Genomic DNA, 56755 nt, shown 5'->3' with positions numbered 1-56755 from the left:
AGCGCCGGGCCGGTGGCGGTCAGCCGCGTCGCCGGCGGGCTGGAGCGGCCCTGGGGCATCGATTTCCTCCCCGACGGCCGGGCTCTGGTGACGGAAAAGCCGGGGCGGCTGCGCATCATGGCGCGCGACGGCTCGCTCTCCTCCCCGCTGGCCGGAACGCCGAAAGTTTTCAACCAGGGCCAGGGCGGGTTGATGGACGTGGCCGTCGATCCCGACTTCGCCCGCAACCGCGTCATCTACCTCGCCTATGCCGAGCCGGGAGACGGCGGCACCGCAGGCACGGCGCTCGCGCGCGGCACGCTGGGCGAGCGCGGCATCGAAGACTTGCACGTCATCTTCCGCCAGTCGCCCAAGGTGGACGGCGGCAACCATTTCGGCACCCGCATCGCCTTCGCGCCCGACGGCCACATCTTCCTGACGCTGGGCGAGCGCTACAAGTTCGATCCGGCGCAGACCCGCGACAACACGCTGGGCAAGGTGGTCCGGCTGAACCGCGACGGCTCGGCTCCGAAGGACAATCCGTTCGCCGGAGAGGGGGCGACGGCCGGCGCCGTCTGGTCCTACGGCCATCGCAACATCGAGGCGGCGGCCATCGACCCGCGCAGCGGAGCGCTGTGGATCGCCGAGATGGGTCCGATGGGCGGCGACGAGCTGAACCGGCCGGAAGCCGGGAAAAATTACGGCTGGCCGCTGGTCAGCTGGGGCAAGCATTACGACGGCCGCGACATCCCCGACCCACCGACCCGCAAGGAGTTCACCGACGCGGTGATCCACTGGACGCCGGTGATCTCGCCGTCGGGCATGGCCTTCTACACCGGCGGACTGTTCCGCGACTGGCAGGGCAGCGCCCTGATCGGCGGCCTCAGCGCCAAGGGGCTGGTGCGCGTCGCCATCGATGGCACAGGGGCGAGGGAGGTCGAGCGCATTCCGCTCGACGCGCGCATCCGCGATGTGGCACAGGGTCCGGACGACGCCCTCTACGTCATCACCGATGCCGCGGACGGCGCGGTCCTGCGGCTGGCGCCGGCGAAATGACCGCCTGGGAGTGGGCCGAAAGATGGGACAGATGAGGATCAGGGATTACCGGCCGTCGGACGCCCCCGTCCTGGCGCAGCTTTACGCCCGCTCCGTCCGTGGCATCGGCCCGCGCTTCTACAGCGCCGAGCAGGTGGAGGCCTGGGCCGCCCGGGCGCCGACGGTGGAGCGGGTGCGGGAAGCCTATGGCGACGGCCGCGTCGCCCTGGTCGCGGTGGACGGGGACGACCGGCCGGTGGCCTTCAGCGACGTCGAGACCGACGGCCACATCAACTTCCTCTATTGCGCGCCGGAGGCGGCCGGCCGCGGCGTCATGTCGGCGCTGGTCGACGTGCTGGAGGCGCGCGCCCGGGCGCTCGGGCACCCCCGCCTGCATGTGGAGGCGAGCGAGGCCGCCCGTCCCTTCCTGCTGCGCCGCGGCTTCACCCTGCTGGCCCGCCGGGACCTCAGGATCGGCGATGTGCCGATCCACAATTACGCCATGGAGAAGTGGCTGGTCCCGGCGGCGCGACTCAATCGGGCGTGAGGACCAGGGCGCCGCTGGTGCCCCGCCCCTCCAGCGCGCGATGGGCCTCCGCCGCGGCAGCGAGCGGCAGGCAGGTCACCGGACCGGCGCTTAGTCCGGCGGCGACACGGGCCAGCACCTCCCCGGCGGCGGCGCGGTAGGTGGCTGGATCGGCCATGTAGGCGAACACGCTGGGCCGGGCGAGGCAGAGCGAGCGGCGCGGTCCCAGCTCGGACAGTTCGAGCGGGACGACCGGCCCGCCGGCCTGACCGACGCTGGCCACGGTGCCGAACAGCCGCACCGCGTCGAAGGTCCGGCGCAGCGTGTCGCCGCCGATGCCGTCCACCGCGACATCGGCGCCGCGCCCGCCGGTCAGATCGCGGACGGCGGCGACGAAATCCTCGTCCCGATACAGGATCGCGTGGTCGAGCCCATGGGCACGGGCGGTTTCCGCCTTGGCGGCGCTGCCGACCGTGCCGATGACGGTGGCGCCCAGGCTCTTCGCCCATTGGGTCAGCAGAAGGCCAAGACCGCCGGCGGCGGCATGCACCAGGATCGTGCTCCCCGGCCCGACCGGGCAGACCCGGTTGAGCAGCATGTGAACGGTGATGCCGCGCAGCAGCAGGGACGCGGCGGCCACCGGCTCGACGCCATCGGGCAGGCGCACCGCACGGTCGGCGGCCAGCAGGCGCGCCTCGGCATAACCGCCGGCCGGCAGCCCGGCCCAGGCGACGCGGTCGCCGACGGCAAGCCCCTCCACCCCCGGTCCGACCGCCTCCACCATGCCGGCGCCCTCGACCCCGAGCGTCGCGGGATAGGCCGGCAGCGGATAGAGGCCGGTGCGGTGGTAGATGTCGACGAAATTGACCCCGGCGGCGGCATGGCGCAGGCGGATCTCGCCCTCGCGCGGGGCCGGCAGGTCGATGAGGGCAGGCCGCATCACCTCGGCGCCGCCCGGCCCGGCCGTCTGGATTGAGCGGATCATATCGGCTGTCTCCGTTGATCGTTGCGATGGAGCGGAGGCTAATCTGTGGCGCAGCGCACTGAAATTCGGCAAAGTCGCCCAAGTCCTGGGTGTTTTTGCGCAGAGGCGGAGGGTCCGATGGGATGGGCCGGTGAACTGGGCCAATGAACTGGGATGATCTGCGCGTCTTCCTCGCGCTGGCGGACAGCGGCAGCCTGTCGGCAACGGCGCGGAAGCTGGGGGTGGACCACTCCACCGTCGCCCGCCGGGTGGCGGCGCTGGAAGCCGACCTTGGCGTGCGCCTGTTCGACCGGCTGCCGCGCGGCTATGCCCCGACCGCGGAAGCGGAGGAGTTCGCAGTCCTGGCCCGCCGGGTGGAGGATGGGGTACTGGCGGTGGAGCGCCATGCCCGCGGCCAGCCGGGCGAGCCGGCCGGTGTGGTGCGCCTGTCGGCCCCGCCGGCCTTCTCCAGCAGTTTCCTGGCGCCGCGGCTGGCCGGCCTGCGGCGGACGCTGCCCAAGCTGGTGGTGGAGCTGGTCGGCGATGTCCGTGCGGTCAGCCTGACCCGGCGGGAGGCCGACCTCGCGCTGCGCCTGCAAAGGCCGGAGGACGATGGGCTGGTCGCCCGAAGGATTGGCGCCATGGGCTACGGGCTCTATGCGACGCGGGATTATCTCGCCGGCCGCGACGAGGCCGATTGGGAATTCATCGGCTATGACGACAGCATGGACCATGTGCCGCAGCAGCGCTGGCTACGGCAGGTGGCCGGCCGCCGCCCCTTCGTCTTCCGCGCCAACGACCTGATGAGCCTGCGTGCTGCGGCCGCGGCCGGCATCGGCATCGCCGCGATTCCGCATTTCCTCGGTCGGATGGATGCAGTCCTGGTCCAGGCGGTTCCGGCCGCGGGCCTTCCGCCGCCGCAGCCGCGCGAGCTGTGGCTGCTGGTGCACGGCGATCTCCGTCGGTCGGCACGGGTGCGCGCGGTGATGGACGCCCTGGTGTCGATCATCGCCGCAGAGCGGTCGCTGCTGGAGGATTGAGGGCTTTACCGTCGTTGTTGCGATGCAATCACGGGCGGCGCCATCGGCGGTACCGACAAAATTTTTACCCTAACCGTGGCCTCAGCGGGAGAAACGAGGGAACAGATCGGCAAGTTACTCCGTTCATTCAGCAGCATCGAAGAGCAGTGCTCTTGCAGCCTGACCATCTGAATATGGAGGAGACGCATGCCTATCCTGCTTTGGCTTCTGGGCGTTCCCGGAATTATCGTGATCCTGCTCTGGATGACGGGCATCATCGGCTTCTGACCTCCCGATTGACCGGGTTCGTTCCACCAAGGCCTCCGCCGGCATCGCTGCGGAGGCCTTTGGTTTTTCCGGCACCCTGCATCGGGCGGCGGGCAGCAGCAGATCATTTCGACATTCATAGAAATATCGTTGACAGCCTGCGCTCCACCTGTCATTTCGATAGTTGTCGAATGATCGAACCTATGGGTGTCGGCATGGAAAAGAAGGATGTCCTGGCCGGGCTGGCGGCGCTGGCACAGGAAACGCGGTTGGACATCTTCCGCCTGCTGGTGGAGGCTGGACCGGAAGGCCGCGCCGCCGGATCGATTGCGGAGGCGCTGGCGGTCGCACCGGCCACCCTGTCCTTCCACCTGTCGGCGCTGACCAATGCCGGGCTGATCCTGCAGCGGCGGGAGAGCCGCTCGCTGATCTATTCGGCCGATTTCGAGCGGATGACCGGGATCGTCGGCTTCCTGTCGGAAAACTGCTGCGGCCGGTCCGCCAGTGCCGGTGCCTGCCTTCCGGTCTGCGCGCCGACGCCGGAAGCGGCCAACAGCGAAAAGACCGCAAGCCCGCGCTGCGGCTGCTGACATCCGGAAAACGGAGCGAAGAATGGCCGAGAACCGCGTCTACACTGTGCTGTTCCTTTGCACGCATAACAGCGCCCGCAGCGTCATGGCGGAATGCCTGCTGAACCGGGAGGGCAAGGGCCGCTTCCGCGGCTTCAGCGCCGGCAGCCAGCCGTCCGGGCGCATCAACCCGTATGTCCGCGACCTGCTGGAGCGGCTGGGCTTTCCGATGGCTGACCTTCGGTCGAAGAACTGGGACGAGTTCGCCACGCCGGGCGCTCCCCACATGGATTTCATCGTCACCGTCTGCGACAACGCCGCGGGGGAGGTCTGCCCGGTATGGCCGGGACAGCCGATCAGCGCCCATTGGGGCTTTCCCGATCCGTCCGGCGCCGAAGGAACCGACGCCGAGAAGGCCGCCTTCACCGCAACGGTGTTCGACCAGATCGAACGCCGCATCCGGGCTTTCGCCAGCCTGCCCATCGCGTCGCTCGACCGCATGGCGCTGAAGCGCCGGATGGACGAGATGGCACAGACAGAATCGTGACGCGGGGGGAAAATCCATGACCGCGGACATCCAAACCGCCCCGGCGGCGCGTCCCGCCATGGGGAATTTCGAGCGCTATCTCAGCCTCTGGGTGGCGCTGTGCATCGTCGCCGGCATCGCGCTCGGCCATCTGGTGCCCGGCCTGTTCCAGGCGATCGCCGCCGCCGAGGTCGCCCAGGTCAACCTGCCGGTCGCCCTGCTGATCTGGCTGATGATCGTGCCGATGCTGCTGAAGATCGACCTCGGCGCGCTGGGGCAGGTCAAGGAACATTGGCGCGGCATCGGCGTGACGCTGTTCATCAACTGGGCGGTCAAGCCCTTCTCGATGGCGCTGCTCGGCACGCTGTTCATCGGCCATCTGTTCGCCCCGCTGCTGCCGCAGGAGCAGATCTCCTCCTACATCGCCGGGCTGATCCTGCTGGCCGCCGCCCCCTGCACCGCCATGGTGTTCGTCTGGTCCAACCTGTGCGAGGGCGAGCCGCACTACACGCTGAGCCAGGTGGCGCTGAACGACCTGATCATGGTGTTCGCCTTCGCACCGCTGGTCGGGCTGCTGCTGGGCGTGGCGTCGATCACCGTGCCGTGGGGCACGCTGCTGCTGTCGGTGCTGCTCTACATCGTCATCCCGGTGGTGGCCGCACAACTCTGGCGGCGCAGTCTGCTAGCGACCGGCGGCGAGCCGGCGCTGGCACGCGTGCTCGGCCGCATCCAGCCGGTGTCGCTGCTGGCGCTGCTGACCACGCTGGTCCTGCTGTTCGGCTTCCAGGGCGAGCAGATCCTGGCGCAGCCGCTGGTGATCCTGCTGCTGGCGGTGCCGATCCTGATCCAGGTCTATGTCAATGCCGGCCTCGCCTATTGGCTGTCGCGCCGCTTGCGCGTGGCGTGGTGCGTCGCGGCGCCGGCCGCGCTGATCGGCGCCTCCAACTTCTTCGAACTGGCGGTGGCGGCGGCCATCAGCCTGTTCGGGCTCAACTCCGGAGCGGCGCTCGCCACCGTGGTCGGGGTGCTGGTCGAGGTCCCGGTGATGCTGTCGGTGGTGCGCATCGTCAAGGCAACCAAGCCCTGGTACGAAGGACAGGCGGGGGCGTGACCTCCGCCTTTTCATGGGTTTTTGCTGCGCATGATTGAGACTGGTCTGGCGCACGCCCATAATGTAGTGAAACTACATTTCGGTTGAGGCGACTTAATGCCTGCACATATGGGGAGAATGGCATATCGCCTGCCAGGACGCTCCTGCAGCCGCTTGGCATGACATGATCCAGATCAAATCTCACGGCAAGTGGTATGACCACTCTTGCGTCGCCATCAAGCGGGATGTAGGTTTCCTACATACTGCATGGAACCGAGAGATTCGGGGGTTCCAGGCCGGGAAACCGGCCCTTTGGCGACACCCGACGGGAGACGCCCGATCATGGTCACGACCGTTAAAACCCTTTCCGACCTGAACGCCCTGATCGCGCGGGTTAAGGCGGCGCAGGCGCGCTTCGCCGACTATCCGCAGGAGAAGGTCGACCTGATCTTCCGCAGCGCGGCTCTGGCCGCCGCCAACGCCCGCATCCCGCTCGCCAGGATGGCGGTGGCGGAGACCGGCATGGGCGTCATGGAAGACAAGGTCATCAAGAACCACTTCGCCGCCGAATACATCTACAACAAGTACAAGGATGACAAGACCTGCGGCGTCCTGTCGGAAGACAACGACGCCGGCATCCTCACCATCGCCGAGCCGGTCGGCCTGATCTGCGGCATCGTCCCCACCACCAACCCGACCTCCACCGCCATCTTCAAGGCGCTGATCGCGCTGAAGACCCGCAACGGCCTGGTGCTCTCCCCCCATCCCCGCGCCCGCAGATCGACCTGCGAGGCCGCCCGCCTCGTGCTCGCCGCCGCGGTCGAGGCCGGCGCCCCCGATGACATCATCGGCTGGATCGACGAGCCCTCGCTGGAGCTCTCCAACGCCGTCATGCACCACCCGGACATCAACCTGATCCTTGCCACCGGCGGGCCGGGGATGGTCAAGGCCGCCTACTCGTCGGGCAAGCCTGCCATCGGCGTCGGCGCCGGCAACACCCCCGCCGTCATCGACGAGTTCGCCGACATCAAGCGCGCCGTCGCCTCCATCCTGATGTCCAAGACCTTCGACAACGGCGTGGTCTGCGCGTCCGAACAGTCGGCGGTGGTGGTCGATGCCGTCTATGACGCGGTGCGCGACCGCTTCGCCCATCATGGCGGCTACATCCTGTCGCCCCGCGAGGCCGACGCCGTGCGCAAGGTGCTGCTGACCGACGGCCATCTCAATGCCGACATCGTCGGCCAGCCCGCCCACGCCATCGCCGCCATGGCCGGCCTGAACGTGCCGCTCGCCACCAAGGTGCTGATCGCCGAAGTCACCGACATCGACGACAGCGAACCCTTCGCCCACGAGAAGCTGTCGCCGACCCTGGCGCTCTACCGCGCCAAGGACTTCATGGAGGCCTGCGACAAGGCCGCCGCCCTGGTGGCGCTCGGCGGCATCGGCCACACCTCCGCACTCTACACCGACCAGGACCGGCAGGCCGGGCGCATCCGCCATTTCGGCGACAGGATGAAGACCGCCCGCATCCTGATCAACACGCCGTCGTCCCATGGCGGCATCGGCGACCTCTACAACTTCCGCCTCGCCCCCTCGCTGACGCTGGGCTGCGGCTCGTGGGGCGGCAACTCGATCTCGGAGAATGTCGGGCCGCAGCACCTGATCAACAGGAAGACGGTGGCCAAGCGGGCCGAGAACATGCTGTGGCACAAGCTGCCCAAGTCGATCTATTTCCGCCGCGGCTGCCTGCCCTTCGCGCTGGAGGAGCTGCGCGGGAAGAAGCGCTGCCTGATCGTCACCGACCGCTTCCTGTTCGAGAACGGCCATGTCACCGACAGCGTCCGCGTGCTGAAGTCGCTGGGGCTGGAGGTCGAGACCTTCTTCGAGGTCAGCGCCGACCCGACGCTGGCAGTGGTGCGCAAGGGGGTGGCGCTCGCCAACGCCTTCCAGCCCGACGTGATCCTGGCGCTGGGCGGCGGCTCGCCGATGGACGCGGCCAAGATCATCTGGGTGATGTACGAGGCGCCCGAGGTGGCGTTCGAGGATCTTGCGCTGCGCTTCATGGACATCCGCAAGCGCATCTACACCTTCCCCAAGCTCGGCGTGAAGGCGCAGCTGGTGGCGGTGCCGACCACGTCCGGCACGGGATCGGAGGTGACGCCCTTCGCGGTGGTGACCGACGAGCGCACCGGAACCAAGTATCCGATCGCCGATTACGAGCTGACGCCGAGCATGGCGATCGTCGACGCCAACCTCGTGATGGACATGCCCAAGGGCCTGACGGCGGCGGGCGGCATCGACGCGGTGACCCATGCGCTGGAGGCTTACGTCTCGGTGGTGGCGAACGAATATTCCGGCGGTCAGGCCTTGCAGGCGCTGAAGCTCCTGAAGGAGAACCTGCCCTCGGCCTACCGCAACGGGTGCCAGGATCCGAAGGCGCGGGAGCTGGTGCACAACGCGGCGACGCTGGCCGGCATCGCGTTTGCCAACGCCTTCCTCGGCGTGTGCCATTCGATGGCGCACAAGCTGGGGGCGGAGTTCCACATCCCGCACGGCATCGCCAACGCGCTGCTGATCGCCAACGTGATCCGCTACAACGCGGCGGACATCCCGACCAAGCAGACGGCGTTCAGCCAGTACGACCGTCCCAAGGGCGTGGCGCGCTATGCACAGATCGCCCGGCATCTGGAGCTGGGCGGCAGCCGCGACCATGAGCGGGTCGAGAAGCTGATTGCCTGGGTGGAGGAGTTGAAGCGGGCGCTGGAGATCCCGGCCTCGATCCAGGCGGCGGGGGTGCCGGAGGCGGCCTTCCTGGCGCGGGTCGATGCGATAGCCGAAGCGGCCTTCGACGACCAGTGCACCGGCGCCAACCCGCGCTATCCGCTGGTCGCCGAGATCAGGCAGCTGCTGGTCGACAGCTACTATGGCCGCGCCTATGTCGAGCCGTCGGCCCAGGACGCCGCACCGGTCGAGGTCAAACCTGCCGGCAAGTCCGCCGCCCGCAAGGACGCGGCGCTCGCCAAGTAACGAAACCCTTACGTCAGGATACGAGACCATGAGCAAAGCGATCATGTGGGCCGAAAGCGATGCCCGCGGCTTCGAGACCGAATGCCTGTTCAACGAGGACAACCGCAGCTACGAGGTGCTGGTCACCGCGAAGGGCCTGGGAATCGACAAGGCGGAGAGCTTCCCGGTGGTCGAGGATCCCGGCCTGGGGATGTGCCCCGCCGACCTTGCCCGCTCGATCAAGCTGGCCGACCGGCTGGTGTGGGAGATCGACCGGTCGCTCGGCGACCTCTGAGGCGAAACACACCGCCGCCGGCCGGCAAGGTCCGCAAGGTCCGATGGCAGGTTGCCTCCCATGGAAAGGCCCCCGTCCGAGGTACCGGACGGGGGCCTTTCCTTTGCTGGGACCTTGACCGCGGCCCCCGGTCAGACCGGAGCCAGCAGCCAGCGGTGTTCCGGGGCGGTGTTGAAATGCCAGGCGCGGCGGGGGCCGGCCATCACGTTCAGGTAATAGCCGGTGTAGCCGTGGGCGGCGCCGACCGGGTGGTAGCCGCGCGGGACCATGACGAGGTCGCCGTTTTCCACCGCCATCGCCTCGTCCAGCGAGCGGTCGTCGGTATAGACGCGCTGGAAGGCGAAGCCCTGCGGCGGGTCGATGCGGTGGTAATAGGTCTCCTCCAGCTGGGTTTCCGCCGTGCCGTCGTCGCTGTCGTGCTTGTGCGGCGGATAGCTGGACCAGTTGCCGGCCGGCGTGATGACCTCCACCACCAGAAGACTGTCGGCCGGCTGCGATTCGGGCAGGATATCAAAGACATGGCGGGTATTGCTGCCCTGCCCGCGGACCGAGGCGCCGACATCCTCCGGACGGATCAGCCGCACCGGCAGCCCGCCGTTCAGGCCGGGCGCGGTGCAGACCGCCAGTTCCAACGCGGTGGTGGCCCGCACCCGCCACGGCGTGCCCTGCGGCAGGTAGATCGCGTAGGGCCGCTTGTCCTCGAAGGGCGACATGCGGTCGCCAAGCTCCGCCCATTCCCGGTCGCCGGCCATCGCCGCGCCGCGCCCGGCGACGAAGACCAGACAGGTCTCGCGGTCCGCATCCTCGCCGGAAACGGTCATCCCCTCCTCCAGGCGGTAGAGGTCGAACCCGATGCACGACCAGCCCGCCGATTCGGGCGTGACATGGTGCACCCGGCCGGCCGGGTCCGGTGCGTGGTTGCGCAGCAGCAGCTTGCTCATGGTCGCCCTCTGTGGTGCCGGATGGTCTTGCGATGCGTCTCCGCCCCCTGGCGAAGCCGTGTTGGAATCAGGCGCGGACAATGAAGGATCATACGTTCCCGCTCACTTCATCGTCGGCATCACGAAGTCGGCGCCGGACCGGATGCCGGTCGGCCAGCGGCTGGTGATGGTCTTCAGCCGGGTGTAGAAGCGCACGCCCTCCGGCCCATGCATGTGATGGTCGCCGAACAGGGAACGCTTCCAGCCGCCGAAGCTGTGGAAGGCCATCGGCACCGGGATCGGCACATTGACGCCGACCATGCCGACCTCGATCTCCGCACCGAAGGCGCGCGCGGTGTCGCCATCGCGGGTGAAGATGGCGGTGCCGTTGCCGAACTCGTGCGCGTTGATCAGATCGACCGCCGTGCGGTAGTCGGGAACGCGGACCACCGCCAGCACCGGGCCGAAAATCTCCTCCCTGTAGATCCGCATCTCCGGCGTGACGTGGTCGAACAGCGTGCCGCCGAGGAAATAGCCGTCGCCGCACTCCGGATCGGCGATCTCGACCCGACGGCCGTCGACCACCAGCTTGGCACCCTCCTCGATGCCGAGGTCGATGTAACCGCGCACCTTGTCGCGGTGCTGGCGGGTGACCAGCGGCCCCATCTCCGCCGAGGGGTCGGTGCCGGGACCGATCTTCAGGGCGCGAACCCGCTCGGCCAGCCGTTCGACCAGCGCGTCGGCCACCGCCTCCGTCACCGGCACGGCGACCGAGATCGCCATGCAGCGCTCGCCGGCCGAGCCGTAGGCCGCCCCCATCAGCGCGTCCACCGCCTGATCGAGGTCGGCGTCGGGCATGATGACCATGTGGTTCTTGGCCCCGCCCAGCGCCTGCACCCGCTTGCCGTTGGCCGCACCGGTGGCATAGATGTACTGGGCGATGGGGGTCGAGCCGACAAAGCTGACCGCCTTTACGTCGGGATGGCTCAGCAGCGCATCGACCGCCACCTTGTCGCCATGGACGACGTTGAAGACGCCGTCGGGCAGGCCGGCCTGGGTCAGCAGGTCCGCCATGAACAGGGCCGCACTCGGCACCCGTTCCGACGGCTTCAGGATGAAGCAGTTGCCGCAGGCGAGGGCCACCGGGAACATCCACAACGGCACCATGGCCGGGAAGTTGAACGGCGTGATGCCGGCGACGACGCCCAGCGGCTGGCGCAGCGAATGGCTGTCGACGCGGGTGCCGACATTCTCCGCCACCTCGCCCTTCAGCAGATGCGGCCCGCCGCAGGCGAACTCCACCACCTCCAGCCCGCGCGTCACCTCGCCCAGCGCGTCGGAATGGACCTTGCCATGTTCGGCGGTGATCAGGCTGGCGAGCCGGTCGGCGTTCTGCTCCAGCAGCTGCTTGAAGGCGAACATCACCCGGGCGCGGCGCAGCGGGGTGGCGGCCGACCATGCCGGGAAGGCGGCCCGGGCGGCGGCAACGGCACGGTCGACCTCCGCCGCGGTCGCCAGCGGCACCTTGGCGCTGTTGCGGCCGGTCGCCGGGTTGTAGACGTCGCCGAGGCGGCCGCTGGTGCCGTCGACCGGGGCGCCGTTGATGAAATGCGAAACGATATTGGTCATTTGGATGCTCACAGGCCGTATTCTGCGACGAGCGCGCTCAGATGCTGGCGGCCCTTGGTGACGTAGGTCAGGGGATGGGCCTTGGCGGGGTCCTGCTCCGCCTCGATCACTAGCCACCGGCCGCGATAGTCCGCGTCCTTCAGCGCCTTCACCACGGCGGGGAAATCGACGCAGCCGTCGCCCGGCACGGTGAACACCCCGTCGATGACGGCGTCGAGGAAGCTGCTGTCGGTCGCCCTGGCCCGCTTCAGCACGTCGGCGCGCACGTCCTTGCAATGGACGTGGTTGATGCGGCGGCCCCATTTGGCGATCAGGTCCAGCGGGTTGCCGCCGGCGAAGGTCAGGTGGCCGGTGTCGAGCAGGATGCCGACGCTGTCGCCGGTGACTTCGGCGAAGCGGTCGATCTCGTCGGGCGTCTCCACCACCGTGCCCATGTGGTAGTGGTAGGCGAGCGGCGTGCCCTGGTCGCGCAAATAGTCGCCGAACTCCACCATGCGGCGGCCGAACTCCGCCCACTGGCCGGACTCCAGCGTCGGGCGCTGGGAGAGCGGCGTGCCGCGGGAACCATGGACGCAGCCGGTCGTCTCGGCCACCACCATCACCGGGCAGCCCATCGCCTTCAGCAGCTGCAGGTGCGGCTGCACCGCCTCGATCTCCTCGGCGACGCTGCGCTCCAGCAGGCCGGCGCTGTACCAGCCGGACACCAGAGACAGGCCGTAACCGTCGAGGATCGGGCGCAGCACGGCGGCATCGCGCGGGAATTTGTTGCCAAGCTCGAAGCCCTGGAAACCGGCCTCGCGCCCTTCGGCAAGGCACTGCTCCAGCGGCGTCGCCCCGCCCAGCTCAAGCATATCGTCGTTGCTCCAGGCGATCGGGTTGACGCCGAGACGAACGGTCATGATCGGATGCTCCCAAGACGGAAGAAGATGGTGGAATTGGGGAGGAGGGGCGCGGTCAGCGGCGCTGGCGGGCCTTGTGGGCGACGTAGCGTTCACGGGCCGCCGCGACCTCCGGACGGGTCGAGAGTTCCGGCACCGGCACGTCCCACCACGCCCCGCCCTCTTTGGTCGAGGGCAGCGGGTCGGTGTCGATGACGATGGCATAGGTGACGGGGGACGCCTTGGCGCGTTCCAGCGCCTGTTCCAACTGGGCAATGCCCGTCACCGTCTCGGTCACCGCACCCAGCGCGCGCAGATGGCCGGCGAAGTCGATGTCGGGCAGGGTCTCCGTCTCGTAATGGGTGTCGCGCAGCAAATTGTTGAAGGGCGCGCCGCCGCAGGCGTTCTGCAGCCGGTTGATGCAGCCGTAGCCGCGATTGTCGAGCAGGACGACGATCAGCTTGCGCTTCATCGCCACCGACACGGCCAGCTCGGAATTCAGCATCATGTAGCTGCCGTCGCCGACCATGACGAAGGTCTCGCGGTCCGGGCAGGCCATCTTGACGCCCAGCCCGCCGGCGATCTCGTAGCCCATGCAGGAGAAGCCGTATTCCAGATGGTAGCCGCCGGGCCGGCCGCTGCGCCACAGCTTGTGCAGCTCGCCCGGCAGGCCGCCGGCGGCGCAGACGATGGTGCCGTCACTGCCGGCGGCGCGGTTGACCGCCCCCAGCACCTGGGCGTCGGTCGGCAGGTCGAGCCCGGCATCGGCGGTCACCCGGTCGACGATGCGGGTCCAGACGGCGGTGCGCTCCTGCGCCAAAGACTGCCAGGGCAGCGGCGCCGACCAGTCGCCGAGCCCGGCATCGAGGGCCGCCAGCCCGCGCGCCGCGTCGGCAACCAGCGGCAGGGCGTCGCCCTTCACCGCATCGAAGGCGGCGACGTTCAGCCCGGCGAGACGGGCGCCGCGGTTGGCGAAGACCGTCCAGGAGGCGGTGGTGAAGTCGGCGAGCCGGGTGCCGACCGCCAGCACCAGATCGGCCTCCGCCGCCAGTTCGTTGGCGGCGCTGGAGCCGGTGACGCCGATGGCGCCGACGTTGCAGGGATGGTCCCAGACCAGGGCGCCCTTGCCGGCCTGGGTTTCCGCCACCGGGATGCCGCGGCGCTTGGCGAAATCGGCCAGCGCATCGCAGGCGCCGCTGTAGAACACGCCGCCGCCGGCAACGATCAACGGCTTCTTCGCGTTTCGCAGGGCCGCCGTCACCGCGGCCAGCTCGTCGCGGTCGGGCTCCGGCCGGCGGGTGCGGCGGACGGTCCGCTCGAAGAAAGTGACCGGGAAGTCATGGGCTTCCGCCTGCACGTCCTGCGGCAGGCAGAGCGTCACCGGCCCGCACTCCACCGGGTCGGTCAGCACCTGGATGGCGCGGCGCAGGCTGGGCATCAGCTGTTCGGCTCGGGTGATGCGGTCCCAGAAGCGCGACACCGGGCGGAAGCAGTCGTTGGCGCTGACAGTGGCGTCCTCGAAGCGCTCCACCTGCTGCAACACCGGGTCGGGAGCGCGGGTGGCGAAGACGTCGCCCGGCAGCAGCAGCACCGGCAGGCGGTTGACATAGGCCAGCGCCGCCGCCGTCACCATGTTGACCGCACCCGGCCCGATGGAGGTGGTGCAGGCCATCATGCGTCGCCGCGCTTGCGCCTTGGCATAGGCGATGGCGGCGTGCGCCATCCCCTGCTCGTTGTGGGCACGGTAGGTCGGCAGCCGGTCACGGGCGGCATGCAGCGCCTCGCCCATGCCCGCCACATTGCCGTGGCCGAAGATCGCCCAGACACCGGCGAACAGCGGCAGTTCCTGGCCGTCGATCTCGACATACTGGGCGCTGAGATAACGGACGACGGCCTGGGCGACGGTGAGGCGCACGCTGTCCATGATGGCTTCTCCCTACTGGGCCAGTCCGGCCCCTCTTGTTCTTGATGATGGCTTGAAGATCAGGCGGGGCTGCGGCCGTGGCGGCTGCGCTGTTCCTGCCAGAAGGCGATCAGCCGGCCATAGGCGGCCTCCATCGCCGCGACCGCCGCCGCATCGTCGATGCTGCCGGCGAGCCACGCCTCGGCGGCGGTGCCGAACAGGGTGCGGCCGACGGCGAAGCCCTTGCAGACCGGCTGGCGGGCGGCCAGCGCCAGCCCGGCCTTCAGCTCCTCCTCCGGCGCGTCGAGGCCGAGGATCAGCACGCCGCGGCACAGCGGGTCATGCCGGTCGATGGTGCCGGCAATGTTGTTCCAGGCCCCCTGGCTGGCCGGCGAGGGCAGCTTCCACCAGTCGGGATGGATGCCGAGCCCATAGAAGCGCTCCAGCGCGCGGGAAATCGTGTCGTCGCCGGTCGGCATGCCGCGCGGCGGGATGATCTCCAGCAGAAGCTCGTGGCCGGTGGCGCGGCAGGCGGCGAACAGGGTCTGGATCCGCTGCTCCTGCTCGGTGCGCAGCGCTTCCTCGTCGTCCGGGTGGTAGAAGGCGAGGCACTTCACCACATGCTCGGCCGGCCATTCGCGGATGGTCACGGCGACATCGGGTCCGCCCTCGAAACGCAGCGGACGCGACCCCGGCAGTTCCACCGGGCGGCCGATCCAGGCGCCGGTGCCGGTCAGCGCGTCCAGCGCGTCCTGGCCATGAATGCCGTCCAGCAGCATGCCGAAGCCGTCGCGGCCGTCGCAGGCCCGCCGTGCTGCCTGCAGGGCCAGCAGCTTGAAATCGGAGATCCGCGCCCGGTCGGCGCCCAGCCGTGTCGCCATCGCCTCCAGCTGGGCACGGTGGTCGATGGCGAAGGCCATCACTTCCGGCCAGTCGCGGCGGCGGGTGGTCGCCCAGTGGATGTGCGAAAGGCGGGCATCCTCGCGCAGCCGCGGCGTCGGGCTGCCGTTTTCGAGGAAACAGGACAGCTCCGTCCAGGTCGGGATGGCGGGCGCGCAGCCGTGGCGCGACACCGCGAAGGCGCCACAGGCGTTGGCGAAGGCGCAACACTCCTCCAGCGGATGGTCGCGCAGCCAGCCTCGCAGGAAGCCCGACATGAAGGCGTCGCCCGCCCCCAGCACATTGTAGACCTCGACCGGGAAGCCGGGACCGCGGATGCCCTGTTCCAGGCTGTCGGGAATGGCACCGGGGAACACGACGCAGCCCATCGGGCCGCGCTTGCAGACCAGCGTCGCGCCGGTCAGCGCGCGGACCCGGCGCAGCGCCGCCAGCGTGTCGGTGCTGCCGCCGGCGATGTGGAACTCCTCTTCCGTGCCGACGATCAGGTCGCAGCCGGGCAGGATGGTCTGCAACAGGGCGGTGACGCCGCCGTCGGCGACGAAGCGCTCCTCCCCCAGCCCGTGACCGGTCAGCTTCCACAGCACTGGGCGGTAATCGATGTCGAACACCACTTTGGTGCCGCTCGCCCGAGCCAGCCGCATCGCCTTGCGCATGGCGGCTTCGGTGGTGGGGGTGGAGAAATGGGTGCCGCTGACCACCACGGCCCTGGCCGAGGCGATGAAGTCTTCCCGGACATCCTCCTCGCAGATCGCCATGTCGGCGCAGTTCTCGCGGTAGAAAATCAGCGGGAAGGTCTTCCTGTCGCGGATGCCCAGGATGACCAGGGCCGTCAGCCGTTCCGGATCGGTGATGACGCAGCCGGTGTCGACGCCTTCGCGGACCAGCTGTTCCCGGATGAAACGCCCCATATGCTCGTCGCCGACGCGGGTCAGCAAGGCGGAGCGCAGGCCGAGGCGCGATGTCCCGACCGCGATGTTGGTTGGGCAGCCGCCGACATATTTGGCGAAGCTCTGCATGTCCTCCAGCCGGCCACCGACCTGTTCGCCATAGAGGTCGACGGAGGAGCGGCCGATGGAAATGACGTCGAGTTCGCGCTCAGTTTGACCGCGTTGAGTTGGCATGGGTCTGCTCCGCTGTAATCCGGTCGTCGGATTGGCGATGGCAATGGATACGGACCGGCGGAACCGTGTCGCCGGTCAGGTGGCCGTCAGCTGTAGAGCGCCGGACGGCTGGGCAACGTGATGGCGACGGCCTCGCCCTCGCGTTCCTGCGCGGTGACGCAGGCGTCCGAGGTGATGGCGGCGACATAGCCGTCCCAGCAGGTCGGGCCGGTGGCTGTGCCCTGGGCGGCGGCCTTCAGGAAGTCCTGAAGCTCCACGTCGTAGGAGGCGATGAAACGATCCTTCCAATCGGTCAGGATCGGGTTCTGCAGGCTGGCGTTCAGGCGCATCTGCACCGCCATCGGCTCCGGCAGGCGGGCGATGCCGTCCTCGCCCACCACCTCGCACTGGATGTCGTAGCCATAGTGGCAGTTCACGAAGATCTCGACGTCGATGACGACGCCCTTCGCCGTCTCCAGCAGCACGACCTGCGGGTCGCGCAGCTTGCCGTGGCTGCGGGCGGCGCGGCGCGGGAAGATCACGCGGGCGGAAACGTAATCGTCGTCCAGCAGCCAGCGGAACACGTCGATCTCGTGGATCAGCGTGTCGTGGATCGCCATCGGCGTGAGGTAATGCTGGGGCACCGTCGGGTTGCGGTGGGCGGCGTGGACCATGATCGGCGCGCCGGTGCGGCTGGTCACCGCCTCCTTCAGCGCGATGTAGCCGGCATCGTAGCGGCGCATGAAGCCGACCTGGACCAGACGCCTGCCGTGCGCCACCTCGGCATCGACGATGCGCCTGGCGCCGTCGGCGGTGGTTGCGAGCGGCTTTTCGCAGAAGCAGGGCTTCCCGGCGGCGATGGCGGCCAGCACATACTGCTCGTGGCTGGCGCCCCAGGAGGTGACAAGAACCGCATCGACCAGCGGCGAGGCGATCAATTCCTCGCCGGTCTGGAAGATCTCGGCATCGGGAGCGATGTCGGCCCGCACCGCCTCGGCGGACTCGCGGTTGACATCGGTCAGGGCGACGATCTTGCCGCCGGCCAGCACCTGCTCGATGCGCCGGGCATGGTCGCGGCCGATGGCGCCGGTGCCGATGATGCCAATTCTGACGGTCATTGTTTTAAAGCCTCATGTCGTTCGGTGGGCGAGCGGGGCCACGCGCGCAGCCATGCGCGCCGCGCCCGGGCGGTTCACCGGGGTCGATTGCCGTTTTCGGTTTTTGGGGGCCGCCCGGTGTCGGGCCGCCGGAACGGCTCAGGGTTCCGAATCCGTCATCGCGCTTCCTCCCGGCCGTTTCTGCTCTTGGTTGGCAGGGGAAGCATTCACCATCGCGCACCGTCCGGTCAACGCGTCAGCCGGCTGGATCGCCGTCAAACATGAGAGAATTTGCAGCACGCCATGATGGTTTTCCATCATGGCGCCGGAAGGCCCCCTACGGGCTTGGCCCTACAGGCTTTCCGGCGTCCACAGCTGGGCGGGAAGGAAGCGCTGGCCGGGATTCTCCGCCATGCCGTGTTCGATGCTGTGGACCATCATCTCGATCAGGTCGGTGCAGAGCGCCGGCAGCGGCGTCGCCATCACCACCGAGACATGGCGGTCTAGCAGCCCCTGCCTCGACTCCGGCGTCAGTTCGTGGACGATGCAGGTCACCTCGTCCGGCCGGCGGACCTCGCGCAATGCTGCGATGGCGCCCTCCATGCCGCCGCCCGCGACGTAGATGCCGACCACGTCGTCGTGCCGGTCCAGCAGGCCGAGCGTCGCCTCGTAGGTCAACTGGCGCGTCTCGACGTTGACGATGCTGTCCGTCAGGGTGAACTCGGGCGCGAACTCGCGGAAATAGCTGCGGAATCCGGTCTCGCGCAGGGCGTGGCCGTGATAGCGGAAGGCGCCGATGAAGACGGCGATGCGCCCCGGCCCTCGCGCGATCTTCGACATCAGCCATGCCGCGGTGCGGCCGGCCTTCAGGTTGTTGGTGCCGATGTAGCCTTCCCGCACGCCCTGGGCGAAGTCGGACAGCAGCGAGAAGGTGGGAATGCCGGCGGCCTTCAGTTCGGCGACCGCGGCGGTGGCGTCGTGATGGTCGATGCCGGTCACCGCAACCGCCCTCACCTTCCCCTTCATGCCGCGGATCAGCTCGGCCAGTTCGGTCGGGGATGTCGACTGGACGAAGCGGATGGTGGCGCGCAGCCGGCGGTCGGGATGGCTGCGCACCACCTCCTCGATCCGCGCCGCGAACTCCTGATAGAAGGCGTGGCGCTCCTTCTGCAAAATGAAGCCGAGGTGATAATCCGGCTGCTGCGCCAGGGTGCGCTGGCGGATGGCGTTGGCGCCGTGGAAGCCGATTTCGGTCGCCGCCTCGAAGATGCGGCGGGCGGTCTCCTCCCGCACGGGGTGCCGGCCGTTCAGCAGCCGGTCGATGGTGGCGACGCTGACGCCCGCCGCCTTGGCGAGGTCGGAAATCGTCGGGCGCTTCGTCGGGGGATTCATGGGCGATTCATGGGCGGACAGCTCATCCGGTCACGGGCGGGAACCGGCGCTGTCTATCACGAAGCATGAGGGAATGAGAGACCCTTGCACGGGCGCCTGACGGTCAGCGCTTCACGTTGCGCAGGATCAGGGCCAGCGGCACCGCCGAGACGGAGATCAGCATCAGCGCGAAGAACACGTCGATGTAGGACCAGTAGGCGGTCTGCATCTGTACCTGCTGGCCGATATAGGCCATGGCCCGCTCCCGCGCCCCCGCCCCGCCGCCGGCCATGGAGAAATAATTCGTCGCCTGCTCCACGGTCCGCTGATAGGCCGGGTTGGACGGCACGATATGCTCGGCCAGCCGGCTGTGGTGGAACTGCTCGCGGAAGGCCAGCACATTCTGGGCGATCGACACGCCGATGGAGCCGCCGACATTGCGCGCGACGTTGATGAGGGCCGACGCCTGATCGGTCTTGTCGCGCGGGATGCCGTCGTATGAGGCCGTGGTGATCGGGATGAAGATCAGCGGCAGGCCGATGCCGATATAGATGCGCGACCAGGCGAAGAACCAGAAGGTGGAGTCCGGGTTCAGCCGCGTCAGGTCCCACATCGCCAGCGCCACGATGGTGGCGCCGGTGGCGATCAGGTATTTCGGCTGGATGCGCCCGGCCAGCCTTCCGACGACCAGCATCATCACCATGGTCACCATGCCGCCCGGCGACAGGGCAAGGCCGGCCCAGGTGGCGGTGAAGCCGTAATATTGCTGGAGAAGCTCGGGCAGGAACTGCGTCGTCGCGATCAGGATGGCGCCGGTCGCCATCATCACCAGGAAGCAGGAGCCGAACTGCCGCGTCGCCACCATCCGCAGATCGAGGATCGGGTTCTCCCGCGTCATCTCCCACGGGATCATCAGGCAGAAGGACGCCACGCAGATGACGGCGAAGGCGATGATGAAACCCGACGCGAACCAGTCGTCGGTCTGGCCGCGGTCAAGCACCACCTCCAGCGAGCCCAGGAAAGTCGCCACCAGCAGGAAGCCGATCACATCCATGCGGATGCCCTGGCGTTTCAGCCGCTGGCGTTCCTCGATGGCGGATCTCGGTTCCTGCACCAGGAAGCTGACCAGCGCGAAGGCCATCACCCCGACCGGCCCGTTGATCAGGAAGCACCAGTGCCAGGACAGATTGTCGGACAGCCAACCGCCCAGCGTCGGCCCGACCACCGGCGCCACCACCACGGCGATGCCGAAGATGGCGAAGGCCTGCCCGCGCTTGGCCGGCGGAAAGCTGTCGGCCAGGATCGATTGCGAAATCGGCACCATGCCGCCGCCGGCGAAGCCCTGAAGCACCCGGAACAGCAGAAGCGATTCGAGATTCCAGGCGAAGCCGCAGGCCAGCGAGCTGACGGTGAACAGCCCCAGGCAGGCCAGATAGAAGCGCTTGCGGCCATAGCGCTTGGCGATGAAGCTGCTGGCCGTCAGCACGATGGCGTTCGCCACGAGGTAGGAGGTGACGACCCACGACGCCTCGTCGGCGCTGACCGCCAGCGTGCCGGAGATGTAGCGCAAGGCGACGTTGGCGATGGTGGTGTCCAGCACCTCCATGAAGGTGGCGATGGAGACCACCACGGCGATCAGCCACGGGTTGCGGCCGCCGGCGGCACTCTGCGAGGCATCGAAGCCTCCTGCGCCCGCGCCTTCCGCGGCGGCGCTCATCGCACCGTCACCCGCGGCACCACCGACATGCCGGGGCCGATGGAGACGCCGTCCGGCCATTGGTCGACGACGATCTTCACGGGAATGCGCTGCACCACCTTCACATAGTTGCCGGTGGCGTTCTCCGCCGGCAGCAGGGAAAAGGCGGTGCCGGAGCCCGGTTGCACGCTGTCGACATGGCCACTGACCTTGCGGCCGGGATAGGCGTCGATCCTGATATCCACCGGCTGGCCCGGCCGCATGTCGGTGATCTGGGTTTCCTTGAAGTTGGCGGTGACCCAGATGTCGTCGGGCACGAAGATGGCAAGGCTCTGGCCGGCCTGCGCGAACTGGCCGACCGCCCCGCTCAGCTGCACCACCCGGCCGGGCTGTGCCGCGGTGACGGCGGTGTAGGACAGGTTCAGCTGGGCCTGGGCCAGCTGCGCCTTCGCCCGCGCCAGATCGGCCACGGCGCTGGTCCGCTGGGCCTGGAGCGCCCCGACCTGCCGTTCGGCGGCGATCACCGCGGCGTTGGCGCTGGTCAGCTTGCCCTGCTGTTCCTGCAGGTTGGCGGTGGACTGCTGCGCCTGCTGCACCGTGCCGGCACCGCGGGATTGCAGGTCGCGGTAGCGCGCCGCATCCTCCTTGGCGAAGCCGACGGCGGCCTCGGCCTGCGAGACCTCCGCCTTGGCCTGCTCGATCTGGGCGCGCTGGGCATCGATCTGGGCGTCGTAGCCGGTGATTGCCGCCTGGGCGGACTCGATCTGCGCCTGCGCCTGATCCAGCGCCGTCTGGTAGTCGCGAGTGTCGATGCGGAACAGCAGGTCGCCGGCATTGACATGCCGGTTGTCGCTGACAGCCACCTCCGTCACATAGCCGCCCACCTTCGCCGCCACGGGAAACTGGCGGGTGTCGATGAAGGCATCGTCGGTCGATTCGTAGGGGTGGATGTTGCGCTGCCAGTAGATGTAGCCGGCCACCGCCAGCAGGGCGACCGCCACCAGCCCGGCGATGATCGCAATCGGGTGACGGCGGATGAAGCCCGGCTTCTTGCGATCCTCGCCCGCGGCCGGCTGTCCGCGCTCGCTGCGCCCGGCCTGGCTGTCCGCCTCCTGTCGGTTGAGATCGACGACGTCCCTGCGATGCTGGTCGTCCGGCATGGTATGACGCTCCTGACCGAAATGCCGGGCGATCAGCATGGGCCCGGTCGTTGTCGCACGGGGAGCGTCCCCGCTCCCCAGCGCGAAACACCGCAAACCCCTGTTGCGTTGCACCAGCCCGGCAGAAAGCCGGCGGACGCAGCCGCAGAACAGCCATGCCGCAGGTGGATGGTCGGGCCGGACGGCGCGGACTGCGGTAAAGATGGGCGGCCGGCGGTCCAACAGGCAATCATAATGTCAGCTATGACTATGCCTTCGGAAATAATATGGGAGCCAGCAGATCCAATTTCCGTCCCATGCGTAAAAGGAAGGAGTCCACGCTCAAGTCACGGCAACGATCATATTTACTGACCCGACGAATTATTTGTCTCTTGACAGAATTGCGCCATCGCCGGGCTGCCAGCCCTTCCAACACGACCGCGGAGCCGAGCCCATGACGCTTCTGAAGGAGACCATCGCCAGCGGGGCCGCCCCGCAGACCATAGGCCGCGGCGCCGTCCCGGTCGATGACGAGGCGGCGAGGCTGGAGGCGCTGCGCCGCACCGGGCTGCTGGACAGCGAGCCGGAGCCCGCCTTCGACGATCTGGTGTCATGGGCCTGCGACCATTTCCGCGTGCCCATCGCGCTGGTGTCGCTGCTGGACGCCAACCGGCAATGGTTCAAGGCGCGCCGCGGCTTGGCCGTCCAGGAAACGCCGCGCGACGTCGCCTTCTGCGACTTCACCATCCGCCAGAGCATGCCGATGGTGGTGGAGGACGCCGCCTGTGACCCGCGTTTCCGGGACAACCCGCTGGTGATCGGCGAACCGCACATCCGCTTCTATGCCGGCGCACCGATCATCAACCGGCAGGGATTGGCGCTCGGCTCCGTCTGCCTGATCGACACGGCGCCGCGCAGTTTCGGCCCGGTCGACCGCATGGTGCTGGCACAACTGACCGTAACGGCGCTGGTGGCGATTGAACGGCGATAGGACGGACGGCAGATGGCCTGGAGACCTACGATTGTTTCCATGCCGCATTGCACCATTGTCATTGGCTCTTTTATGGACTTGGCGGCAGGATCGGTGCCGGAATTGCCTGAAGACGAGAGTGCCGGGAGCAGGATGAAGACCGAGATGACGCCCGCGACGGCGAAGCCCCTGGCGCCGATCCCGGCCCGCGAAGAGGACCGGCTGGCGACGCTCCAGCGGTACGAGCTGCTCGACACACCGGCGGAGGCCGCCTTCGACCAGATCACGCGTCTGGCCGCCAAGCTGCTGAAGGTGCCGGTGGCGCTTATCTCGCTGGTCGACCGCGACCGCCAGTGGTTCAAGTCGCGGGTCGGGCTGCCGGTGCAGGAGACGCCGCGCGAACATGCCTTCTGCGCCCATGCGCTCGACTCCGACGCCCTGCTCGTGGTCGGCGACGCCCGGCAGGACGAGCGCTTCGCCGACAATCCGCTGGTGACCGGCGATCCCAACATCCGTTTCTATGCCGGCGCCCCGCTGCGCACGGCGGACGGGCTGGCGCTCGGCACCATCTGCGTGATCGACGACCAACCGCGCCCGGCATTGACGCCGGAGGAGGAGGAGGCGCTGCGCGACCTGTCGGCGATGACGATGGCGCATATCGAGGCGCGGCGCGCCGTCGGCTATCTGCATCCGGTCACCTCGCTGTCGAACCGCTTCCGCTTCCTGGCCGACGCCGATGCCCTGGCGGACGACCCCGCCACGGTGCCGGAAACGGCGGTGGTGATCGATGCGGCGGCGTCGCAGCAATATGCCGAGCTGACCCGGGTGCTGGGACAGGTCTGCGCCGACGCGTTCGAGATCGATTGCGCCCGCCGCATCGCCGCCTGCCTGCCGGACCACACCCGGCTTTACCACCTGTCGCCGGCCCGCTTCGCCTTCATCCTGCTGTCCGGTGGCGACGGCGATCTGGCTGACACGCTGGACCGCGTCAGTTCGGCGATCCGCAGCCCCTTCCAGTATCAGGGCGTGCCGATCGCCACCTCCGCCGGCATCGGTTTCGTGCACCGCTCGGACATTGCGGAGGAAAGTGTGGAACTGCTGCGGGCCGCCACCAGCGCCGCCCACCAGTCGCTGGAGACGCAGAAGCCGTGGTGCGCCTATGACGAGGAGCAGGACCGCGCCGCCCACCGCGCCTTCCTGCTGCTGCGCAGCCTGACCGAGGCGATGGACGGGCAGGACCAGCTGCACATGGCCTATCAGCCCAAGGTCGATCTGCGCACCGACCGCTGCATCGGGGCGGAGGCGCTGCTGCGCTGGACCCATCCGGAACTGGGGCCGATCTCGCCCGCCGAATTCGTGCCGCTGGCCGAACGCACGGCGCTGGTGCGCCCGCTGACCGAATGGGTGATCGGGGCGGTCCTGACCCAGGTGGCGCACTGGCACCGGCGCGGCATCGCCCTGCCGGTGTCGATCAACATCTCGATGCTGGATCTCGGCAGCGGCGACTTTGCCGACCGGGTCGAGGCCCTGCTGGACCGCCACGACGTACAGGCGGACTGGATCGATTTCGAGGTGACGGAAAGCGCCCTGATGACCGACCGGGCGGAGGTCGACCGCCAGCTTCGAAGCCTGCGCCGCCTGGGCATCGCGGTCGAGATCGACGATTTCGGCACCGGCCAGAGCGCCCTGTCCTATCTGAAGGACATCCCGGCGACGGCGGTGAAGATCGACCAGCGCTTCATCCGCTCCATCGCCGACGAGCGCAGCGACCAGATCATGGTCCGCTCGACCATCGACCTTGCCCATGACCTGGGATATCTGGTCATCGCCGAGGGGGTGGAGACGGATGAGGCCTATGACTGGCTGCGCCTGCATGGCTGTGACTTCGGCCAGGGCTACCTGATTTCCCGGCCGCTGGCGCCGGCGGCCTTCGAAGACTGGCTGGCGGCGGGAGCCTTCCGTCCCGCCGCCATGCCGGTCTGACCTACTTCGCCGCGAGGCAGGCGGCGATGGAGGCGCGTTCGATCTCCGCATAGAGGTCGAACGGGTTCAGCACCGCGGCACCCAGATCGGCTTCGAAGCGCTGCTGGTTCGGGCTGGCGGCGAAGTCCTGCTGCGCCTCGTCACCCAGGTTGGACTGGAAGATGCCGGCGGCGCTGACCGGCAGGAAATCCTCGTAGACGACGGGATCGAAGCGGACGGCGCCGCTCTCGATCAGCGTTTCCAGGTCGGCCCCCGGCGCCGGCGGGTTGCGGCGGCCGGCCTCGGTCAGGGAATAGCTGAAATAGCCGAGCCCCTCCCGGCGAATCCCGTCCCAGCTGTCGGGGAAGGGGGCGAACACCTCCTGGAGGGCCGCCATGTACTGCGCGGCGTTGGAACCGTCCGCCGCCGGAGCGACGAGGCGGCGGGAGTCCTGCAGCAGCGTGTCGTAGAGCGCCCGGCCCTTCGGGGTCAGGGCGATGCCACGCTGCTCGATCTCGCCGAATCGGGCGGTGTGGACGCCGGACCGCCAGCCGCCCCCATCACTGTCGCCATGCTGAAAATCGACCGGCTCGCTCAGCGCCTTGAAGGAGGTCTGGCGCAGCAGGATCGGGCAGCGGCGGGTCGGCGGGCCTTCGACCACCGCCTTCGGCGCGATCCCCTTTTCCGGCATCAGGCGCTGGACCGCATCGATGTCGAGCGTGCGCGGCGTCAGGTGGTTGATGTGCGGCCCCTTGAAGGACACCACGTCGGCGATCAGCCGGTGGGCGTCGTGCAGGCGGTTGTACAAGTCCAGCGGCACGTTGGCCCGGCTGTGCCAGCGGAAGGTCTCCAGCGCCTCGGCGACGAAGCGCCCGGCATCTTCCTCGTCCAGCCCGCCGTCGGCCTCGGCCTTTTCGATCAGGGCAAGGCAGCCGGGGGTGAAGATGCTGCGGGCGGCCAGCACCTGCTCCGCCTCCCGCCGCAAGCCTTCGTCGGCGATCAGGTCGAGCCGCAGCAGGGAGGTGAAGACGCGGAACGGGTTATGGCTCAGCGCCTCCCCGTCCACCGGGCGGAAGGCGGTGGAATGGACGGGGACGCCGGCCTCCGACAAATCGTAATAGCCGACCGGCTGCATGCCCATCACCGCGAACAGCCGGCGCATGGTTGACAGTTCATCCGCGGTGCCGAGGCGGATGGCGCCGTGGCGCTCCTCCGTGATGCGGGCAAGGCCACCGGCAGACTCCAGACGATGACGCTCCGCCGGGTCGGCGGCCAGCAGCGCCGCGTTCACCTCCTCCACCAGCTCGACGAGCGTCTGATAGGCCGGCACCTCCGTCCGATACATCTCCGACATGGCGATGGAGAACAGGGTGCGGATCGCATCGGGGCTGGTGGCATCGACTCTGGTGATCGTCTGGACACTCATTCCAAATCTCGCTCGCGTTGGCTGGCCGGACCTGCGCGGTCCTTCACATGGTCCAGCTATAGCAACGAAGCGGTGGGATGGATTGCGATTGTTTTTCCCGACTTCATGAGGAAAACTCATGACCTGTCGGTGCGCGGCAGTCCGCCGTCTCGGCCAGGATCCAGTCGCGGAAGGCGGCCAGCGGCGGGTAGCCCGCGCGCTCCGACGGCCAGACGACGTAATAGGCGTTCTCGCTCTCCATCGGCAGATCGAGCGCCGGCACCAGCTGGCCCGACCGCAATTCCTCCTCGATCAGGAACAGCGGCAGCAGCGCCACGCCCAGCCCGGCGATGGCGGCCTGGGACGCGGTGGCGAACTGGTCGAACAGCATGCCGTGCACGCCGTCGGCCGGCGTGCCGTGCAGGGTCAGCCAGCGCTCCCAGGCGTCGGGACGGCTGGTCAGGTGCAGCAGCGGGGCGAGGCGCAGGTCGGCGGGCTGGCGGAAATCGAAGCGGTCGCGCAGGCTGCGGCTGCAAGCGGGAATCACCGTCTCACGGCGCAGCAGCGCCATCTCCCCGCCCGGCCAGTCCGGCCGGCCGAAATGGATCGCGGCGTCCACCGGGTCCAGGCGGAAATCGAAGGGCGCCATCCGCGTCACCAGATTGATGGTGATGCCGGGATTGCCGGCCAGGAATTTCGGCAGGCGCGGCGCCAGCCAGCGCGTGCCGAAGGTCGGCAGGATGGCGATGCTGAGCGTGCCGCCATAGGGGTTGGCGCGCAGGTTCAAGGACGCGGTGCTGATGCGGCGCAGGGCGTCGCGCACCTCGCGCACGTAATACTCGCCGCCGGCGGTCAGGCGGATGGTCTGCCGTTCGCGGTGGAACAGCTCGACCTCCAGCAGATCCTCCAACGCCTTGATCTGGCGGCTGACCGCGCTCTGGGTCAGGGACAGCTCCTTGGCCGCCGCGGTGATGCTGCCGGTGCGCGCCGCCGCCTCGAAGGCGGACAGCAGGGCCAGGGAGGGAAGGAAACGGCGCGGGCTCTGCATCGGGGTCTCGGCGAATTTCATTCCGGAATGGAATGACTGATTGAGCAAAGATCACTTTGCAGAAGGGGGTAGGCAAGTCAATCTTTCGCACCGGGAATGACTGGCGCACAGAACAGACGCGAAAAGGACCTCAGGGGATGCTGAACGATCCGCGGTCGCACGGGCTTTGGGAACGCACCGCACCGGCGGCGCCGCCGACCGCGCCGCTGTCCGACAGCGTCCGCGCTGACGTGGTGATCGTCGGCGCCGGCTACACCGGCCTGTCAGCGGCGCTGCATCTGGCCGAAAGCGGCGTCAGCGCCGTGGTGGTGGAGGCGGTGGAGATCGGCTTCGGCGGCGCCGGACGCAATGTCGGGCTGGTCAATGCCGGCATGTGGGTGATGCCCGACCAGCTGGTCAGCACCCTGGGGCCGGTCTATGGCGAGCGTCTGATCGAACTGCTGGGCAACGCGCCGCGCGCCGTCTTCGACCTGATCACCAGGCACGGCATCGCCTGCGAGGACGAACGCAGCGGCACGCTCCATTGCGGCGTCGGCCCGGCGGGCCTGCGCGAGCTGGAACAGCGCGCGGATATCTGGCAGAAGCGCGGTGCGCCCGTCCGCCTGCTCGACGCGAAGGAAACGGCGGAGAAGGTCGGCACCACGGCCTACACCGGCTCGCTTCTGGATCTGCGCGCCGGCACCATCCAGCCACTGGCCTATGCCCGCGGTCTGGCGACGGCGGCCATCGCGGCGGGGGCCCGCATCTTCACCGGCAGCCCGGTGCAGTCGGCGACCCAAACCAGAATCGGGTGGGAGGTGAAGACGCCGAACGGATCGGTCACCGCCGACTGGGTGGTGGTCGCCACCGACGCCTACAGCATTGGCCCCTGGGTGCAGCTGCGCACCGAGCAGGTCCACCTGCCCTATTTCAATCTGGCGACGGAACCGCTGTCCGACGCCATGCAGAAGGCCATCCTGCCGGAACGCCAGGGGGTGTGGGACACCAGGTCGGTGCTGAGTTCCTACCGCTTCGACCGCCGGGGCCGGCTGGTGTTCGGCAGCGTCGGCGCGCTGCGCGGGACTGGAACCGCCGTCCACCGCGCCTGGGCGCAGCGCTCGCTGGCGGCCCTTTTCCCGCAGCTGGGTCCGGTGCGGTTCGAATCCGAATGGTACGGTCAGATCGGCATGACCAGGGACAACCTGCCGCGCTTCCACCGGCTGGACCGCAACGTCATCGGCTTCAGCGGCTACAACGGCCGCGGCATCGCCCCCGGAACGGTGCTCGGCCGCTGTCTGGCAGAGCACATCACCGGCAAGCTGCCGGAGGCGGAGATGCCGCTTCCCAGCACCGCACCCGACACGCTGTCGGCCCGGACGGTGCAGGAGGCCGTCTATGAGTATGGCGCGCAGGCAACCCATCTGGTCGGAGCGCGGCTGCCGGGGAAGATCTGACCGCGCGCCCTCCCCGGCCTGCCATTCAGGTTCCCGCCCTCTAAATCAGAGGCCCCAGGCACCGCTTTCGGCGGGGTCGACGACCTGGATGTTGTTCTCCACCGCCTTCACGCCGGGGACGCGCTCCGCCGCGACGCGCAGCGCGTCGCGCTGCGATCCGCTGCTGACGAAACCCCAGAGCTGGACGACGCCGTTGCGGACGACGATGGCGTCGTGCGAGCGCGAGTCCCACGACAGTTCCTTGACGGCGGCGGTCACCCGGTCCTTCAGGTCACGGTCGTCCGCCGCGGCGGACGGCGTTTCCGGCGAGACGCTGGCCAGCGCGCGCAGCAGGTTGGCTCGGCTGATGATGCCGACCAGGGCGCCCCGGCTCACCACCGGCACGCGCTTGATCCGCCGGGTCTCCATCACCCGCACGACCTCTTCGGGCGAGGCGTTCTCGTCCACCGTGGTGACGTGGGCGGTCATCACGTCAGCGACCTTGCGGGCATGGGACTTGATGAAATCCTCCGCCGGCAGGGTGCCGCCCGACACCAAACCGAGCCACCAGGAGCGGTGACGCTCCGTCCCCAGCTCCACCCGGCGCAGCAGGTCGCCTTCGCTGATGATCCCCACCACCTTGCCGGAGCCATCGACCACCGGCAGGCCGCTGATGTGGTTCTCAAGCATCGTCCGGGCGGCATCGGCGACGGTCGCGTCCGGACCGATGGTGATGACCCGCGGCGTCATCAGATCGATTGCTTTCATCGTTTCTCTCCCTTTGATGTCGTGGAACGGAGACAGCCTAGGAGGTCGACAGACGAGAGCGATTGATCTACAGCAATTCTGCGCCGGCCTTTCCGCATCATGAAAAATACAAGCCGGACCTCTGCAATTCCGGTCTGGTCCGGCGGGTCCGGTACTTGACAGAAAACATCGACTTAACCGGACCTTCCCGAAAATCCTCCCGAGCATTTCCGCCGGAGGCCGCCCATCCCGGCACTTTACTCCGCAATCTCCGCCACCAGGGTGGCGATGGTGCGCTCTGCCGGCGGCGTCGGCGCACGGTAGAAGGAATGGCCGCCGATGGAGGCGGTTTTCAGCCGCGCCTCCGCCCAGTCCGGCTTCTGACGGCGCAGCGCGGCCTGTGTCGGCGGGCTGTAGAACATCGAGGCACGGGCGGTCGGATCGGGCATGTCGTCGTCGTTCAGGTTCCAGGCCAGCCCGCGCGCGGTGCGCAGCGCCTCCTGGTCGGGGGCGAGGCGCGGCTTCGGCCAGGACGGCATGCCGCCCGCCCGGATCACCGCGGCCTGACGGCGGATCTCCGTCAGGATGCGCCGGTTCTCGACACGGGGATCGGCTGCCAGCGCCGCCTGTTCGGCCTTCGCCTGCCGGGCCGCCGTCTCCGCCTGCCTGCCCTTTGCCTTGACCGCCTTGGCCTTCTTCCGGTTGGCGGGCTCGACGGGCGCCGCCGCGAAGGGTTCGAACTGGCCGGTCGCGACGACGACCCGGCAGGGCAGCGACGGCTGATCGGCCGAGGCGGCGCGGTTGGCGACCACCCACATGACGGCCGCCATGGCGTCGGCCCCCTCCCCCCGCGCTTCGGCCCAGCCGGCCAGCGCGAGGCAGCGGCGCTCCCGTTCGGCCTGCCACGGGGTCAGCATGAAGACCGACGTGCCGATCATCACCGGCTGCTTGGCACCGCCCCGTTTCGGCACGCCGCCCTTCCCGTCGCCGACGAACCGCGCGCAGCCCTTGTCACCCGGCCGGCAAACGGCGTCGCCATCATCTGCACCGACGGCCTGCGCAGCCGCTGCGGTGGGAAGCAGGGCGGCTGCAAGCAGCAGGGTGGTGAGGAGGTTGCGCATCCCAGTCTCTCCGGTTCAGGAAGGGGGACTTCCTTCGACAGGAGCGCGGACTGCAAGTTCCCGGATTCGTCCATCTCTCAGACAGCTTAAGCCTGAGGGCGGAGGATGTACGCCGTTCGGGGCCCGATGGAGCCCTCCGGACAGCCGAACGGGCTGGACGCCGTCGGATCCCTCCGGTGTCCAGCCCGTTCGGTGGCGTGGGACTGCTGTGAAGAGGACGGCGGCCTCAGCCGTCCTTGCGGCCCTGCTCATCGCCCCGCGGCTTGTTGCCGCCGTCGCCGGTCCACTCGTCGGTCAGATATTCCTGCGAGCGGCTGATCTCTTCGACTTCCGCGCGGGAGGGCGGCTTCGGCACCTGGGCCTGACCGGACTGGCGGTCAGCTGCGGGTTGGCCGTTTGCGGGGTCGGTGGTGCGGGACATGGGGGCTCCTCCTTGTCAGCCGGGAACCTCAGCAAACAGGGGGGAGCCCGCAAGGTTACGCCCGACGGCGCTGGGGCTGCTGGACGAAATCGATCCAGGCCGCATACATCTCTCGTGCATTGCGCGGCTTGCAGTCCGCCTTGAGCTGGTCGTAGGCCGACTGCGCCGCCTCGGCGCTCGGAAAGGCGCCCTGGTCCACACCCCAGGCCAGCGCCTCCGCCGGGCTGTAGAAAGTCAGAACGCCGTCCGACGCCTCTTCAGCACCCCCCTCCCAACTGGAGCCGGCCGGCCTGGACGGAGTTGCATCGGCAGACACGGCCCCGGAGGAGGTCGGCCGGGTTCCGCCGTCCTGGCCGTAAATCGCCGCCTCGATCCGCTCCGGCACGCCCTTCCAGTACCCCTCGTCGTCCCAGACGATCATGCCCGATGGCCCCTCGCGCGACCATTCGACCAGAACGCCGCGGCGGCCATCCTCGCGCACGATGCGCAGGGAGGCGTTGAGCGAGCGGTAAAGCCGCTCGCGCTCGGTCTCCGGCAGGGTTTCGCGGATCTGGGCCTTACCGTTGAGCTGCGCGTCCTCAAGGTGCCAGATCCACAGGACGTGGCTGCCATGGGCGGTCACCGCATCCTGCAGAAGGCGCATCTTCTCGGCCTTGTCGACCCAGGCCTGATTCTTGTTCCTGTTGCGGTCGGCGGCATTGTCGAGCATGGCACGGGCAATCGACACGCCAATCAGCGAGGTCACGCTGTCGATGGCAATGGTCCGGATGTCCGATCCCGGCATGTTGGCGTCCAGCAGATCCTGGATGCGCTCGACGGAGCGGTGATCGGCGGCCTCCTCGCTCAACTCATACAGATCGTCCCCCTTCAGCTCATGCCGGCGCCCGTCGGCGTCGATCATCAGCGTGGGCTGCTGCATGGCCAGGATGAAGGTGGACTTGCCCTCGCCGTAATACCCCTTCAACGCCCAGCGTCGGGGAGGCAACGTCGTCTGGCTGACACGTTTGAACGCCATGAAAGAACCTCACAACGGTGAACCGCCCAACTCGTCCAAACAAGCCGGCGCGGCATGCTTGCTTGGATCATAGCAAGATGTTCCCGTTTTGTGCTGAATCTTTTATATGGCGCAGCTTAAGCTATACTTCGATTACTTGGGAGCCGCGACGCGCTCAACGGGCGGCGTCGGCGACGGTCACCGGCATGGTCTTGACCATTTCCAGGGCGACAGCGGCGCGGGCTTCGTCGGCGGCCAGGATGGCGCTCGGGTTCATGTGGGCGACCGCAGCGACGGCGGCGAACAGGATGGCGCCGACAACGATGCGGGCAATGGCGAACTTGGCGGCGAACTTGGCGGATTCGACATCGTACGGGGTCATGGCGGTCTTCCTTCAGTTTCGGGTTTTGAATTCCGGCGGCCGGTGTCGCGGCCTGTTGAGGAAGATATTGACACGATCCCGCATGCGCAAAAGAGGAGACATCACATTGCTGTACTCGCTCTTTCGCATTGCAGCATAGCGCTGCGAAAGACAGCGATGCGGCCAGTTCTTAATACGTCTTTATGTTTCGCAGCGCTCTATCGGGGATTATAGGGCTTTCGCAGCGCTATTACTGCGCGTTTCCTGGCCCCATTTAAAACATGTGGTGTGCCCTCGTCAAATGACAACCACCCGGCGCCCCAATCCGCGCCCCAGTCGTCACCCGCATCAACGGCCGGGCGACAGACGCTCCGCACTGGCCTTCAGCGTGTCGATCATCATCTGCTGCGCCTCTTCCGTCGTGTCGGCGGGGACGACGAAGCAGATGGTGGCGATGCAGCGGCCGGACGGATCGCGAACCGGGGCGGCAAGGCAGGTGGTGAAGCGGTCGACCAGGGCCGTGGTGCGGACATAGCCCTGGGTGCGGGCGCGGCGCATGTCCTCCAGGAACTCGTCCTCGGCGATGCGGCGGCCGTCGGGCAGGGTGAAATCCTCGGACGGGATGAAGCGCCGGATTTCCTCGGCATCCAGGTGGTCGACCAGCAGCCGGCCGGATGCCGTCCAGGGGATCGGCACCTTGATGCCGATCTCGGAGCTGATGCGGAACATGCGCCGGCCCGGCTCATTCAGCACGACCAGATACTTGTCGCCGTCCAGCGTGCAGAACTGCGCGGTTTCCCCCACCGTCTCGGCGATGTGGGCGACCTCCACCCGCGCCTTGCGGATCAGGTCGACGCTGTCGAGGTAATCGCTGCCGTAGTAATGCATCGCCGGCCCGAAATAGACCGTGCCGTCGCCGTCGCGCAGTTCCAGCCAGCGCGCCTCCACCAGCGTGTTGACCAGCTCGTACATGGTCGAGCGCGGGGTGCCGGTGTCGCGGGCGATGTCGGCGATGCGCGTGGGAGCGCGCCGGTCGTGCAGATGCTCCATCAGCGCGATGACACGGTCGATGCCGCGGGCGCGGCCCGTCGGTTTTTCCGCAGACTGCTTCTCCTCGGCCTGCTTCACCGCTGCTTCGCCGCTCTTCATCGATCCACGCTCCCTGGTCGTCGCACAACCGATTAGCACGCGGATTTTCGGCTTGCCAGCGGTCTTTGTCCGATATACCGTTCGCTTGTCTGGAATACAAGACCGACGTCCGATATTTCGGACAAACGGTTCGGGAGACGGAAATGACAGGGATCACGCGACGTCTGTTCAACACCGCCCTCGGCACGACGCTGGCCGCAGGCGGGCTTTCCACTGGAATTCTCGGAAGCTGGACCACCCCTGCGCAGGCCCAGCAGGGCGGCGCATCGGTCGTCACGGTCGCCACCATCGGCGAGCCGCCGACGCTGGACCCGGTCGGCACCACGTCCGACCTCGTCAGCATCATCACCCAGCACATGTTCGAGACGCTGTTCACCTTCGACGGCGACTGGAAGCTGGCCCCGCTGGTGGCCTCGGCCCTGCCGCAGGTGTCGGCGGACGGCAAGACCTACACCATCCCGCTGCGCAGCGGCGTCACCTTCCATGACGGCAGCACCGTCACGGCCGACGACGTGGTCGCCTCGCTCGACCACTGGACCAAGGCCTCGCCGCGCGGCAAGACCGTCGCCCCGCTGGTGGAGAGCATCGCCGCCAAGGGTGCGGACGCCGTCGTCATCGCGCTGAAAGAGCCCTTCGCGCCGCTGACCGCGCTCTTGGCAATGAACAACGGCGCCGCCGCCATCGTGCCGAAATCGGTCATCGACGGGCCGGGTGCCTTGAAGTCGCTGATCGGCACCGGCCCCTACAAGCTGCTGGAGCACAAGCCCGACCAGTATATCCGGCTGGTGCGCCACGACGCCTACGCCTCGCCCGCCGGCACGCCCAGCGGCTATGCCGGCAGCCGCAAGGCCAGCATCGGCGAGGTGCGCTTCGTCCCGGTGCCGAACGCCGCCACCCGCGTGTCGGGCGTCCTGGCCGGCCAGTACCAGTTCGCCGACAGCCTGCCGGCGGAGACCCTGCCGCGCATCAAGGGTGCCGCTGGCGTCAAGCCGGTGATCGTCAAGCCGTTCGGCTTCCCGCTGATGATCATGAACACCAAGACCGGCGTGATGGCGAACCCGAAGATGCGCCAGGCGGTCCTGGCGGCGCTGGAGCCGAACGACATGCTGCTGGCCGGCTTCGGCGACCCCGAATTCGTCCAGGCGGAGGGGTCGATCTACGCCCAGGGCACGCCCTATTACGATGCGGCCAGCGCCAAGCCCTACAGCGACCACGCGGCCGGCAAGGCGGCGGAGCTGCTGAAGGCCGCCGGCTACAAGGGCGAGCCGATCCGCATCATGACCTCGGTGCAGTACGAGTTCCTGTACAAGATGAGCATGGTGGCCCAGGCCCAGCTCGAACTCGCCGGCTTCAAGGTCGATCTGCAGGTGCTGGACTGGGCGACGCTGCTGCAGCGCCGCGGCGACGACAAGGGGTGGGATGCCTTCTTCACCTACCACACCTTCGTGCCGGAGCCGTCGCTGATCACCGTGCTGAACCCCAGCTATCCCGGCTGGTGGGACAGCCCGGCCAAGCGGGAGGCGCTGGCCGCCTTCAACCGCGAGATGGACCCGGCGGCGCGCAAGGCGAAGTGGGTGACCCTGCAGTCGCTGTTCTACAGCGAGGTGCCGAGCATCAAGGTCGGCGAGTTCTACAACCTCGCCGCCAGCAGCGACAAGCTGACCGGCTACACCCCGACGCCCTGGCCGTTCTTCTGGAACACCGACCTGAAGGGCTGAGGGTGGTTGGATGATTCCCTCTCCCGCCTCTCGCACAAACTTCGTTTGTGCTGACGGCGTCAGGCGGATCGAAGATCCGCTGAGAGCCCCGGGAGAGGGAAGGGGCCCATGTGCAGCATGGGAAGGGTGAGGGGTCGGGCACGAAGCCATGCGCTTCCGGTTCCTTGCACCACCCCTCACCCTCCCCACGCCTGATGGCGCGGGTCCCCTCCCTCTCCCGGGACGGGAGAGGGAAATTCTGTGCTTCTCCTCGGTCCGGGACCGCAACCATGCTCGTTTACATCGTCCGCCGGTTCGCCGGCATGATGGTCGTCATGCTGCTCGTCGCCATGGTGGTCTTCCTGATCGCCCGCGTCGTGCCGGGCGATCCCGCCGCCGTCATGCTGGGGTCCTCCGCCACGCCGGAGGACATCGCGGCGCTGCGCGGCCGGCTGGGGCTCGACGAACCGCTGCTGACGCAGTTCCTGCTCTATCTCGGGCAGATCGTCCGCTTCGACCTCGGCGAATCCATCTTCCTCAACCGCCCGGTGGCGCAGGCGCTGGCCGAGCGGTCGGAGCTGACCGGGCTCTTGACCATGATGTCGGTGGGGATCGCCATGCTGATCGGCGTGCCGGTCGGCATCCTGTCGGCGGCCAAGCGCGGCGGACTGGTCGACCAGACCGCGGTCGGCCTCGCCATGCTGGCGGCCAGCATTCCCAGCTTCTGGATCGGGCTGACGCTGATCAAGTATCTGGCGGTCGACCATGCCTGGTTCCCGGTCGCCGGCTACGGCCCGCCCGATGCCGACCTGCTGGAGCGCATGCGCCATCTGGTGCTGCCGGCCATCGCGCTCGGCATCCCGAACTCGGCGCTGATCCTGCGCTTTACCCGCACCAGCATGCTGGACGTGATGAGCCATGATTATGTCCGCACCGCCCGGGCCAAGGGTCTGCCGCCGCTGGTCGTCGTGCTGAAGCATGCGCTGCGCAACGCGATGATCCCGATCCTGACGGTGATCGGCCTGACCACCGCGGTGATGATCGCCGGCGCCATCGTGACGGAAACCGTGTTCGGCCTGCCCGGCGTCGGCAACCTGATCGTCTCGGCCGTGCTGCGCCGCGACTATCCGGTGATCCAGGGCGCCCTGCTGGTGGTGTCCGCCATCTATGTGCTGATCAACCTGACGGTCGACCTGCTCTATGCCGTGGTCGATCCGCGGGTCCGTTATTGAGAGGGAGGGTTTCCATGGCAAGCGTCCCCGCCGGTCACGGCAGCGTCCCCCTTCCCTCCTCCGCCAAGGGCAGGAGCAGCCGGTCGCCGGCCGCCCTGCTGCTGCGCCAGCTGTTCCGCCGCCGTCTGGTCGTGCTGTCCTTCCTGGTCATGCTGGCGATCCTGGCGGTGGCGCTGCTGGCGCCCTGGATCACCCCCTTCAACCCGATGAAGATGGACATCCTCGGCCGGCTGAAGCCGCCGACCGCCGCCCACTGGTTCGGCACCGACGAGTATGGCCGCGACGTGCTGTCCCGCGTGATGCTGGGCGCCCGGCTGTCGCTGCTGGTCGGCCTGCTGGTGGTGGTGGTGGCGACGCTGCTCGGCACGCTGCTGGGGCTGGCCGCCGGCTATATCCGGCCGCTCGACGGGCTGCTGATGCGGCTGACCGACGCGCTGATGGCCTTCCCGGACATCCTGCTGGCCATCGCCTTCATGGCGGCGCTGGGGCCGTCGCTCTACAACGTCGTGCTGGCGCTCGGCATCGTCTACACGCCGCGCGTCGCCCGCGTGGTGCGCGCCGCCTGCCTGGTTGTGCGCGAGATGCCCTTCATCGAGGCGGCCACCGCGCTCGGTGCGTCGACCCCGCGCATCGTCTTCCTGCACATCCTGCCCAACCTGATGTCGCCGATCCTGGTGCAGGCCACCTTCATCTTCGCCTATGCCATCCTGACGGAGGCGGCGCTGTCCTTCCTCGGCGTCGGCGTGCCGCCGACCACCCCGACCTGGGGCAACATGATCGCCAGCGCCCAGCAGTATTTCCAGCAGGCCGACTGGCTGATCCTGTTCCCCGGCTGCGCCATCGTCCTGACCGTTCTGTCGCTCCAGATCGTCGGCGACGGGCTGCGCGACGCGCTCGACCCCCGGCTCCAGAAGGCGAAGTAAGATGAGTGCCACTTTCCTCATCAAGGGCGCCCGCGTCATCGACGGCACCGGCGCCCCCTGGTTCCCGGCCGACGTGCTGGTGGAGCGCGGACGCATCGCCGCCGTCGGCCCGATGCTGGACGCGCCGGATGCCGAACCGCTGGAGGCGCAGGGGCGCTTCCTCGCCCCCGGCTTCATCGACGCCCATTGCCACGACGACCTGATCCAGCTGCGCCAGCCCGGCCGGCCGGAGAAGGTGGCGCAGGGCGTCACCACCGTGGTGGTCGGCAACTGCTCCTTCGGGCTCTACCCGCAGAGCCCCGACAGCGGCGGCCCCCTCCGCGAGCATTTCGGCAACCTGCTGGGCACGGTGTCCGATCAGGAAACCTTCGCCGACTTCGCCGGTTACCGCGCAGCACTCGACGGGCGCGGCACCGCCATCAACCTCGTCTCACTGGTCGGACACGCGGCCCTGCGCCTCGCCGTCATGGGCTGGCAGAACCGCGCCGCCACCGCCGAGGAGCGCGAGGCGATGGCAGACCTGCTGGCCGAGCAGCTGCGCCAGGGCGCGCATGGCCTGTCGCTCGGCCTCGTCTATCCGCCCAGCGCCTGGGCCGACCGCGCCGAGCTGGTGCGGCTGGCCGAGGTGGTGGCGGAGCATGGCGCGCTGCTGACCGCCCATGTCCGCTCCTACGAGGGCGGGCTGATCGCCTCGGTGGACGAGTTCCTCGATCTGCTGAAGGCCGGCGGGGCGAGCGGCCTGCTCTCCCACCTGCAAGCCGCCGGAAAGCCCTATTGGGGCAGCCTGCCGCGGGCGGTGGAGCGGCTGGAGATCGCCCGAAAGGGCGGCACCGACGTCAGCTTCGACATGTATCCCTACCCGGCCGGCTCCAGCACCATCCTGCAACTGCTGCCGCCCTCGGCGCTGGCGGGCGGGGTCGAGGCGCTGCTGGCGCGGATGGCCGATGCCGACGGGCTGGCGGCGCTGCGCCGGGCGGTGGAGGACGGCGAGGCACCGAATGACGCCGGCTGGGAATCCAAGATCCGCCTGATCGGCTGGGAGAATGTCCGCATCGGCGGCGTTTCGGCCGACGAACTGCGCGAGTTGGAAGGGCTGTCGCTGACCGAGATCGCCGGGGTGGCGAAGGAGGCTCCGTTCGACACGCTGGTCCGCCTGATCCGCGCCGACCGCGGCCGCACCAACATCGTCATGTTCCAGCTGGCCGAGGCCGATCTGGAGACCGCGCTGTCACACCCGTTGCACATGCTGGGCTCCGACGGGCTGCCGCGCGAGACCGGCAAGCCGCACCCCCGCGCCTTCGGCAGCTTCCCGCGCTATCTCGCCCGCGCCATCGCCGGCACGGGCGGGCTGGGTCTGGAGGATACCGTGCGCCACATGACCGCCGTCCCGGCGCAGCGCTTCGGCCTGTCCGACCGCGGGCTGATCCGGCCGGGCATGGTGGCCGACCTGACCCTGTTCACCGCCGACGTGGCGGATGGCGCAACCTTCCAGGATCCGACGCGCCCGCCCCACGGCATCACCGACGTGCTCGTCGCCGGACAATTCGTCCTGCGGGACGGCGGGCACACTGGCGCGCGTCCGGGCAAGGCCCTGGCCCGCGCCTGATCCGTCAAGAACACAGTTTCAAAACCAGTGAGGACCCGATGAGCAACCGCAAGCCGATCTTCGCCGAAAAGGGTGCGAAGCCCGCCGGCCAGTACAGCCACGCCATCGTCGCGAACGGCTTCGTCTATGTGTCGGGCCAGGGGCCGCACCATCCGGAGACCGGCGCGCTGCCCGAGGATTTCGCCGGCGAGGTGCGCCAGACCCTGCGCAACCTGGAGATCATCCTGAAGGCCGCCGGCACCGACCTCGCCCATGTGGTGAAGGTCAACAGCTACCTCAGCGACCTCGGCCGCTTCCAGGAATACAATGCGCTCTATTCGGAGTTCTTCCCGACCGAGCCGCCGGCCCGCACCACCATCGGCTGCCAGCTGAACAACATCCAGGTCGAAATCGACTGCATCGCCGTCCTGCCGACGGCGTAACATCGTGCGTACACGGCCGATCCCGTGGCTCCGCCGCCGGGATCGGCCCATTCCCCGAATTCGTGTTCCGGAGCGGTCCCATGCGCGTCGACGATCTCGACACCCCCGTCCCCGTCATCGACCTCGACCGGGTCGAGCATAACCTGACCAAGATGCAGGCCTATTGCGACCGGCACGGGTTGGCGCTGCGCCCGCACATCAAGACCCACAAGCTTCCCCAATTCGCCCTGCGCCAGATCGAGCTGGGCGCCGTCGGCATCACCTGCCAGAAGATCAGCGAAGCGATGGTGATGGCCGAGGCCGGCTGCACCGACATCCTGCTGACCTACCCCATCGTCGGCGCCGCCAAGGTGTCGCCGCTGGCCGAGCTGGCCGGCAAGACCAAACTGACGGTGGCGCTGGACAACGTCGTCGCCCTCGACACCGTGGCCGCCGCCGCGGCCGAGGCCGGCGTCGAGATCGGCATCCTCGTGGAGTTCGACAGCGGCGACGGCCGTTGCGGCGTGCAGGCCCCGGACGAGGTGCTGACGTTGGCCCGCCGCGCCGCCGGCAATGGGCTGACCCGTTTCCGCGGCCTGATGACCTATCCGCGCGGCCCCCGCACCGTGCCCTTCGTCACCGAGACGCGTGCCCTGCTGGACGGAGCCGGCATCGCGGTGGAGACGGTTTCGGTCGGCGGCACCCCCGGCTGCTGGGACACCCATGAGCTTCCCGGCGTGACCGAGCTGCGCGTCGGCACCTACATCTACCACGACCGCGCCACCGTCGGCGCCGGGGTGGCGACGCTGGAGGAATGCGCCGTGCATGTCCACGCCACCGTGGTCAGCCGCCCGACCGCCGACCGCGCCGTGCTGGATTGCGGCAGCAAGACGCTGTCGAGCGACCGCGTCGCCCCGTCGGTGGGCGAAGGATACGGCCTGATCCTCGACTACCCCGACGCGGTGATCGTCCGCGTCAACGAGGAGCATGCGGTGGTCGACCTCAGCAAGAGCGAGGCGAAGCCGCAGATCGGCGACCGCGTGATGATCCTGCCCAACCATGTCTGCGTGGTGACCAACCTGCACGACCGCATGGCGATCACCCGCAACGGCGAGGTCGTCGGCGACTGGCCGGTGCCGGCGCGCGGCTGCACCCGCTGATCCACACCCGCCGGCCTGTCTCGATAGCCCAAGTTACGGGATCCCGTCATGGACGCTGACCTCACGCTCGACATCCGCAACCTGCAAACCCACTTCACCGCCGATCCCGGCGTGTCGAAGGCGGTGGACGGCGTGTCCTTCGCCGTGCGCCGCAACGAGACGCTGGCCGTCGTCGGCGAATCCGGCAGCGGCAAGTCGGTGACCAGCCTGTCGGCGATGCGGCTGATCCCGACGCCGCCGGGCATCATCGCCGGCGGCGAGATCCTGTTCCGCGGCCGCGACGGCCAGGTGCGCGACCTCGCCCGCCTCAGCGAGCGCGCCATGCGCAGCGTCCGCGGCAACGAGATCGGCATGATCTTCCAGGAGCCGATGACCTCGCTGAACCCGGTCTACACCGTCGGCGACCAGATCGGCGAGGCGCTGCGCTACCACCAGGGCCTCGACCGCCGGGCGGCGCGGGCCGAGGCGCTCGCCATGCTGAAGAAGGTCGGCATCCCGGCGGCGGAGCGGCGGTTGGACGAGTATCCGCACCAGATGTCGGGCGGCATGCGCCAGCGCGTGATGATCGCCATGGCGCTGGCCTGCCGCCCCACCCTGCTGATCGCCGACGAGCCGACCACCGCGCTCGACGTGACCATCCAGGCCCAGATCCTCGATTTGATGCGGCGGCTTCAGGAGGAGACCGGCACCTCGATCCTGTTCATCACCCACAATCTGGGCGTGGTGGCCGAAGTGGCGCACCGGGTGGTGGTGATGTATTCCGGCCGCATCGTCGAGGAAGGCGATGTCCGCTCCCTGCTGAAATCGCCCAGGCACCCCTACACCCGCGGGCTGCTGGCCTGCATGCCGCATCTGGGCCAGCGCCGCGGCGACGGCGGCCGGCTCTACGCCATCCCCGGCAGCGTGCCGAGCCCGGTGAACCGCCCGGCGGGCTGCACCTTCGCCCCGCGCTGCGCGCTGGCCGAACCCGCCTGCCTCGCCGCCGAACCCGTTCTGGAGCCGGTCGGCCCCGACCATTCCGCCCGCTGCCGCCGCTGGAGAGACGTGCAATGAGCACTGACGTCATGACCGAACAGCCCCTGCTGAGCGTCCGCAATCTGGAGAAGCGCTTTCCGGTGCGCGGCGGGCTGCTGCAACGGCCGGTCGGCTGGGTGAAGGCGGTGGACGATCTGTCCTTCGACCTGAACCGCGGCGAGGTGCTGGGGCTGGTCGGCGAATCCGGATCGGGCAAGACCACCGCCGGGCGCAGCATCCTGCGGCTGATCGAGCCGACCGGCGGCTCCATCCGCTTCAACGGGCAGGAGATCACCGGCCTGGGTACGGCGGAGATGCGGGCGCAGCGCCGCCGCATGCAGATCGTCTTCCAGGACCCCTATGCCAGCCTCGACCCGCGCCAGCGCGTGCGCGATGTGATCGGCGAGGCCCTGACGATCCACGACATCGGCACCCGCGCCGACCGCCGCGACCGGGTGGCCGCCCTGCTGGAGAAGGTCGGCCTGAGCGCCGACGCCATGGACCGCTTCCCGCACGAATTCTCCGGCGGCCAGCGCCAGCGCATCGGCATCGCCCGCGCGCTGGCGGTGGAACCCGACTTCATCGTCGCGGACGAGCCGGTGTCGGCGCTCGACGTCTCGGTGCAGGCGCAGGTGGTGAATCTGCTAGGCGACCTGCAACGCGAGCTGGGGCTGGCGGTGCTGTTCATCGCCCATGATCTGGCGGTGGTGCGCTACATCAGCGACCGGGTGGCGGTGATGTATCTCGGCCGCCTGATGGAGATCGCGCCGAGCGACAGCCTCTACGAGCGTCCGCGCCACCCCTACACCATGGCCCTGCTGTCGGCCGCCCCCGACCCGGACCCCGACGCGCCGAAGTCCCGCATGCTGCTGGACGGCGACGTGCCGAGCCCGATGAACCCGCCGTCCGGCTGCGTCTTCCGGACGCGGTGCCCGTTCGCGCTGCCGGCCTGTGCGGAGCCGGAAGCCCGGGCGCTGCGCGAGGTGGCGCCGGGGCATTCGGTGGCGTGCATCCGGGATGATGTGGGGGTGGGGTGAGGGGGCAGCATTGCTCCCAATAGCGAACTGCTTGAATTTCGATAACGGCAATAGGAAATATGCGGGCATTTTTACAGTTATGTTCTGATTTATTAAGCTCTAACTGCTCTACATCCATTCCACAATTAATGTTACTACAGCAATATTTTACGCAAATTTCCCGTATTTTCCGGAAATCTAATAGCCGTCAACACAACCTTTGGCTCAAGATATTGCAGCAGGTAAATTACCAAAAAAGTTAATTAACAGCTTTTTCGCGGCAAAATCGTCTATGATTAATTTCCGCACGGCAGACTCGTAATGGTCTCTATTTCTGAATAGTAGAGAACTTACAATAGCCTCAAGCGCTTGCGTTTCTCTAATTGGATAGCGCGCGATAATCTTCCTGACCTCTTTTCCTTCAATCCAGGACAATAGCTGCTTACGCTCTTTTTGATAAAGACTTTGCGCATCTATTGCAATTGAGACATCTTTCCCCTCTTTGATCTTTTTCCAATCTGGCATTTCAAGGCTAATTTTGTCTTTTACCGCTTGTTCAGTCATACGTGCCGCCAAGCGGTCTACGTGTGGCGATATTGTCGTCAGAAGATTGCTCCAGGCTGTATCAACAATTTTTCCTGCATCTTCACCGATGATCGCGCACTGCCGTTCCGCCACTGCTCTCACAATATCCGGATTATAATAAAGCGCTTCCACCGAATAAACTGAAAGCGCAAAAATGCCTTTAGCTTCTAGTGCGGCTTTCTTATCAGAGGTCAGCTGATCCTGATCTACAATGCCATAGGCGTGCACCCACGCCACATCACTGGCATCGCGTACACTAGTCACAGCGTATTCGACATCTCGACATGATGAACGAGGAAATATTGAGACGCCTGGGAAGAGTATTTCATAAAGTGACTTATCCAGGCTGTGCTGCGTGCCTTCAATAAAAAGCATTTTGCGTCGAGAACCAATAATGGCCTCCTTCGTGGAGTTATCGATCTCAATCCCCGGTTCAAGTACATCGAGATCCCAGGCACTGATATCATTATTTTTTGTTTTAGAATCGCGAACTATTACAACTCTTGCACTAGGGCAACTTACCGGCAGACTCAATTCGTGTGTCGATACGATAAACACACAATCTGGGCGTTTACTAAAAAGCTGCAACAACAGTGGTGTAACGATCGACGTATGCAGATGGCGTTCCGGTTCATCAATAAGAATTAGGGAATGTCTCTTAGCGGTCAGCACAGAGCCTGCGATTAGCAACGCGGCCCGCTCACCATCAGAAAGCGCAGCAATGCTATAGGTTGACCCACCATTTTTGCTGGCAAAAATTGAGCTGTTATCTGCAATCGTAAGTTTGATTGGAATCCCTGCCCCAAGAAAGAGGTCACTAATTATATCCAAGGGCGGGGATTCAGCCGCAAGTTTTTGAGCTTCCTCTTTATTGCCAGCAGCAAGCTCCTCCCGGACTTTGCGAGAAATTTTATTATCACTATCGATCAGATCAGCTATTACAATTCCACTACGCGATGACGAGCTCCATTCCATCCATCGAGCACTTGGATCATTATCCTGACTTTTTATGTGATTTTCTGTGCTCATCTTCTCTTGTGGAGAAAATGGAACATAATTGTTTTCCATCCAATTCTGCCGGTGCGCTGTGATACGAACTGCATTCGAATGGTTCTTGCGATAAAGAGCCAGCATCATCCCAGATTTACCCGCCCCATTTGGCCCCACAATAAAAAGCGGTACATCATAGGAGATAGGTAAATCTATAACAGAATCATTTGTAAGACTCAGAGTTGCATTGAAACCCGGCCGATCTGTATTTGAATTTGCAACCATGATTTCCTCTGCTGCGATCAGAAAAATTATAGCCGCGTCACCAAAGGGACGCCGTTTTAAGAGCCGCATGTGAAGTCAGATTTTATATGTCTTGAATATCGCTACTTGGATAGCCGATCTGGGTAACAAACCGACACATACACCACATCCCTTTAAAACTCCTCACCCCCTCCGCGCCGCCTCAATCGCCGCCACGTCGATCTTCGTCATCCCCATCATCGCCTCGAACGCCCGCTTGGCCTCATCCCCGCCGGCCGCCAGCGCATCGGTCAGCACGCGGGGCGTGATCTGCCAGGAGATGCCCCAGCGGTCTTTGCACCAGCCGCAGGCGCTCTCCTGGCCGCCGTTGCCGGTGATGGCGGTCCAATAGCGGTCGGTCTCCTCCTGGTCGTCGGTGGCGATCTGGAACGAGAAGGCTTCGCTATGCCTGAAGGCCGGGCCACCGTTCAGGCCGAGGCAGGGGAGGCCGGCGACGGTGAACTCGACCGTCAGAACGTCGCCCGCCTTGCCGGACGGGTAGTCGGCGGGGGCGCGGTGGACGGCGGTCACCGCGCTGTCGGGGAAGGTCGCGGCATAGAAGCGGGCGGCGGCCTCGGCGTCCTTGTCGAACCAGAGGCAGATCGTGGTCTTGGCGACGGCCATGGCGGGTCCTTTCGCGCTGGAACCGAACCGGCCGGGCGCGGGGTCGAACGGGCCGGCCCCTCCCGGTCCGATACCATACCGTGTTCAGTAAGGCTTCACCACCACCAGCGTCACGATGGCGATGGCCCCGGCGATCACCACCAGCGGGGAGAAGCGCAGCAGCGGCGACACCGGCCGCGCATCCGGTCCACCCAGCCGCCGCAGCCCGGCGGCGAGCTTGCCGTGCAGGGCGGACAGGGCGGTGACGATGACCAATTTCGCCACCAGCCACGGCTCGAAGCCCCAGCCGCCGACCACCACCAGCGTGATGCCCAGCAGCCACGCCAGCCCCATCGCCGGGGAGGTCACGCGGCGCTCCCAGCGGCCGACGGCGCGCAGCAGGCGGGCCGGTCCTTCCTCGGCGGCGGTCGTGGCGTCAAGGGCGCTGATCAGGATGGCGGCGGCGGACATCCCCAGGATCCAGAGCGTCACCGCCGTGACGTGCAGCCCGATAAGCCAGATATACACCGCGACCGTCCTTCGAAAGCCCGGCCCGACCTCGCGTCAGGCGCCCACTTGCAGGATGATCTTACCGCGGCCGTGGCCGGAATCGAGCCGCTCGTGCGCCTTGCCGACCTCTTCCAGCGGCAGGACGGCATCGACGATCACCTTGGCCTGCCCGCGCACGAACAGCGGCGCCATCTCGCGCAGGCGCGCACCCTCGCGGGTCAGGAAGGTGCCGTAGAGGGTCTGGTTCTTCACATAGAGCGCGTTCAGGTCGCCGGTCGGCGGCAGGATGGTGGCGATGCGGCCGAAGGGGCGCGTCACTTGCGTGCTCATCGGCACATTGCCGCCGGCGGTGTCGAAGGACGCGTCCACTCCCGCCCCGCCCGCCTCGCGCAGGATCTGGTCCGCCACGTCGGCGTCGCGGTAGTCGAGCGTCACGTCGGCGCCGAGATCGCGCATCGCCTCGTGGTTTGCCTTGCTGGCGGTGGCGAGCACGCGGGCGCCGGCCGCCTTGGCGAACTGGATGGCGAAGCTGCCGACGCCGCCGGCCCCGCCATGGATCAGCACCGTCTCGCCCGGCCGCACCGCCAGACGCCGCACGATGGCCTCCCACGCCGTGCCGCCGGCCAGCGGGATGCCCGCCGCCTCGACATGGGAAAGGCTGGGCGGCTTGTGGGCGACGATGGCCGCGGCGGCGACGGTGTATTCGGCATAGCTGCCGTTGGGGTTGCCGAAGATCTCCGGGGTGTAGAACACCTCGTCGCCGGCCTTGAAGCCGGTCACGCCGGGGCCGGCCTCCTCGACCACGCCCGACACGTCATAGCCGAGCACCGCCGGGAAGGGGATGCCGGCCCAGCTGCCGGCCTGACGGATCTTGGCATCCACCGGGTTGGTGCCCGACGCCACCACCCGCACCAGCAGTTCGCCCGGCCCCGCGACCGGGCGCGGCCGGTCCTGAAGTTCGAACACGTCGGGACCGCCGAACCGCGAAATCACCATCGCCCGCATGACGCCATCCTCCGTTCCGGCCATTGCACTGGATAAGCAGCAACGTGGGACGCCGGTCCCGCCTGTCCAGCGGGGGAAAGGCGGACTCTCGTGCCGGAGGGTCAGCCGATGCGGAACTCCTCGCGGTGGATCGCGGTCATCGGCAACCCCTCCGGCCCGATGGCGCCGCGGTACATGCCGGAGCAGTTGAAGGGCAGCGCGACCCGGCCGTCGCGGTCGATGGCGATCAGGCCGCCGGAGCCGCCAATCACGCCCAGCTCGTCCACCACGTCGCCGGCCGCACGCTCCAACGTCTGGCCCGCCCAGCGCATGCGGGCGTCGATCTCGTGGGCGGCGCAGCGGCGGATGAAATGCTCGCCATGGCCGGTGGCGGAGACCGCGCAGGTGATGTTGTCGGCGAAGGTGCCGGCGCCGATCACCGGGCTGTCGCCGACCCGGCCCTTGGCCTTGGCCGTCATGCCGCCGGTCGAGGTGGCGGCGGCGAGGTTGCCGTCGCGGTCGCGGGCGACGGCGCCCACCGTGCCGTGGCGGCGCTGCTCGTCGCCGTCATCCGCGGCGCCGGAGCGGCGGCGCTCAAGTTCGGCCTGGAGGGCGTCCCAGCGCGGCTGGGTGAAGAAATAGGGGGCTTCCTCCATCGCCAGACCCTGGCGGCGGCAAAGATCCAGCGCGCCCTCGCCGATCAGCAGGACATGCTCGCTGTGCTCCATCACCGCGCGGGCGGCTAGGATCGGGTTGCGCGGGCCGAACAGGCCGGCCACCGCGCCGGCGCCGCGGTCGCGGCCGTCCATGATGGCGGCGTCCATCTCCTGCACGCCCTCGGCAGTGAAGACGGCGCCGCGGCCGGCGTTGAACAGCGGCTCGTCCTCCAACGCCATCACGGCGGATGTCACGGCGTCGAGCGCGCTGCCGCCGTCCGCCAGCACCTCGTGCCCGGCGGCCAGCGCCCGGCGCAGGCCGGCGTGGTAGCCCTCGGTCAGCGCCGGGGTCAGGGCGCTGCGCTTGATGGTGCCGGCGCCGCCATGGATGGCAAGGGCGAAGGGCTGCGGATGGGAAAGGGTCATGGGGGTGGGTCTCAGCGCAGGGTGGCCGACATGGCGGACAGGGTGTTGATCCAGCCGAGCGCGGCGGCCATGCTGGCGGCCGGCAGGCGGATGGTGACGGGATCCAGGCGCTCCGACACCGGGATCAGCGACGCCAGATCGGCCAGCGCCGGGCTGTTCATCTCGATTTCCAGCCGGTAGGGCGCGCCGTCGGCCTGTGGCGGGACGCGGAAGGGCGGGATGCCCGCCGCCCGGCGGACGGCGCGGGTCGCGGCCTCGCGGATGCGGGCGCGGGCGACCGACGGCGCCACGGAGCGGGCGGCGCGCTGGCCGAGCGCCTGCTTGACCACCACCTGTTCGGCGTCGGGGAACAGCGGCGCCATCTCGGCGGCGAAGCGGTCGTCGCCGCTCAGCAGGATCACCGGCACGCCGATCTCGCCGGCATAGGCGCCGTAATTGCCGGCCTCCCCCAACTCCAGCCCGTTCACCCGGACGCGGCCGAAGGCGAAGCTGTTGGTGGTGTGGGCGAGGATGCCGTACTGGCGCGCCGAGGTGTGGAAGCCGACGCACATCACCCCGGCGGCGTCCGGCTCCAGCCCGGCGAACATGCCGATGGGCTTCGGCCGGCCCAGGATCAGTTCGGCGGCCGGGTGCAGTTCGTCCGGCAGCAGATTGACCATCGGGCCGTGGCTGTCATTGACCAAGATTTCGCTCGCCCCGGCCTCAAGCGCGCCTTCGATGGCGGCGTTGACCTCGGCGGTCATCAGGCGGCGGGCGCGCTCATATTCGGCATTGCCCGGCGTCACCTGCTGCTGGGAGACCACGCCGGCCACCCCTTCGATGTCGGCGGAGATGTAGATCTTCACGGTGTGCTCCCGGAATTCAGCAAGTCGGAAAGGCAGGGCCGGGTGGCGCCGTCGCGGCCCACCACCGGTGTGGCGGCGGCCAGCGCGTCGAGGACAGCCTCCTGCGTCGCGTCGGCCATCGCCTCGAACAGCCTGTCGATGCGGTGTTCGTTCAGCATGCGCAGGGGGATGAGGTCGGCCCGCTCGTCATGGTCGATGCGGTTGGCGGTGGTGAAGCCGAGCGCGATGTCGCCGCTGCCATGGCCCCAGAAGGAGCCCACCCGCGCCAGCCCGACCCCGGCGCGGCGGATCACCCGGCGCAGCTGGCGATGGTCGAGCGGCACGTCGGTTGCGGCGATGACGATGACGGAGCCCTTCTCCGGCGCATCGTCCTTCGCAGGCGGAGCGACTCGGCGACCGTCCGGCAGGCGCAGCTCGCCGGGTCGGCCGAAATTCGCCAGCACCAGCACTCCGAGGTGATGGCGCTTGCCGTCCAGCTTGAGGCGGCGCGACGCGGTGCCGATGCCGCCCTTGAAGCCGAAACAGGACATGCCGCGCCCGGCCCCGACCGAGCCGACCGGCACCTCCGCACCGTCCGCGCCCGACAGCGCGGCGACGAGCGCGGCGGCGGCATGGGCCTCCGTCACCGCCAGCGCCTGGATGTCGTTCAGCGGGCCGTCGTTGCACTCCATCACCAGCGGATTGACGGTGGCGGTGGTGCGGCCGATGTCGGGATTGGCGGCGATGGCGTGGCGGACCAGGGCGGTCGACGCGGTGCCGACCGACAGGGTGTTGGTCAGCAGGATCGGGGTTTCCAGCGCGCCGAGTTCTTCCACCTGCATCAGGCCGACGCTCTTGCCGAAGCCGTTCAACACCTCGGCGGCGGCGACGGGCTTGTCGCGGTAGAGGTTGCCGGCATGGGGCAGGATGGCGGTGACGCCGGTCTGGATGGCGCCGTCATCGAGCGTGACGTGAGCAACGCGCACCCCCGGCACATCGGTGATGGCGTTGCGCGGCCCCGGCGTCAGCCGGCCGCAGGCGAGCCCGAAGGCCCGCGCGCGTCTGCCGCCGTCAGCGGAGTTTTGGGTCGAGGGCATCGCGCAGTCCGTCGCCGAGCAGGTTGAAGGCCAGCACCGTCAGGAAGATGGCGAGGCCGGGATAGAAGGTGACATGGCTGGCGACGCCGATGTAGCTGCGCCCGTCGGCCAGCATGGCGCCCCATTCCGGGCTGGGCGGCTGGGCGCCGAGACCGATGAAGCTGAGGCTGGCCGCCGTCAGGATCGAGGTGCCGATGCGCATGGAGACATAGACGATCACGCTGGGCAGCGTGCCGGGCAGGATGTGGCGGACCATCAGCAGCCGGTCGCGCACGCCGATGGCGCGGGCGGCGTCGACATAAACCGCGCGCTTCAGCGACAGCGTGCTGCCGCGCACCAGACGGGCGAAGACCGGCACGCTGAAGATCGCCACGGCATAGATGACGTTCTCGATGCCCGGCCCGAGGATGGCCACGATGCCGATGGCGAGCAGGATGCCGGGGAAGGCCAGCAGAACGTCGCAGACGCGCATGACGAGGCTGTCGATCCAGCCGCCGCGGAAGCCGGCGACCAGCCCCAGCGCCACGCCGGCCACGCCACCCAGCAGCACCGACAGCAGGCCGACCGACAGCGAGATGCGGGCACCCCACAGGATGCGGCTGAAGATGTCGCGGCCATAGGCGTCGGTGCCTGCCCAATGGTCGGCCGAAGGACCTTCCAAAATGCGGTCGTAATCGAAGGCAGCCGGGTCGAAGGGGGCGATCCAGGGAGCGGCGGCGGCGGCCAGCACCAGCGCCAGCAGACAGAATCCCGCCGCCATGGCGGTGCGGTTGCGCCGGAACTTGCGCCAGAACTCGCGCAGCGGCGAGCGGACGGCTTCGTGGCTCACAGCCACGGCGGTTGCGTCTGTCGTGGTCATGAGTAGCGAATCTCTGGGTTGGCGAAGGCGTACAGCACATCGACCAGAAGGTTGATGATGATGAACTCCAGCGAGAACAGCAGGATCTCCGCCTGGATGACGGTGTAGTCGCGGTAATTGACGCTATCCACCAGCAGCCGGCCCAGACCCGGCCAGGAGAACACCGTCTCCACCACGATGGACCCACCGAGCAGGAAGCCGAACTGCAATCCGACCATGGTGATGATCGGGATCAGCGCGTTGCGCAGCGTGTGCTTCCACACCACCAGCCGGGCCGGGACGCCCTTGGCCCGCGCGGTGCGGACGTAATCCTCGCGCGCGATCTCGATGAAGGCGGAGCGGGTGAAGCGCGCCATGACAGCGGCGACGCCGAGGCCGAGCGTCAGCGACGGCATCACGTAATGCTGCCAGGTGCCGTAGCCACTGGTCGGCAGCCAGCCGAGCTTGACCGAGAACAGGTCGATCATCAGCAGCCCGAGCCAGAAGGACGGGAAGGCGATGCCCGACACCGCGACGATCATGCCGACATGGTCCTGCCAGCGCCCGCGCTTCGTCGCCGACGCGACGCCGATCAGCAGGCCCGCCAGCGTCGCCCAGACCATAGCGACGACGGTGAGGTAAAGGGTGGGGAGGAAGCGCTCGCCGATCTCCTGCGACACCGGCCGCTTGGACTTCATCGACCGCCCGAACTCGCCCTGCACCGCGTTGCCGAGGAAACGGCCATACTGCACCCACAGCGGCTGGTCGAGGCCGAGATCCTGGCGCACCAGTTCGACGTCCTGCTGGGTCGCATCCGTCCCGGCGACCAGCCGCGCCGGATCGCCCGGCAGCAGATGGACGAAGCCGAAGACGAAGACGGAGATCACCAGCAGAACCGGCAGGATGCCGGCGAGACGGCCGACGAGATATTTCAGCATGGCGCAGAGGTCCTGGTGGAGGGCCTGGGTAGGCAGAGAAAAGATGCCCCCTCCCCGCCATCGGCGGACCGAAGGTCCGCCTGTCGCGTCAGCGCAAACTTCGTTTGCGCGAGAGCGGGGGAGAGAGGGCGATTTTTCACATCACTGCAGATCGGCCTCTTCCATCTGCAGGCCGCCGTCGGCGACGTAGTAGAAGCCGGTCAGCTTCTTCGACTTGCCGGCCAGCAGGTTCTCGACGCCGAGGAAGATCCAGGGCGCGTCCTTCCAGATCTGCTCCTGGGCGACACGGTAGGCCTCGGCGCGCTTGGCGGTGTCGGCGGTGCCGATGCCGGTCTCGATGGCAGCGTCGACCGTGTCGTTCTTGTAGTAGGCGACATTGAAGAACTTCGGCGGGAAGCCCTTGCCCCACAGCAGCGGGCGCAGGCCCCAGTCGGCGTCGCCGGTCGAGGCCGACCAGCCGCCATACTGCATCTGCACCGTGGCATCCTCCGGCTTCTCGACGCCCCAGACGCGGGCGGTCTCGACGCCGGATTCCAGCGGGGTGACGGTCAGCTTGACGCCGATCTGCGACAGCTGCTGCTGGACGAACTGCATGCCGCGGATGAAGTTGGTGCTGTTGCGGCCGAACATCTCGGCCTCGAAGCCGTTCGGATAGCCGGCTTCGGCCAGCAGCGCCTTCGCCTTGGCGAGATCATAGGTGTACTGGTTGGGCTGGGCGACATGGAAGCCCAGCTTGGACGGGATCGCAGAATCCAGCGGGCCGGCATAGCCGCGATAGACCACCTTCGCATAAGCGTTCTTGTCGATGGCGTAGTTCAGCGCCTGACGGACGCGCGGGTCGTTGAACGGCTTCTTCATGGTGTTCATCGCCACATAGCGGGCGATGATTGACGGGGCGTCGATCAGCTCAAGCTGATTGTTGGCCTCCACCATCTTCACCATCTCGGGCGGCAGCGGATAGATGAACTGCGCCTCGTTGGTCTGGAGCATGGCGATGCGGCTGCCGTTCTCCGGCACGCTCTTCAGCGTGACGTGGTCGATCTTCGGCAGGCCCGGCTTCCAGTACTTGTCGTTCTTCTCGACCTTGAGGGTGTCCGCTTCCCAGCTGACGAACTTGTAGGGGCCGGTGCCGACCGGATGGCGGCCGATCTCCTTGCCGAAGGTTTCCAGCGCCTTCGGGCTGTGGATCATCGCGCCGGGATGGGCGAGGTTGTTGTTCAGCGCGCCGAAGGGCTGCGCCAGCTTCAGCGTGATGGTGTAGTCGTCGACCACCACCGTCTCGGCCAGCATCGCCAGCAGGCTCTGGCGCTTCAGCCGGTTGGCCGGGTTGGCGAGGCGGTCGAAGTTGGTCTTCACCGCCTGGGCGTTGAAGGGCGTGCCGTCATGGAAGGTGACGTTCTTGCGCAAGCGGTAGGTGTATTCGGTGGCGGTGTCGTTGACGGTGAAGCTTTCCGCCAGCAGCGGCACCAGCTTCATGTCCTTGTCGAAGCCGAACAGGCCCTGGAGCATGGTGCGGCTGGCCGACTGCGACAGCGTGTCGTTGATGTCGGCCGGGTCCAGCGTGGTGATGTTGTCGGGGAGGCCGACAACGAGATCCTTGGCCGCGAAGGCCGGGCCGGCGAGAGCGGTGCCGGCGAGCAGGCCGGCGAGAAGCGGAAGGGCGAAGCGGTTCACGTGTAGGCTCCCTGCTTTTTTGGTTCGGAAATCGGCGTCGGCAAACTCGGAAATCGCCACCGACGGACTTAGAAATCGCCGCCCACGGCGTGGCGCGCGACGAAATGGTCGTCGCCGACCGGCACCAGCGGCTGCACCAGCGGTTCGTCGCCGATGCTGCGGATGGGGCTCGGGATTTCACCGGTCAGCAGCCGCAGGTCGCGGGTGCGGCGGCTGGGATCGGCGATCGGCACCGCCGCCATCAGGCGGCGGGTGTAGGGATGCTGCGGATTCTCGAACACGGCGCGGCGGGGGCCGAGTTCGACGATCTGGCCGAGATACATCACCGCGACGCGGTGGCTGACCCGCTCCACCACCGCCATGTCATGGCTGATGAACAGGTAGGACAGGCCGCGCCTGGCCTGAAGCTCCATCAGCAGGTTGACGATCTGCGCCTGGATCGACACGTCGAGCGCCGCCACCGCCTCGTCGGCGATGATCAGCTTGGGGTCGCAGGCGATGGCGCGGGCGATGCAGATGCGCTGGCGCTGGCCACCGGAGAACTCGTGCGGATAGCGGCGCGCATGCTCCGGCTTGAGGCCCACCTGGGTCAGCAGCTCCGCCACCCGCTCCTCGATGGCACGGCGGCGCGACAGGCCCGGCCTGGATGCGGGCGCATAGTCATGGACCAGCATCGGCTCGGCGACGCTGAAGCCGACGGTCATGCGCGGGTTCAGCGAGGCGAAGGGATCCTGGAAGATGTACTGGATTTTCTCCTTCAGCTTCGCCTGACCGTTGGAATCGAGCGTCGCGGTGTCGAGGCCGTCGAAGCGGATGGTTCCGGAGGTGGCGGACTGAAGCCCCATGATGGTGCGGCCGGTGGTCGACTTGCCGCAGCCGGACTCGCCGACCAGCGCCAGCGTCTCGCCCGGACGGACGGCGAAGCTGACCTTCTCCACCGCATGGACGCGGGCCTTGAGCGAGCCGAAGATGCCCTTGCGCACGTCGAAACGGGTGGTGAGGTCGCGCACCTCCAGAAGCGGGGCGTCGGCGGCACGCACGGTGTCCTGCACCGGCGGCGGGGCCGGCGGCGCGGCTTCCGTCTTTGCCTCGTCCACCACCAGCAGCGGGAAGCGCACCGGCAGATCCTGGCCGCGCAGCGCGCCCAGCTTCGGCACCGCCGACAGCAGCGCCTTGGTGTAGGGGTGCTGCGGCGCCTGGAAGATGCGCTCGACCGTGCCCTCCTCCACCTTGCGGCCGCGCCACATCACGACGACGCGGTCGGCCACCTCCGCAACCACGCCCATGTCGTGGGTGATGAAGATGACGCCCATCCCCATCTCGTCCTGCAGCAGGCGGATCAGCCGCAGGATCTGCGCCTGGATGGTGACATCGAGCGCCGTGGTCGGCTCGTCGGCGATCAGCAGCGACGGCTTGCAGGACAGCGCCATGGCGATCATCACGCGCTGGCGCATGCCGCCCGACAGCTGGTGCGGGTGGCGGTCGAGCAGCCGGGCCGGTTCGGGAATACGAACCTTCTCCAGCATGCGCAGCGCCTCCGCCCGCGCCGCCTTGCGGTCGAGACCCTGGTGCAGCATCACCGCCTCGGCGATCTGGTCGCCGATGGTGAAGACCGGGTTCAGCGACGTCATCGGCTCCTGGAAGACCATGGCGATGTCGTTGCCGCGCATGTCGGTCAGCGCTTCGGCCGGCGGCGTGGCGAGGTCGCGCTCGCGCCCGTCGCGGCCCTTGAAGCGGATGCGCCCGCCGACGATGCGGCCGCCGGCATAATCGACCAGCCGCATCAGCGACAGCGAGGTCACCGATTTGCCCGAGCCGGATTCGCCGACGATGGCGACCGTCTCGCCGGGCGCCACCGTGAAGCTGACATCGTCGACCACCCGCACGGGGCCATGCTCGCCGTCGAAGGCGACGCTCAGCCCCTCAACCGACAGCAGGGCCGGCGCGGTGTCGACCGCCCGCATCGCGGCGGCGCCGCTCATCGCCCCAGCCTCTCGGCGAAGAGTGCGAACAGGCGGCGCCAGACCATGCCCGGCGCGCCGCTGCCGACCGGCTTGCCGTTCAGGCTGGTGACGGGGGTGATTTCCTTGGTGGTGCTGGCGATCCAGATCTCGTCGGCGCTGTCGAGTTCCGCCGCCGGAATGTCGCGCTCCTCCAGCCGCAGTCCGGCCTCGGCGGCCAGCCGCAGGACGACGATGCGGGTGATGCCCTGGAGGATGCGGTTGTCATTGATCGGCGTGGCGATGACGCCGTCCTTCACCACGAAGATGTTGGTGGCGGCGCCCTCGGTCACCAGACCGTCGCGCAGTTGCAGCGCATCGACCACGCCGGCATCGGTCGCCGCCTGCTGCGCCAGCACGCTGCCCAGCAGCGCCACCGTCTTCAGGTCGCAGCGGCCCCAGCGGATGTCGGGGATGGTGATGGCGGCGACACCCTGGTCGCGCCACGCCGCGGGCGGGCGCTTCAGCGGGCTGGCCATGCCGAACACCGACGGGGTGACGCCGGCCGGGAAGGCGTGGCCGCGGCTGGATGCGGCACCGCGGGTGACCTGGAGATAGACGGTCAGGTCGCCGTCGATGCCGGACTCCGCAGCCAGCCGCTCCATGATGCCCAGCCAGTCGCCGGCCGACAGGGCGCAGTCGATGCGCAGCTCCGCCATGCCGCGTTGCAGGCGGGCAATGTGGGCCTCCGGCTCGAACAGGCGACCCTGGTAGGCCGCGGTCACCTCATAGAGGCCGTCGGCGAACAGGAAACCGCGGTCCAGCGGCGACACATGGACCTCGTCCAGCGGCAGGTAACGCCCGTTCCAATAGGAGATCGTCATCGCTTTCCAACTTCTTCGGCGCGTGGAGGGGGAGGCCCCGGTTGATCGGCCCGAATCACTCCGTCGGACGGTTCGATTTCGGCACGACGTGGAGGTAGGGCAGGATGCGTTCGGCGACGTCGGCGGCCTGCCCGACGCTGTCCGGTCCGGAGCGCGACAGCGCGGTGCCCAGCGCCACGATCAGCGCCATCAGCCCGGTGGGCGAGCTGTGGCGCACGCCATGGTCGGCCCCGGCCAGCAGGGTGACGTCGGCCAGCGGCACGATGGGACTGTCCGGCGCATCGGTCAGCGCGATGGCCTTGGCCCCGCGCTCCCGGCACAGCTGCAGATGCTCGATGGTCCGGCGCGAGTAGCGCGGCGAGGTGATGGCGATCACCAGATCGCCGGGCCTGACCGTCAACAGCCGGCGGATGGTGCGCTCGGTGCCGGCGAACTCGATGGCTTCGCGGATGTTGTCGACATAGGGCTCCAGCACGTCGGCCAGGAAGAGGGCGAGATAGGCGCTGTCGCCGAGGCCGAGCGCCACGACGCGGCCGGCCTCGCGGATCAGGCGGATAGCGGCCTCGCACTGTTCGGGCTGGAGCAGATCCATGGTGCGGGCGATGTTGCCGGCGTCGCTGGCCAGCGATTCCCGCATGATCTCGGCGTTCGAGGTGTCGCGCTGGACGGCGACGCGCAGCTTCTCCACCGGCGCGAAGGTCGATTCGAAGGCGCGCAGCAGATCTTCGCGGAACTCCGGAAAGCCCTCATAGCCGAGGAAGCGGGCGTAACGGTTGACCGACGCCACCGACACTTCGGCCGCCGCCGCCAGTTCGCCGATCTTCAGGGGCGCGGTGCGGAAGGGATAGGCCAGCGCCCACTCCCCCACCTTGGCGAGGGCGGCCGGAAGCTGCTGCTGGCAGTTCTGCATGCGGATCAGCAGTGATCCCGTCTGAATGGGCGGCTCCATCCCCTG

The 56755-nt window shown here is 67.9% G+C and carries 50 protein-coding genes (1 of these 50 cut by a window edge); 19 read left to right on the top strand and 31 right to left on the bottom strand.

The genetic code is table 11. From position 1 onward, the window contains the following. Both GBZ48_RS21245 and GBZ48_RS21240 read left to right on the top strand, forming a co-directional pair. Positions 1-1035, top strand: partial view of a PQQ-dependent sugar dehydrogenase gene (locus GBZ48_RS21245; protein WP_174472822.1) — the 3' portion only. Its footprint begins 126 nt before the window's first position; 1035 of the gene's 1161 nt are visible here — the last part of the coding sequence; its start codon lies off the left edge, out of view; its stop codon occupies positions 1033-1035. 31 nt (positions 1036-1066) lie between these two features. After that, on the top strand, positions 1067-1561 hold the full coding sequence (locus tag GBZ48_RS21240; protein ID WP_174472821.1) for a GNAT family N-acetyltransferase: 495 nt from the start codon (positions 1067-1069) through the stop codon (positions 1559-1561). On the opposite strand, the gene GBZ48_RS21235 is transcribed toward GBZ48_RS21240, so the two are convergent. Next, positions 1548-2525 carry a quinone oxidoreductase family protein gene (locus GBZ48_RS21235; RefSeq protein ID WP_174472820.1) on the bottom strand — a complete coding sequence of 326 codons (978 nt, stop codon included), beginning with the start codon at positions 2523-2525 and terminating at the stop codon, positions 1548-1550. The two genes, GBZ48_RS21240 and GBZ48_RS21235, sit on opposite strands and share 14 nt — an antisense overlap. 143 nt (positions 2526-2668) lie before the next feature. On the opposite strand from GBZ48_RS21235, the gene GBZ48_RS21230 reads away from it, so the two are divergent. From GBZ48_RS21230 to GBZ48_RS21205, 6 genes are all read left to right on the top strand, one after another. Further along, positions 2669-3544: a LysR family transcriptional regulator gene (locus tag GBZ48_RS21230; protein WP_174472819.1), complete on the top strand. Its 876-nt coding sequence runs from the start codon at positions 2669-2671 to the stop codon at positions 3542-3544. A 437-nt stretch (positions 3545-3981) separates the two neighbouring features. Continuing rightward, positions 3982-4380 carry an ArsR/SmtB family transcription factor gene (locus tag GBZ48_RS21225; protein ID WP_425486008.1) on the top strand — a complete coding sequence of 133 codons (399 nt, stop codon included), beginning with the start codon at positions 3982-3984 and terminating at the stop codon, positions 4378-4380. Between the two features lie 22 nt (positions 4381-4402). After that, positions 4403-4906: an arsenate reductase ArsC gene (locus tag GBZ48_RS21220; protein ID WP_174472818.1), complete on the top strand. Its 504-nt coding sequence runs from the start codon at positions 4403-4405 to the stop codon at positions 4904-4906. Between the two features lie 58 nt (positions 4907-4964). Next, complete coding sequence (gene arsB / locus GBZ48_RS21215; protein WP_174472848.1) at positions 4965-5996, top strand: ACR3 family arsenite efflux transporter; 1032 nt, start codon at positions 4965-4967, stop codon at positions 5994-5996. Positions 5997-6242: 246 nt separating this feature from the next. Then, positions 6243-9002 (top strand): bifunctional acetaldehyde-CoA/alcohol dehydrogenase, encoded by a 2760-nt coding sequence (gene adhE, locus GBZ48_RS21210; protein ID WP_281362456.1) that lies wholly within the window; start codon positions 6243-6245, stop codon positions 9000-9002. A 28-nt stretch (positions 9003-9030) separates the two neighbouring features. Beyond that, positions 9031-9276 (top strand): hypothetical protein, encoded by a 246-nt coding sequence (locus tag GBZ48_RS21205; protein ID WP_174472816.1) that lies wholly within the window; start codon positions 9031-9033, stop codon positions 9274-9276. A 131-nt stretch (positions 9277-9407) separates the two neighbouring features. On the opposite strand, the gene iolB is transcribed toward GBZ48_RS21205, so the two are convergent. The 9 genes from iolB to GBZ48_RS21160 form a co-directional block, all read right to left on the bottom strand. Beyond that, positions 9408-10217: a 5-deoxy-glucuronate isomerase gene (gene iolB / locus GBZ48_RS21200; protein ID WP_174472815.1), complete on the bottom strand. Its 810-nt coding sequence runs from the start codon at positions 10215-10217 to the stop codon at positions 9408-9410. Positions 10218-10319: 102 nt separating this feature from the next. Next, complete coding sequence (locus GBZ48_RS21195) at positions 10320-11825, bottom strand: CoA-acylating methylmalonate-semialdehyde dehydrogenase (protein ID WP_174472814.1); 1506 nt, start codon at positions 11823-11825, stop codon at positions 10320-10322. Between the two features lie 8 nt (positions 11826-11833). Then, positions 11834-12724 carry a myo-inosose-2 dehydratase gene (gene iolE / locus GBZ48_RS21190; protein ID WP_174472813.1) on the bottom strand — a complete coding sequence of 297 codons (891 nt, stop codon included), beginning with the start codon at positions 12722-12724 and terminating at the stop codon, positions 11834-11836. Positions 12725-12779: 55 nt separating this feature from the next. Beyond that, positions 12780-14627 (bottom strand): 3D-(3,5/4)-trihydroxycyclohexane-1,2-dione acylhydrolase (decyclizing), encoded by a 1848-nt coding sequence (iolD, locus tag GBZ48_RS21185; protein ID WP_174472812.1) that lies wholly within the window; start codon positions 14625-14627, stop codon positions 12780-12782. A gap of 59 nt (positions 14628-14686) precedes the next feature. Further along, positions 14687-16627 (bottom strand): bifunctional 5-dehydro-2-deoxygluconokinase/5-dehydro-2-deoxyphosphogluconate aldolase, encoded by a 1941-nt coding sequence (locus GBZ48_RS21180; RefSeq protein WP_174472811.1) that lies wholly within the window; start codon positions 16625-16627, stop codon positions 14687-14689. 86 nt (positions 16628-16713) lie between these two features. Beyond that, positions 16714-17724, bottom strand: a complete 1011-nt coding sequence (locus tag GBZ48_RS21175) for a Gfo/Idh/MocA family protein (RefSeq protein WP_174472810.1) — start codon at positions 17722-17724, stop codon at positions 16714-16716. Positions 17725-18054: 330 nt separating this feature from the next. After that, on the bottom strand, positions 18055-19095 hold the full coding sequence (locus GBZ48_RS21170; protein WP_174472809.1) for a LacI family DNA-binding transcriptional regulator: 1041 nt from the start codon (positions 19093-19095) through the stop codon (positions 18055-18057). A gap of 103 nt (positions 19096-19198) precedes the next feature. Then, entirely contained in the window at positions 19199-20791 is a 1593-nt protein-coding gene (locus GBZ48_RS21165; RefSeq protein ID WP_174472808.1) for a DHA2 family efflux MFS transporter permease subunit, read from the bottom strand. After that, on the bottom strand, positions 20788-21930 hold the full coding sequence (locus tag GBZ48_RS21160; RefSeq protein ID WP_209798378.1) for an HlyD family secretion protein: 1143 nt from the start codon (positions 21928-21930) through the stop codon (positions 20788-20790). Before GBZ48_RS21160 ends, GBZ48_RS21165 begins: the two co-directional genes overlap by 4 nt. Positions 21931-22363: 433 nt before the next feature. Between GBZ48_RS21160 and GBZ48_RS21155 the strand changes: the two genes are divergently transcribed. Both GBZ48_RS21155 and GBZ48_RS21150 read left to right on the top strand, forming a co-directional pair. After that, the gene (locus GBZ48_RS21155; RefSeq protein ID WP_174472806.1) at positions 22364-22900 is read left to right on the top strand and encodes a GAF domain-containing protein; all 537 of its coding nucleotides are present in this window, start codon (positions 22364-22366) and stop codon (positions 22898-22900) included. Between the two features lie 144 nt (positions 22901-23044). Beyond that, a complete protein-coding gene (locus GBZ48_RS21150) occupies positions 23045-24862 on the top strand; it encodes a sensor domain-containing phosphodiesterase (protein ID WP_246307357.1) in 1818 nt (605 codons plus the stop codon). 1 nt (position 24863) lies between these two features. Here the strand turns inward: GBZ48_RS21150 and hglS are convergent, their stop codons facing one another. Then, positions 24864-26267, bottom strand: coding sequence for a 2-oxoadipate dioxygenase/decarboxylase HglS (gene hglS, locus GBZ48_RS21145; protein WP_174472804.1), 1404 nt, complete (start codon positions 26265-26267; stop codon positions 24864-24866). Between the two features lie 103 nt (positions 26268-26370). Continuing rightward, positions 26371-27294: a LysR family transcriptional regulator gene (locus GBZ48_RS21140; RefSeq protein ID WP_174472803.1), complete on the bottom strand. Its 924-nt coding sequence runs from the start codon at positions 27292-27294 to the stop codon at positions 26371-26373. 137 nt (positions 27295-27431) lie between these two features. Between GBZ48_RS21140 and GBZ48_RS21135 the strand changes: the two genes are divergently transcribed. Then, complete coding sequence (locus GBZ48_RS21135) at positions 27432-28727, top strand: NAD(P)/FAD-dependent oxidoreductase (RefSeq protein ID WP_174472802.1); 1296 nt, start codon at positions 27432-27434, stop codon at positions 28725-28727. 45 nt (positions 28728-28772) lie between these two features. On the opposite strand, the gene GBZ48_RS21130 is transcribed toward GBZ48_RS21135, so the two are convergent. From GBZ48_RS21130 to GBZ48_RS21105, 6 genes are all read right to left on the bottom strand, one after another. Beyond that, positions 28773-29474 carry a CBS domain-containing protein gene (locus tag GBZ48_RS21130; protein ID WP_174472801.1) on the bottom strand — a complete coding sequence of 234 codons (702 nt, stop codon included), beginning with the start codon at positions 29472-29474 and terminating at the stop codon, positions 28773-28775. Positions 29475-29710: 236 nt separating this feature from the next. Continuing rightward, on the bottom strand, positions 29711-30574 hold the full coding sequence (locus GBZ48_RS21125) for a cell wall hydrolase (RefSeq protein WP_174472800.1): 864 nt from the start codon (positions 30572-30574) through the stop codon (positions 29711-29713). 226 nt (positions 30575-30800) lie between these two features. Next, on the bottom strand, positions 30801-30995 hold the full coding sequence (locus GBZ48_RS21120; RefSeq protein WP_174472799.1) for a hypothetical protein: 195 nt from the start codon (positions 30993-30995) through the stop codon (positions 30801-30803). Between the two features lie 55 nt (positions 30996-31050). Then, on the bottom strand, positions 31051-32010 hold the full coding sequence (locus GBZ48_RS21115) for an AAA family ATPase (protein ID WP_174472798.1): 960 nt from the start codon (positions 32008-32010) through the stop codon (positions 31051-31053). A 154-nt stretch (positions 32011-32164) separates the two neighbouring features. Next, complete coding sequence (locus tag GBZ48_RS21110; protein ID WP_174472797.1) at positions 32165-32371, bottom strand: hypothetical protein; 207 nt, start codon at positions 32369-32371, stop codon at positions 32165-32167. Between the two features lie 327 nt (positions 32372-32698). Continuing rightward, positions 32699-33499 carry an IclR family transcriptional regulator gene (locus GBZ48_RS21105; protein ID WP_174472796.1) on the bottom strand — a complete coding sequence of 267 codons (801 nt, stop codon included), beginning with the start codon at positions 33497-33499 and terminating at the stop codon, positions 32699-32701. 143 nt (positions 33500-33642) lie between these two features. Between GBZ48_RS21105 and GBZ48_RS21100 the strand changes: the two genes are divergently transcribed. From GBZ48_RS21100 to GBZ48_RS21065, 8 genes are all read left to right on the top strand, one after another. Beyond that, complete coding sequence (locus GBZ48_RS21100) at positions 33643-35217, top strand: ABC transporter substrate-binding protein (RefSeq protein ID WP_174472795.1); 1575 nt, start codon at positions 33643-33645, stop codon at positions 35215-35217. 269 nt (positions 35218-35486) lie between these two features. Further along, positions 35487-36428: an ABC transporter permease gene (locus GBZ48_RS21095; RefSeq protein WP_109086964.1), complete on the top strand. Its 942-nt coding sequence runs from the start codon at positions 35487-35489 to the stop codon at positions 36426-36428. Between the two features lie 14 nt (positions 36429-36442). Next, on the top strand, positions 36443-37351 hold the full coding sequence (locus GBZ48_RS21090) for an ABC transporter permease (RefSeq protein ID WP_209798379.1): 909 nt from the start codon (positions 36443-36445) through the stop codon (positions 37349-37351). A gap of 1 nt (position 37352) precedes the next feature. Continuing rightward, positions 37353-38957: an N-acyl-D-amino-acid deacylase family protein gene (locus GBZ48_RS21085; protein WP_174472794.1), complete on the top strand. Its 1605-nt coding sequence runs from the start codon at positions 37353-37355 to the stop codon at positions 38955-38957. A gap of 38 nt (positions 38958-38995) precedes the next feature. Continuing rightward, positions 38996-39379 (top strand): RidA family protein, encoded by a 384-nt coding sequence (locus tag GBZ48_RS21080; protein WP_109490577.1) that lies wholly within the window; start codon positions 38996-38998, stop codon positions 39377-39379. An 80-nt stretch (positions 39380-39459) separates the two neighbouring features. Continuing rightward, positions 39460-40518 (top strand): alanine racemase, encoded by a 1059-nt coding sequence (locus tag GBZ48_RS21075; RefSeq protein ID WP_174472793.1) that lies wholly within the window; start codon positions 39460-39462, stop codon positions 40516-40518. A gap of 48 nt (positions 40519-40566) precedes the next feature. Then, a complete protein-coding gene (locus GBZ48_RS21070) occupies positions 40567-41571 on the top strand; it encodes an ABC transporter ATP-binding protein (RefSeq protein WP_174472792.1) in 1005 nt (334 codons plus the stop codon). Continuing rightward, on the top strand, positions 41568-42569 hold the full coding sequence (locus GBZ48_RS21065) for an ABC transporter ATP-binding protein (protein ID WP_174472791.1): 1002 nt from the start codon (positions 41568-41570) through the stop codon (positions 42567-42569). The genes GBZ48_RS21070 and GBZ48_RS21065 overlap by 4 nt, the downstream gene beginning before the upstream one ends. Before the next feature lie 204 nt (positions 42570-42773). Here the strand turns inward: GBZ48_RS21065 and GBZ48_RS21060 are convergent, their stop codons facing one another. The 13 genes from GBZ48_RS21060 to GBZ48_RS21000 all read right to left on the bottom strand — a co-directional run. Beyond that, positions 42774-44408, bottom strand: coding sequence for an AAA family ATPase (locus GBZ48_RS21060; protein ID WP_174472790.1), 1635 nt, complete (start codon positions 44406-44408; stop codon positions 42774-42776). A gap of 162 nt (positions 44409-44570) precedes the next feature. Continuing rightward, positions 44571-45050 (bottom strand): VOC family protein, encoded by a 480-nt coding sequence (locus GBZ48_RS21055; RefSeq protein WP_174472789.1) that lies wholly within the window; start codon positions 45048-45050, stop codon positions 44571-44573. 84 nt (positions 45051-45134) lie between these two features. Then, the gene (locus GBZ48_RS21050) at positions 45135-45557 is read right to left on the bottom strand and encodes a CopD family protein (RefSeq protein WP_174472788.1); all 423 of its coding nucleotides are present in this window, start codon (positions 45555-45557) and stop codon (positions 45135-45137) included. A 36-nt stretch (positions 45558-45593) separates the two neighbouring features. Then, the gene (locus tag GBZ48_RS21045; RefSeq protein ID WP_174472787.1) at positions 45594-46544 is read right to left on the bottom strand and encodes a zinc-dependent alcohol dehydrogenase family protein; all 951 of its coding nucleotides are present in this window, start codon (positions 46542-46544) and stop codon (positions 45594-45596) included. Between the two features lie 101 nt (positions 46545-46645). Beyond that, the gene (locus tag GBZ48_RS21040; RefSeq protein WP_174472786.1) at positions 46646-47605 is read right to left on the bottom strand and encodes an isoaspartyl peptidase/L-asparaginase family protein; all 960 of its coding nucleotides are present in this window, start codon (positions 47603-47605) and stop codon (positions 46646-46648) included. Positions 47606-47616: 11 nt separating this feature from the next. Beyond that, positions 47617-48450, bottom strand: a complete 834-nt coding sequence (locus GBZ48_RS21035) for a M55 family metallopeptidase (RefSeq protein WP_174472785.1) — start codon at positions 48448-48450, stop codon at positions 47617-47619. Beyond that, on the bottom strand, positions 48447-49526 hold the full coding sequence (locus GBZ48_RS21030) for a DmpA family aminopeptidase (protein WP_174472784.1): 1080 nt from the start codon (positions 49524-49526) through the stop codon (positions 48447-48449). The genes GBZ48_RS21035 and GBZ48_RS21030 overlap by 4 nt, the downstream gene beginning before the upstream one ends. Next, a complete protein-coding gene (locus GBZ48_RS21025) occupies positions 49501-50385 on the bottom strand; it encodes an ABC transporter permease subunit (protein ID WP_174472783.1) in 885 nt (294 codons plus the stop codon). Before GBZ48_RS21025 ends, GBZ48_RS21030 begins: the two co-directional genes overlap by 26 nt. Next, a complete protein-coding gene (gene gsiC / locus GBZ48_RS21020) occupies positions 50382-51302 on the bottom strand; it encodes a glutathione ABC transporter permease GsiC (protein ID WP_174472782.1) in 921 nt (306 codons plus the stop codon). The genes GBZ48_RS21025 and gsiC overlap by 4 nt, the downstream gene beginning before the upstream one ends. A 141-nt stretch (positions 51303-51443) precedes the next feature. Beyond that, the gene (locus GBZ48_RS21015) at positions 51444-52976 is read right to left on the bottom strand and encodes an ABC transporter substrate-binding protein (protein WP_174472781.1); all 1533 of its coding nucleotides are present in this window, start codon (positions 52974-52976) and stop codon (positions 51444-51446) included. A 68-nt stretch (positions 52977-53044) separates the two neighbouring features. Next, positions 53045-54958 (bottom strand): ABC transporter ATP-binding protein, encoded by a 1914-nt coding sequence (locus GBZ48_RS21010; RefSeq protein ID WP_174472780.1) that lies wholly within the window; start codon positions 54956-54958, stop codon positions 53045-53047. After that, on the bottom strand, positions 54955-55800 hold the full coding sequence (locus GBZ48_RS21005; RefSeq protein WP_174472779.1) for a D-amino acid aminotransferase: 846 nt from the start codon (positions 55798-55800) through the stop codon (positions 54955-54957). The genes GBZ48_RS21010 and GBZ48_RS21005 overlap by 4 nt, the downstream gene beginning before the upstream one ends. Before the next feature lie 55 nt (positions 55801-55855). Further along, the coding region (locus tag GBZ48_RS21000; RefSeq protein ID WP_246307356.1) for a MurR/RpiR family transcriptional regulator at positions 55856-56755 on the bottom strand (900 nt) is incomplete at its 5' end.

The organism is Azospirillum melinis (assembly GCF_013340935.1).
GTDB lineage: Bacteria > Pseudomonadota > Alphaproteobacteria > Azospirillales > Azospirillaceae > Azospirillum > Azospirillum melinis.
Note: the sequence above shows the minus strand (reverse complement) of the source record. Positions and strands in the feature narration are given on the sequence as shown.

Excerpts from the sequence above, each read along its gene's own strand:
- GBZ48_RS21240 (WP_174472821.1), top strand. The coding sequence starts at position 1,067 with ATGAGGATCAGGGATTACCGGCCGTCGGACGCCCCCGTCCTGGCGCAG.
- GBZ48_RS21235 (WP_174472820.1), bottom strand. The coding sequence starts at position 2,525 with ATGATCCGCTCAATCCAGACGGCCGGGCCGGGCGGCGCCGAGGTGATG.
- GBZ48_RS21230 (WP_174472819.1), top strand. The coding sequence starts at position 2,669 with ATGAACTGGGATGATCTGCGCGTCTTCCTCGCGCTGGCGGACAGCGGC.
- GBZ48_RS21225 (WP_425486008.1), top strand. The coding sequence starts at position 3,982 with ATGATCGAACCTATGGGTGTCGGCATGGAAAAGAAGGATGTCCTGGCC.
- GBZ48_RS21220 (WP_174472818.1), top strand. The coding sequence starts at position 4,403 with ATGGCCGAGAACCGCGTCTACACTGTGCTGTTCCTTTGCACGCATAAC.
- arsB (WP_174472848.1), top strand. The coding sequence starts at position 4,965 with ATGGGGAATTTCGAGCGCTATCTCAGCCTCTGGGTGGCGCTGTGCATC.
- adhE (WP_281362456.1), top strand. The coding sequence starts at position 6,243 with ATGGAACCGAGAGATTCGGGGGTTCCAGGCCGGGAAACCGGCCCTTTG.
- GBZ48_RS21205 (WP_174472816.1), top strand. The coding sequence starts at position 9,031 with ATGAGCAAAGCGATCATGTGGGCCGAAAGCGATGCCCGCGGCTTCGAG.
- iolB (WP_174472815.1), bottom strand. The coding sequence starts at position 10,217 with ATGAGCAAGCTGCTGCTGCGCAACCACGCACCGGACCCGGCCGGCCGG.
- GBZ48_RS21195 (WP_174472814.1), bottom strand. The coding sequence starts at position 11,825 with ATGACCAATATCGTTTCGCATTTCATCAACGGCGCCCCGGTCGACGGC.
- iolE (WP_174472813.1), bottom strand. The coding sequence starts at position 12,724 with ATGACCGTTCGTCTCGGCGTCAACCCGATCGCCTGGAGCAACGACGAT.
- iolD (WP_174472812.1), bottom strand. The coding sequence starts at position 14,627 with ATGGACAGCGTGCGCCTCACCGTCGCCCAGGCCGTCGTCCGTTATCTC.
- GBZ48_RS21180 (WP_174472811.1), bottom strand. The coding sequence starts at position 16,627 with ATGCCAACTCAACGCGGTCAAACTGAGCGCGAACTCGACGTCATTTCC.
- GBZ48_RS21175 (WP_174472810.1), bottom strand. The coding sequence starts at position 17,724 with ATGACCGTCAGAATTGGCATCATCGGCACCGGCGCCATCGGCCGCGAC.
- GBZ48_RS21170 (WP_174472809.1), bottom strand. The coding sequence starts at position 19,095 with ATGAATCCCCCGACGAAGCGCCCGACGATTTCCGACCTCGCCAAGGCG.
- GBZ48_RS21165 (WP_174472808.1), bottom strand. The coding sequence starts at position 20,791 with ATGAGCGCCGCCGCGGAAGGCGCGGGCGCAGGAGGCTTCGATGCCTCG.
- GBZ48_RS21160 (WP_209798378.1), bottom strand. The coding sequence starts at position 21,930 with ATGCCGGACGACCAGCATCGCAGGGACGTCGTCGATCTCAACCGACAG.
- GBZ48_RS21155 (WP_174472806.1), top strand. The coding sequence starts at position 22,364 with ATGACGCTTCTGAAGGAGACCATCGCCAGCGGGGCCGCCCCGCAGACC.
- GBZ48_RS21150 (WP_246307357.1), top strand. The coding sequence starts at position 23,045 with ATGACGCCCGCGACGGCGAAGCCCCTGGCGCCGATCCCGGCCCGCGAA.
- hglS (WP_174472804.1), bottom strand. The coding sequence starts at position 26,267 with ATGAGTGTCCAGACGATCACCAGAGTCGATGCCACCAGCCCCGATGCG.
- GBZ48_RS21140 (WP_174472803.1), bottom strand. The coding sequence starts at position 27,294 with ATGCAGAGCCCGCGCCGTTTCCTTCCCTCCCTGGCCCTGCTGTCCGCC.
- GBZ48_RS21135 (WP_174472802.1), top strand. The coding sequence starts at position 27,432 with ATGCTGAACGATCCGCGGTCGCACGGGCTTTGGGAACGCACCGCACCG.
- GBZ48_RS21130 (WP_174472801.1), bottom strand. The coding sequence starts at position 29,474 with ATGAAAGCAATCGATCTGATGACGCCGCGGGTCATCACCATCGGTCCG.
- GBZ48_RS21125 (WP_174472800.1), bottom strand. The coding sequence starts at position 30,574 with ATGCGCAACCTCCTCACCACCCTGCTGCTTGCAGCCGCCCTGCTTCCC.
- GBZ48_RS21120 (WP_174472799.1), bottom strand. The coding sequence starts at position 30,995 with ATGTCCCGCACCACCGACCCCGCAAACGGCCAACCCGCAGCTGACCGC.
- GBZ48_RS21115 (WP_174472798.1), bottom strand. The coding sequence starts at position 32,010 with ATGGCGTTCAAACGTGTCAGCCAGACGACGTTGCCTCCCCGACGCTGG.
- GBZ48_RS21110 (WP_174472797.1), bottom strand. The coding sequence starts at position 32,371 with ATGACCCCGTACGATGTCGAATCCGCCAAGTTCGCCGCCAAGTTCGCC.
- GBZ48_RS21105 (WP_174472796.1), bottom strand. The coding sequence starts at position 33,499 with ATGAAGAGCGGCGAAGCAGCGGTGAAGCAGGCCGAGGAGAAGCAGTCT.
- GBZ48_RS21100 (WP_174472795.1), top strand. The coding sequence starts at position 33,643 with ATGACAGGGATCACGCGACGTCTGTTCAACACCGCCCTCGGCACGACG.
- GBZ48_RS21095 (WP_109086964.1), top strand. The coding sequence starts at position 35,487 with ATGCTCGTTTACATCGTCCGCCGGTTCGCCGGCATGATGGTCGTCATG.
- GBZ48_RS21090 (WP_209798379.1), top strand. The coding sequence starts at position 36,443 with ATGGCAAGCGTCCCCGCCGGTCACGGCAGCGTCCCCCTTCCCTCCTCC.
- GBZ48_RS21085 (WP_174472794.1), top strand. The coding sequence starts at position 37,353 with ATGAGTGCCACTTTCCTCATCAAGGGCGCCCGCGTCATCGACGGCACC.
- GBZ48_RS21080 (WP_109490577.1), top strand. The coding sequence starts at position 38,996 with ATGAGCAACCGCAAGCCGATCTTCGCCGAAAAGGGTGCGAAGCCCGCC.
- GBZ48_RS21075 (WP_174472793.1), top strand. The coding sequence starts at position 39,460 with ATGCGCGTCGACGATCTCGACACCCCCGTCCCCGTCATCGACCTCGAC.
- GBZ48_RS21070 (WP_174472792.1), top strand. The coding sequence starts at position 40,567 with ATGGACGCTGACCTCACGCTCGACATCCGCAACCTGCAAACCCACTTC.
- GBZ48_RS21065 (WP_174472791.1), top strand. The coding sequence starts at position 41,568 with ATGAGCACTGACGTCATGACCGAACAGCCCCTGCTGAGCGTCCGCAAT.
- GBZ48_RS21060 (WP_174472790.1), bottom strand. The coding sequence starts at position 44,408 with ATGGTTGCAAATTCAAATACAGATCGGCCGGGTTTCAATGCAACTCTG.
- GBZ48_RS21055 (WP_174472789.1), bottom strand. The coding sequence starts at position 45,050 with ATGGCCGTCGCCAAGACCACGATCTGCCTCTGGTTCGACAAGGACGCC.
- GBZ48_RS21045 (WP_174472787.1), bottom strand. The coding sequence starts at position 46,544 with ATGCGGGCGATGGTGATTTCGCGGTTCGGCGGTCCCGACGTGTTCGAA.
- GBZ48_RS21040 (WP_174472786.1), bottom strand. The coding sequence starts at position 47,605 with ATGACCCTTTCCCATCCGCAGCCCTTCGCCCTTGCCATCCATGGCGGC.
- GBZ48_RS21030 (WP_174472784.1), bottom strand. The coding sequence starts at position 49,526 with ATGCCCTCGACCCAAAACTCCGCTGACGGCGGCAGACGCGCGCGGGCC.
- GBZ48_RS21025 (WP_174472783.1), bottom strand. The coding sequence starts at position 50,385 with ATGACCACGACAGACGCAACCGCCGTGGCTGTGAGCCACGAAGCCGTC.
- gsiC (WP_174472782.1), bottom strand. The coding sequence starts at position 51,302 with ATGCTGAAATATCTCGTCGGCCGTCTCGCCGGCATCCTGCCGGTTCTG.
- GBZ48_RS21010 (WP_174472780.1), bottom strand. The coding sequence starts at position 54,958 with ATGAGCGGCGCCGCCGCGATGCGGGCGGTCGACACCGCGCCGGCCCTG.
- GBZ48_RS21005 (WP_174472779.1), bottom strand. The coding sequence starts at position 55,800 with ATGACGATCTCCTATTGGAACGGGCGTTACCTGCCGCTGGACGAGGTC.